This window comes from Nocardia altamirensis NBRC 108246 (assembly GCF_001612685.1).
In the GTDB taxonomy this organism is placed as follows: Bacteria; Actinomycetota; Actinomycetes; order Mycobacteriales; family Mycobacteriaceae; genus Nocardia; species Nocardia altamirensis.
Genome location: NZ_BDAY01000047.1, coordinates 56,675 through 100,886, shown reverse-complemented (window position 1 = coordinate 100,886; position 44,212 = coordinate 56,675). Strand labels below are relative to the sequence as shown.

General features: G+C 67.1%; 45 protein-coding genes (1 of these 45 only partly in view). 27 read left to right on the top strand and 18 right to left on the bottom strand.

Annotation, left to right across the window (positions count from 1 at the left end; all coding sequences use genetic code 11):
• The 5 genes from NA11_RS24275 to NA11_RS24255 form a co-directional block, all read left to right on the top strand.
• A partial coding sequence (locus NA11_RS24275) for a multifunctional oxoglutarate decarboxylase/oxoglutarate dehydrogenase thiamine pyrophosphate-binding subunit/dihydrolipoyllysine-residue succinyltransferase subunit (protein WP_069164272.1) occupies positions 1-3,466 on the top strand: 3,466 nt, incomplete at its 5' end.
• Between the two features lie 104 nt (positions 3,467-3,570).
• Complete coding sequence (locus NA11_RS24270) at positions 3,571-3,888, top strand: WXG100 family type VII secretion target (RefSeq protein WP_069164271.1); 318 nt, start codon at positions 3,571-3,573, stop codon at positions 3,886-3,888.
• Positions 3,885-4,184, top strand: coding sequence for a WXG100 family type VII secretion target (locus NA11_RS24265; RefSeq protein WP_069164270.1), 300 nt, complete (start codon positions 3,885-3,887; stop codon positions 4,182-4,184). The genes NA11_RS24270 and NA11_RS24265 overlap by 4 nt, the downstream gene beginning before the upstream one ends.
• Positions 4,185-4,186: 2 nt before the next feature.
• Complete coding sequence (locus tag NA11_RS24260; RefSeq protein ID WP_174567720.1) at positions 4,187-5,680, top strand: hypothetical protein; 1,494 nt, start codon at positions 4,187-4,189, stop codon at positions 5,678-5,680.
• Complete coding sequence (locus tag NA11_RS24255) at positions 5,677-6,342, top strand: pentapeptide repeat-containing protein (RefSeq protein ID WP_084655016.1); 666 nt, start codon at positions 5,677-5,679, stop codon at positions 6,340-6,342. The genes NA11_RS24260 and NA11_RS24255 overlap by 4 nt, the downstream gene beginning before the upstream one ends.
• A gap of 90 nt (positions 6,343-6,432) precedes the next feature.
• Here NA11_RS24255 and NA11_RS24250 read toward each other — a convergent pair whose 3' ends face one another.
• On the bottom strand, positions 6,433-7,077 hold the full coding sequence (locus tag NA11_RS24250; protein ID WP_069164291.1) for a TetR/AcrR family transcriptional regulator: 645 nt from the start codon (positions 7,075-7,077) through the stop codon (positions 6,433-6,435).
• Between the two features lie 74 nt (positions 7,078-7,151).
• On the opposite strand from NA11_RS24250, the gene NA11_RS24245 reads away from it, so the two are divergent.
• The 6 genes from NA11_RS24245 (at position 7,152) to NA11_RS24220 (ending at position 14,943) form a co-directional block, all read left to right on the top strand.
• Complete coding sequence (locus tag NA11_RS24245) at positions 7,152-8,696, top strand: flavin-containing monooxygenase (RefSeq protein ID WP_069164268.1); 1,545 nt, start codon at positions 7,152-7,154, stop codon at positions 8,694-8,696.
• The gene (locus NA11_RS24240) at positions 8,693-9,523 is read left to right on the top strand and encodes an SDR family NAD(P)-dependent oxidoreductase (protein ID WP_069164267.1); all 831 of its coding nucleotides are present in this window, start codon (positions 8,693-8,695) and stop codon (positions 9,521-9,523) included. The genes NA11_RS24245 and NA11_RS24240 overlap by 4 nt, the downstream gene beginning before the upstream one ends.
• A gap of 14 nt (positions 9,524-9,537) precedes the next feature.
• The gene (locus NA11_RS24235; protein WP_069164266.1) at positions 9,538-10,452 is read left to right on the top strand and encodes an alpha/beta hydrolase; all 915 of its coding nucleotides are present in this window, start codon (positions 9,538-9,540) and stop codon (positions 10,450-10,452) included.
• Positions 10,453-10,569: 117 nt separating this feature from the next.
• Complete coding sequence (locus NA11_RS24230; protein WP_069164265.1) at positions 10,570-12,363, top strand: AMP-dependent synthetase/ligase; 1,794 nt, start codon at positions 10,570-10,572, stop codon at positions 12,361-12,363.
• Positions 12,364-12,485: 122 nt separating this feature from the next.
• Positions 12,486-13,136, top strand: coding sequence for a transcriptional regulator (locus tag NA11_RS24225; RefSeq protein ID WP_069164264.1), 651 nt, complete (start codon positions 12,486-12,488; stop codon positions 13,134-13,136).
• Between the two features lie 64 nt (positions 13,137-13,200).
• Positions 13,201-14,943 (top strand): molybdopterin-dependent oxidoreductase, encoded by a 1,743-nt coding sequence (locus NA11_RS24220; protein WP_069164263.1) that lies wholly within the window; start codon positions 13,201-13,203, stop codon positions 14,941-14,943.
• A 69-nt stretch (positions 14,944-15,012) separates the two neighbouring features.
• On the opposite strand, the gene NA11_RS24215 is transcribed toward NA11_RS24220, so the two are convergent.
• The 6 genes from NA11_RS24215 to NA11_RS24190 all read right to left on the bottom strand — a co-directional run bounded on the left by NA11_RS24215 (position 15,013) and on the right by NA11_RS24190 (position 20,931).
• Positions 15,013-16,494, bottom strand: a complete 1,482-nt coding sequence (locus tag NA11_RS24215) for a DHA2 family efflux MFS transporter permease subunit (protein ID WP_069164262.1) — start codon at positions 16,492-16,494, stop codon at positions 15,013-15,015.
• Positions 16,495-16,560: 66 nt separating this feature from the next.
• Positions 16,561-17,235 (bottom strand): PadR family transcriptional regulator, encoded by a 675-nt coding sequence (locus NA11_RS24210; RefSeq protein ID WP_069164261.1) that lies wholly within the window; start codon positions 17,233-17,235, stop codon positions 16,561-16,563.
• A 225-nt stretch (positions 17,236-17,460) separates the two neighbouring features.
• Complete coding sequence (locus tag NA11_RS24205; RefSeq protein ID WP_069164260.1) at positions 17,461-18,171, bottom strand: ABC transporter permease; 711 nt, start codon at positions 18,169-18,171, stop codon at positions 17,461-17,463.
• Positions 18,168-18,836: an ABC transporter permease gene (locus tag NA11_RS24200; RefSeq protein ID WP_069164290.1), complete on the bottom strand. Its 669-nt coding sequence runs from the start codon at positions 18,834-18,836 to the stop codon at positions 18,168-18,170. Before NA11_RS24200 ends, NA11_RS24205 begins: the two co-directional genes overlap by 4 nt.
• Positions 18,837-18,885: 49 nt before the next feature.
• Entirely contained in the window at positions 18,886-20,037 is a 1,152-nt protein-coding gene (locus tag NA11_RS24195) for an ABC transporter ATP-binding protein (protein WP_069164259.1), read from the bottom strand.
• Between the two features lie 9 nt (positions 20,038-20,046).
• A complete protein-coding gene (locus NA11_RS24190) occupies positions 20,047-20,931 on the bottom strand; it encodes an ABC transporter substrate-binding protein (RefSeq protein WP_174567722.1) in 885 nt (294 codons plus the stop codon).
• Positions 20,932-21,175: 244 nt separating this feature from the next.
• Between NA11_RS24190 and NA11_RS24185 the strand changes: the two genes are divergently transcribed.
• Positions 21,176-22,069: a glycine betaine ABC transporter substrate-binding protein gene (locus NA11_RS24185; protein WP_069164258.1), complete on the top strand. Its 894-nt coding sequence runs from the start codon at positions 21,176-21,178 to the stop codon at positions 22,067-22,069.
• A 40-nt stretch (positions 22,070-22,109) separates the two neighbouring features.
• Positions 22,110-22,331, top strand: a complete 222-nt coding sequence (locus NA11_RS24180) for a hypothetical protein (protein WP_069164257.1) — start codon at positions 22,110-22,112, stop codon at positions 22,329-22,331.
• A gap of 3 nt (positions 22,332-22,334) precedes the next feature.
• Here NA11_RS24180 and NA11_RS24175 read toward each other — a convergent pair whose 3' ends face one another.
• From NA11_RS24175 to NA11_RS24160, 4 genes are all read right to left on the bottom strand, one after another.
• A complete protein-coding gene (locus tag NA11_RS24175) occupies positions 22,335-23,546 on the bottom strand; it encodes an NAD(P)-dependent malic enzyme (protein WP_174567721.1) in 1,212 nt (403 codons plus the stop codon).
• A 481-nt stretch (positions 23,547-24,027) separates the two neighbouring features.
• Positions 24,028-25,830, bottom strand: a complete 1,803-nt coding sequence (locus NA11_RS24170) for an FAD-dependent oxidoreductase (protein ID WP_069164256.1) — start codon at positions 25,828-25,830, stop codon at positions 24,028-24,030.
• 118 nt (positions 25,831-25,948) lie between these two features.
• Entirely contained in the window at positions 25,949-26,161 is a 213-nt protein-coding gene (locus tag NA11_RS24165; RefSeq protein ID WP_245746128.1) for a hypothetical protein, read from the bottom strand.
• A 50-nt stretch (positions 26,162-26,211) separates the two neighbouring features.
• A complete protein-coding gene (locus NA11_RS24160) occupies positions 26,212-27,066 on the bottom strand; it encodes a PHP domain-containing protein (RefSeq protein ID WP_084655015.1) in 855 nt (284 codons plus the stop codon).
• A gap of 63 nt (positions 27,067-27,129) precedes the next feature.
• Here NA11_RS24160 and NA11_RS24155 point away from each other — a divergent pair, with 63 nt between their 5' ends.
• A complete protein-coding gene (locus NA11_RS24155) occupies positions 27,130-28,206 on the top strand; it encodes a magnesium and cobalt transport protein CorA (RefSeq protein ID WP_084655014.1) in 1,077 nt (358 codons plus the stop codon).
• 7 nt (positions 28,207-28,213) lie between these two features.
• Here NA11_RS24155 and NA11_RS24150 read toward each other — a convergent pair whose 3' ends face one another.
• The 3 genes from NA11_RS24150 to NA11_RS24140 are packed head-to-tail and all read right to left on the bottom strand — an operon-like array spanning position 28,214 to position 30,265.
• Complete coding sequence (locus tag NA11_RS24150) at positions 28,214-28,795, bottom strand: suppressor of fused domain protein (RefSeq protein ID WP_069164252.1); 582 nt, start codon at positions 28,793-28,795, stop codon at positions 28,214-28,216.
• A gap of 3 nt (positions 28,796-28,798) precedes the next feature.
• Positions 28,799-29,290, bottom strand: coding sequence for a YflT domain-containing protein (locus NA11_RS24145; RefSeq protein WP_069164251.1), 492 nt, complete (start codon positions 29,288-29,290; stop codon positions 28,799-28,801).
• A gap of 12 nt (positions 29,291-29,302) precedes the next feature.
• On the bottom strand, positions 29,303-30,265 hold the full coding sequence (locus tag NA11_RS24140; RefSeq protein ID WP_281197069.1) for an HpcH/HpaI aldolase/citrate lyase family protein: 963 nt from the start codon (positions 30,263-30,265) through the stop codon (positions 29,303-29,305).
• A 55-nt stretch (positions 30,266-30,320) separates the two neighbouring features.
• Here NA11_RS24140 and NA11_RS24135 point away from each other — a divergent pair, with 55 nt between their 5' ends.
• From NA11_RS24135 to NA11_RS24095, 9 genes are all read left to right on the top strand, one after another.
• The gene (locus NA11_RS24135) at positions 30,321-31,607 is read left to right on the top strand and encodes a magnesium transporter MgtE N-terminal domain-containing protein (RefSeq protein WP_069164250.1); all 1,287 of its coding nucleotides are present in this window, start codon (positions 30,321-30,323) and stop codon (positions 31,605-31,607) included.
• Positions 31,608-31,726: 119 nt separating this feature from the next.
• Positions 31,727-32,287 carry a DUF1003 domain-containing protein gene (locus tag NA11_RS24130; RefSeq protein WP_069164249.1) on the top strand — a complete coding sequence of 187 codons (561 nt, stop codon included), beginning with the start codon at positions 31,727-31,729 and terminating at the stop codon, positions 32,285-32,287.
• A 120-nt stretch (positions 32,288-32,407) separates the two neighbouring features.
• Entirely contained in the window at positions 32,408-33,865 is a 1,458-nt protein-coding gene (locus tag NA11_RS24125) for a lytic transglycosylase domain-containing protein (protein ID WP_069164248.1), read from the top strand.
• A gap of 114 nt (positions 33,866-33,979) precedes the next feature.
• A complete protein-coding gene (locus NA11_RS24120; protein WP_069164247.1) occupies positions 33,980-34,849 on the top strand; it encodes a lytic transglycosylase domain-containing protein in 870 nt (289 codons plus the stop codon).
• Between the two features lie 19 nt (positions 34,850-34,868).
• Entirely contained in the window at positions 34,869-36,005 is a 1,137-nt protein-coding gene (locus NA11_RS24115) for an Mrp/NBP35 family ATP-binding protein (RefSeq protein ID WP_069164246.1), read from the top strand.
• A 62-nt stretch (positions 36,006-36,067) separates the two neighbouring features.
• Positions 36,068-36,421 (top strand): DivIVA domain-containing protein, encoded by a 354-nt coding sequence (locus NA11_RS24110; RefSeq protein WP_069164245.1) that lies wholly within the window; start codon positions 36,068-36,070, stop codon positions 36,419-36,421.
• Positions 36,422-36,578: 157 nt separating this feature from the next.
• Positions 36,579-37,169, top strand: a complete 591-nt coding sequence (locus tag NA11_RS24105) for a DNA-3-methyladenine glycosylase I (protein WP_069164244.1) — start codon at positions 36,579-36,581, stop codon at positions 37,167-37,169.
• 141 nt (positions 37,170-37,310) lie between these two features.
• On the top strand, positions 37,311-37,478 hold the full coding sequence (locus tag NA11_RS24100) for a DUF3117 domain-containing protein (RefSeq protein WP_011211259.1): 168 nt from the start codon (positions 37,311-37,313) through the stop codon (positions 37,476-37,478).
• A complete protein-coding gene (locus NA11_RS24095; RefSeq protein ID WP_245746127.1) occupies positions 37,465-38,334 on the top strand; it encodes a putative RNA methyltransferase in 870 nt (289 codons plus the stop codon). The genes NA11_RS24100 and NA11_RS24095 overlap by 14 nt, the downstream gene beginning before the upstream one ends.
• A gap of 5 nt (positions 38,335-38,339) precedes the next feature.
• Here the strand turns inward: NA11_RS24095 and glgA are convergent, their stop codons facing one another.
• Positions 38,340-39,497: a glycogen synthase gene (gene glgA, locus NA11_RS24090; RefSeq protein WP_069164286.1), complete on the bottom strand. Its 1,158-nt coding sequence runs from the start codon at positions 39,495-39,497 to the stop codon at positions 38,340-38,342.
• 138 nt (positions 39,498-39,635) lie between these two features.
• Here glgA and glgC point away from each other — a divergent pair, with 138 nt between their 5' ends.
• Positions 39,636-40,850 carry a glucose-1-phosphate adenylyltransferase gene (gene glgC / locus NA11_RS24085; protein ID WP_069164242.1) on the top strand — a complete coding sequence of 405 codons (1,215 nt, stop codon included), beginning with the start codon at positions 39,636-39,638 and terminating at the stop codon, positions 40,848-40,850.
• Between the two features lie 9 nt (positions 40,851-40,859).
• Here glgC and NA11_RS24080 read toward each other — a convergent pair whose 3' ends face one another.
• The 3 genes from NA11_RS24080 to NA11_RS24070 form a co-directional block, all read right to left on the bottom strand.
• A complete protein-coding gene (locus NA11_RS24080; RefSeq protein ID WP_069164241.1) occupies positions 40,860-41,075 on the bottom strand; it encodes a hypothetical protein in 216 nt (71 codons plus the stop codon).
• A gap of 407 nt (positions 41,076-41,482) precedes the next feature.
• Complete coding sequence (locus NA11_RS24075) at positions 41,483-41,722, bottom strand: hypothetical protein (protein ID WP_069164240.1); 240 nt, start codon at positions 41,720-41,722, stop codon at positions 41,483-41,485.
• Between the two features lie 158 nt (positions 41,723-41,880).
• Positions 41,881-42,513, bottom strand: a complete 633-nt coding sequence (locus NA11_RS24070) for an O-methyltransferase (RefSeq protein ID WP_393445147.1) — start codon at positions 42,511-42,513, stop codon at positions 41,881-41,883.
• A gap of 298 nt (positions 42,514-42,811) precedes the next feature.
• Between NA11_RS24070 and sigE the strand changes: the two genes are divergently transcribed.
• From sigE to NA11_RS24055, 3 genes are all read left to right on the top strand, one after another.
• Positions 42,812-43,459, top strand: a complete 648-nt coding sequence (gene sigE / locus NA11_RS24065; protein ID WP_069164239.1) for an RNA polymerase sigma factor SigE — start codon at positions 42,812-42,814, stop codon at positions 43,457-43,459.
• A gap of 62 nt (positions 43,460-43,521) precedes the next feature.
• Positions 43,522-43,911, top strand: a complete 390-nt coding sequence (locus NA11_RS24060; RefSeq protein WP_069164238.1) for a hypothetical protein — start codon at positions 43,522-43,524, stop codon at positions 43,909-43,911.
• A gap of 10 nt (positions 43,912-43,921) precedes the next feature.
• Positions 43,922-44,212 carry the 5' portion of a trypsin-like peptidase domain-containing protein gene (locus NA11_RS24055; RefSeq protein ID WP_069164237.1) on the top strand. Its footprint extends 1,266 nt past the window's final position, so only the first 291 of its 1,557 coding nucleotides appear in the window; its start codon is at positions 43,922-43,924; its stop codon lies off the right edge, out of view.

The window sequence follows — 44,212 nt, the reverse complement described above, 5'->3', positions numbered from 1 at the left end:
GAAGGTCACCGCGCGGGCACCGCAGACCACCCCGGCGCCGACCTCCAACGCGGCCCCGACCTCCGGCGCCCCGAAGACCGACACCGCGACCGACGAGGCCAAGGTGCTGCGTGGCGCCGCCGCCGCCGTCGCCAAGAACATGGCCGCGTCGCTGACCATCCCGACCGCGACCAGCGTGCGCGCCATCCCGGCGAAGCTGATGATCGACAACCGGCTGGTCATCAACAACCACCTGGCCCGCACCCGCGGTGGCAAGATCTCGTTCACCCACCTGCTGGGTTACGCGATCGTGCAGGGCGTCAAGGCCTTCCCGAACATGAACCGGCACTTCGCCGAGATCGACGGGAAGCCGAACTCGATCACCCCCGCGCACACCAACCTCGGCCTCGCCATCGACCTGCCAGGCAAGGACGGCAGCCGCTCGCTGGTCGTCGCGGCCATCAAGGGCTGCGAGGCGATGACCTTCGGCCAGTTCCACACCGCCTACGAAGACATCGTTCGTCGTGCCCGCGACGCCAAGCTCACCGCTGACGACTTCAGCGGTGTCACCATCTCGCTCACCAACCCCGGCACCATCGGCACCGTGCACTCGGTGCCCCGCCTCATGCCGGGACAGGGCGCCATCATCGGCGCAGGCGCGATGGAGTACCCGGCCGAGTTCCAGGGCATGAGCGACGAGCGCATCGCCGATATCGGCGTCGGCAAGCTGATGACGCTGACCTCCACCTACGACCACCGCATCATCCAGGGTGCGGAGTCCGGTGACTTCCTGCGCACCATCCACCAGCTGCTGATCTCCGACGAGTTCTACGACGAGATCTTCCACGGCCTCGGCGTGCCGTACGAGCCGGTGCGCTGGCGCAAGGACATTCGCGAACGCGGCGTCGACAAGAGCACCCGCGTGCTCGAGATGATCGCGGCCTACCGCAACCGCGGCCACCTGATGGCGGACACCGATCCGCTGCGCCTGGTGAAGGACAAGTTCCGCAGCCACCCCGACCTCGACGTCACCCAGCACGGGCTGACGCTGTGGGACCTGGACCGCACGTTCAACGTCGGCGGCTTCCACGGCCAAGAGCAGATGAAGCTGCGCGAGGTCCTCTCGGTCCTGCGTGACGCCTACTGTCGGCACGTCGGTGTGGAGTACACCCACATCCTGGAAACCGAACAGCTGCAGTGGATTCAGGAGCGGGTCGAGCAGAAGCACGTCAAGCCGACCGTCGCCCAGCAGAAGTACATCCTGAACCGGCTGAACGCGGCGGAGGCCTTCGAGACCTTCCTGCAGACCAAATACGTCGGGCAGAAGCGCTTCTCGCTCGAGGGCGCCGAGGCCGTCATCCCGATGATGGACGCGACCATCGACCAGTGCGCCGAGCACTCGCTCGACGAGGTCATCATCGGCATGCCGCACCGCGGCCGCTTGAACGTGCTCGCCAACATCGTCGGCAAGCCGTACTCGAAGATCTTCACCGAGTTCGAAGGCAACATGAACCCGGCGGGGGCGCACGGCTCCGGCGACGTCAAGTACCACCTCGGCGCGCACGGCACCTACCTGCAGATGTTCGGCGACAACGAGATCGAGGTCTCGCTCACCGCCAACCCCTCGCACCTCGAAGCGGTCGACCCGGTGCTCGAAGGTCTGGTCCGCGCCAAGCAGGACCTGCTGGACAAGGGCGACGGCCCGGAGGGCTACTCCGTGATGCCGCTGATGCTGCACGGTGATGCGGCGTTCGCGGGTCAGGGTGTGGTCGCCGAGACGCTGAACCTGTCGGGTCTGCGCGGCTACCGCGTCGGCGGCACCATCCACATCGTGGTGAACAACCAGATCGGCTTCACCACCGCGCCGGAGAACAGCCGCTCCACCGAATACTCCACGGACATCGCGAAGTTCATCGGTGCGCCGATCTTCCACGTGAACGGCGACGACCCGGAAGCCTGCGACTGGGTGGCTCGCCTCGCGGTCGACTTCCGGCAGAAGTTCCGCAAGGACGTCGTCATCGACATGGTCTGCTACCGGCGTCGCGGCCACAACGAGGGCGACGACCCTTCGATGACCCAGCCGGCCATGTACGACGTGATCGACACCAAGCGCTCGGTGCGTAAGGCGTACACCGAGAGCCTGATCGGTCGTGGCGACATCTCGCTGAAAGAGGCCGAGGACGCGCTGCGCGACTACCAGGGTCAGCTGGAGCGGGTCTTCAACGAGGTCCGTGAGCTGGAGAAGTACACCCCGGAGCCGAGCGAGTCGGTCGAGGACGACCAGCGGGTGCCGACCACCGTGCAGACCGCGGTGGACAAGGCTGTGCTGCAACGCATCGGCGACGCGTTCCTCAACGTGCCCGAGGGCTTCAATGTGCACCCGCGCGTCAAGCCGGTGCTGGAGAAGCGCCGCGAAATGGCGTACGAGGGCAAGGTCGACTGGGCGTTCGCCGAATTGATGGCCTTCGGCACGTTGATCGACGAAGGCCGCGCGGTGCGCCTGACCGGTCAGGACTCCCGGCGCGGCACCTTCACCCAGCGGCACGCGGTGATCATCGACCGCAAGTCGGGCGAGGAGTACACCCCGCTGCACAACATCGGCAGCACCGACCCCGGTTGGTTCGCGGTGCACGACTCGGCGCTGAGTGAGTACGCCGCCGTCGGCTTCGAATACGGCTACTCCCTCGGCAACGAGAACGCACTCGTGTTGTGGGAGGCGCAGTTCGGCGACTTCGTCAACGGCGCGCAGTCCATCATCGACGAGTTCATCTCCTCGGGTGAGGCCAAGTGGGGCCAGCTCTCCGACGTCGTGCTGCTGCTGCCGCACGGTCACGAGGGTCAAGGTCCGGACCACACCTCCGGTCGGATCGAGCGGTTCCTGCAGCTGTGCGCCGAGGGCTCGATGACGGTCGCCGTGCCGTCCACCCCGGCGAACTACTTCCACCTGCTGCGCCGCCACGCGCTGGACGGCATCCGCCGCCCGATGATCGTCTTCACCCCGAAGTCGATGCTGCGCAACAAGGCTGTGGTGTCGGATCTGAAGGACTTCACCGAGAGCAAGTTCCGCTCGGTGTTCGACGAGCCCGGCTACGAGACAGGCACCGGCGACCGCAGCAAGGTCAAGCGAGTCCTGATGACCAGCGGCAAGCTTTACTACGAGCTGGCCGCCGAGAAGGCGAAGCAGAAGCGCGAGGACGTCGCGATCGTGCGGATCGAGCAGCTCTACCCGCTGCCCACCTACCGCCTGAACGAGTCGCTCGACCGCTACCCCAACGCGACCGACATCGCGTGGGTCCAGGAGGAACCGGCCAACCAGGGCGCATGGCCCTTCTTCGGCCTCAACCTCCCCGAGCTGCTGCCCGAGCGCCTCGGCAAGCTCCGCCGCATCTCCCGCCGCGCCATGTCGGCCCCGTCCTCGGGATCGAGCAAGGTGCACGCGGTGGAACAGGCGGAAATCGTCGCCGAAGCCTTCGAACCGACCAGCTAGTTCCGTGACCCGAACGCCGGGTCGATTCCGCTCCTCACAGCGGATTCGACCCGGCGTTCGGCGTTCATCGACAGCGTTGAAGACGGTCCGTAAGATCCATCAGCATGACTGACGGGGGCCAGCACATCGTGGTTGTTCCCGAGCAGGTGCGCGAGGTCGGCAAGTACGTCTACGAGTTGGCGGACGCCTTGCGAGCCGCGCTCGATGCCGCAGCCAAGGACGTCGGCGCACTCACCGGTGGCGGTTGGACCGGCGACTCGGCCACCGAGTTCGCCAACGGCTGGACCGACGTGCGCGACGGTGGTGCTCGGATCATGAGCGCGTTGACCGGCATGGCGGAGAAACTCGGGGTCACCGCCGCGACCTACGAGACGCGCGATGCGACCAACGCCATCGACACCTCCAGCCTGGATCTGCCATGAGCTCCCAGTTCTCCGTCGACCTCGAGCACCTCGACCAGATCGTGTCCCGGTTGTCCGCGCTCGCCGGCTTCGTCGGCGAACATCTCGACGAGATCGACAACAGGGTCGCGACGCTGCACGGCAGTGGATGGGAAAGTGTTGCCGCCCAGGCGTATGCGGGTGCACATAGTCAATGGGCTACCGGGGCAAGGGAATTCGTCGAGGGGGTACGCGAGATGAGCGACGCCGCAAAGCAGGCCCACGGCCGGTATACCCGCGCGATCGAGCTCAACAACCGAATGATGAACGGCGAGTAGCCATGTTGGTCATCGACTGGGAGGTCTATTACGACGCCGCCAGGAGATGCCATGACCTCGCGGCCGACCTGCGCCGCGCCGACAAGCCCGTGCACGACGCGGTCAAAGGTGAATGCGCTGGCATGGCGGGAGACGCGCCGGGCTGCAAGGAATGGGGTCTGAAATACGACACCACCGCCAGGGACACGATGCAGGCCTGCACGAATCTGGCCGACGCACTCACCAACTTCGGTTACATCCTGTACGCGGCCGGTTACAACTGGGCCGTCAGCAACCAGAGCAATCCGATGCCGCAGCGCCCCGACGTTCGCGAGATGTCCCAGTACCAGGTCTCGATCCCGACCTCGGTGCGCGACAACGGAATCGGGATCGACCGCAACGGCGGCGTTCAGGAACTCTTCGATCTGCTGATCGCACAGATCCTCGAGCAGTTCGGCAAACTCTCCAACGGTGACGTCAAGAAGCTCGCCGTAGCGTCCTCGACCTGGTCCACCTTCGCCAAACACGACACCATCGCCGGTGCCCCCGCTCGCATCAACACCATCATCGGTCTGTTCGACACCATCCAGGACAAGAACGGCCTCCCCGCACTCATCGGCCGCCTGGAAACCCTCCGCGGCGGAGCCGACCAGGTGCTGGCCGCGTCGCAAAACCTCGCAGGTCCGGTCGCCGAATACCACACCAACACCGTCTCGGTCCGCGACAACATCCAATCCTCAATCACCCAGGCGGAGTGGGCAATCGGCATCACCGTCGCCGTCGCCGTAGTCGGCGCCCTCTTCACCTTCGGCAGCAGCGCAGCGGCAGGAGCAGGCGGCGTCGGCGTAATCGTCACCAACACGATCAACACCATCCGCACCGTCTACCAAGGAAGCAACCTACTCAAGGCCGTCGGCCTCACCGCCGCAGTCGCAGGCGCAGTAGGAGTCGTCACTTCCTTCGACAAAGTCCCCGACCTCGGCAGCACCCTCGCCTCCCTCGCGGGAATTATCGCGATGAAGGTGCTCATAGATGATGACAACGAGTCATCGAGTCCGCGCAATGCGTCCAATACGCCTGGCACAGCTGACTACCAACGACGACTCGACGAGCTGGCAAAGGATCCGGCCAAGAACGGGGCATCGAGCCCGCAGTCACGGCGTGAGGCAGAGGTCGGCCTACAGGCGGAAAACGACGGTTCGATCCCAGGACCGATCACCAGAGCACAACCTGGTCCGAACGGCGAGGACCAAGGCGAATTCATCGACTCGAACAATCAACGATGGGACGTGAAGAGCTCGCCCGACGCGCAGCCGGGGTATCGCCCTGGCGCGGGACAACCCATTTCGAATCCGCAGACGGATGAGCAGTTCACTAGGATGATCGACAAGGACATCGCGACTGGCGAGCGAGTTCTGCTCGACCCCGACGGCATGTCACCTGCCCGCCGAATCCACCTCGAAGAGGTGGTGGCTAACAATCCCGATTGGCAAGGAAAGGTGGTTTGGGGCCGATGACCGAGGTAGGCGGACGGTCGCGTGACAGTGTGATTCGCTGGCCCAGCGACGCGAAAGCACGCCGAACGCTGGAACAGTATCTGGACAATCTATCGACAGCGCCGACTTCGTCCCTTTCGGTGGACTCGTTGCTTGCCGCCGATGGGCTGACGTTCACTGGCGCAGACCTTTCCGGCCTGCAGCTGCAAGAAGCTGCGCTCAACGAAGCCGACTTGAGCGGCATCCGATTGGTCGGTGCCGATCTGTATCAAGCCTGGATTCTTTCCGCCGATCTCCGCCGCACCGACCTGACGGGAGCGGACCTGCGGAAGGTACAGGGCCGTGGCTGCAAGGCGAATGATGCGGTCATTCGTGAATCGCAGTTGCAGGGTGCGGTTTTCGAGGACGCCGACTTTCGCGGAGTGGATCTCAGCGACTCGAACCTGATCGATGCAACCTTTACCGGAACTGATCTGCGCGGCGCGAACATCAGCCGATGCCGCTTGGGCTGGACCGATTTCTCGAACTGCCGGATGAGCGAGACCGAGGTAACCGGTGCCGTCGGCACAATTCTCGGCCCGATCGACGTCGGCACGACCGAGCCACGTCTCCTCGGCGGCACCGAACTCGCAGAATGGTTCGCCGTACGCGGCGCACCTGATGTCGACGTGCACGCAAACTGACAACGGCGGGGGCAGCGGCCCGCATGAACTAGCCGGATCGCTCGAAGAACTTGCCGCGTACATGCAGGCGCGGCTTTCATCGAGTCCGAACTAACCCGGCAACGTCTCTGGAGTTGCGGCTCGCAGGGCGGCTGACAGTACGGGGCTGAGGGTTAGTGAGGGTAGGGATTCGACTAGTAGATCGATGAGTTCTGTACGGGTGATGGGCTTTTCGCTCATCCAGGTGAGGATGGTTTCCTCGACGAACGCCATCCAGCCGCGGAGGGCGAGGGTGAGGCGTGGGCGATCGGGGTCGTCGGCGGCGATCGGCGCCTCGGCGAGGACGAGTTCGGCGATGGCGCTGCGGGATTCGTTGACGTAGGTGAGCATGCCCGGGTAGACGCTGGATGGACCGCGCAGGATCGCGCGGTAGGCGGCGCCGTTCTCTTCGACGTAGTCGACGTATCGCTCGACGGAGTCCCGCAACATGTCGAACAGACCGAGACTGTGGTTCGGCGCGATCGCGGCCAGGAACTCGACGCTGACGTGCCGCGCGATGGCCTCGTGGAAGTCGTGCTTGGAATCGAAGTAGTGGAACAGCAGCCCACGCGAGATGCCTGCCTGCTTGGCGATCTCTTCGACGGAGATGTCCTCCAACGCGCGTTCGGCCAGCAGTTCGGCACCGAGGGTGATCAGTTGTAAGCGGCGCTCGTCCGGGCTGAGCCGGACACGCTTGGTTTCTCCCGATCGACTCATGGTCACACCGACATCCTACTGAACGTGATTCAATACTGTTGACTGCTGCTCAATAAGGATCTACGCTCGGGTATATGAGTCGCAAGGTTACAGACAAAGCTGTCGACAGCCGACCCACCCGCCACCACAAGACGATCATCATCGGCAGTGGGTTCGCCGGCCTGGGCCTGGCCATCCGACTGAGTCAGCAGGGTCGTGACGACTACCTCGTGCTGGAGCGCGGCAGCGATGTCGGCGGCACCTGGCGGGACAACACCTACCCGGGCGCGGCCTGCGATGTCCCGTCGCACCTGTACTCGTACTCCTTCGCGCTCAACCCGAACTGGTCGCGCTCGTTCTCCCGCCAGGGCGAGATCCAGCAGTACATCCAGGCCGTCGCGGACAAGTACCAGGTGCGCGACAAGCACCTCTTCGACTGCGACGTGACCAGCGCCCGCTGGAACGACACCGCCGCCCACTGGGAAATCGAGTCGAGCAAGGGCAGCTTCACCGCCGACACCGTGGTCTCCGCGATCGGCGCGTTGTGCGAGCCCGCTCTGCCGGACATCAAGGGCATCAACGACTTCCAGGGCGAGATCTTCCATTCGGCCCGCTGGAACCACGACGCGGATCTAGCCGGAAAGCGCGTCGCGATCATCGGCACCGGCGCCTCCGCCATCCAGATCGTCCCCGCGATCGCGGACAAGGTCGCGAGCCTCGACGTCTACCAGCGCACCGCGCCGTGGCTGCTCCCCCGCCTCGACCGGCCGTACACCACACCGGAAAAACTGGCCTTCAAATACCTGCCCGGCGTCCAACGCCTTTCCCGCGCGGCCATCTACGCGGCCCGGGAAACCCAGGTCGTCGGCCTGGCCAAGTTCCCGGCGCTGATGCAGGCCTTCGAGCTCATCGCCAGGGCCAAGCTGCGCTACGAGGTGCCCGATCCCGAGCTCCGCGCGAAGGTCACCCCGGACTTCCGGATCGGCTGCAAGCGAATGCTGATCTCGAACAACTACTACCCCGCGCTCGGCCGCGACCACGTCGACGTGATCACCGACGGCATCGCCGAGGTGCGCGCGAACTCGATCGTCGCCAAGGACGGCACCGAACGCGAGATCGACGCCCTGGTGGTGGCGACCGGCTTCCATGTCACCGACTCGCCGACCTACGACACCATCGCAGGCCGCGACGGCCGCACCCTCAGCGAGGTGTTCGACGAGATCGGCCAGCAGGGCTACAAGGGGTCGGCGGTCGCCAACTTCCCCAACATGTTCTTCCTGCTCGGCCCGAACGTCGGCCTCGGCCACACCTCGATGGTCTTCATGATCGAATCGCAGATCAATTACATCGCGGACGCGCTGGCCACCATCGACAAGCAGAACCTGCGCACCGTCGAGGTGCGCCGCGACGTGCAGGACGACTTCAACAAGGACCTGCAGCAGAAGCTGAGCAAGAGCGTCTGGATCAACGGCGGCTGCGCCAGCTGGTATCTGGACAAGCACGGCAACAACACGACACTGTGGCCCGACTTCACCTTCGAGTTCCGTAGGCTGACCAAAACATTCGACGTGGCAGCCTATGCGACGACTCCCGTGTCCGACACGTCCCGAACCGAAACGAAAGTGGGGGCTTCCCAGTGAGCAATGACGCTTACTTCAAAGACAAGGTCTGTGTGATCACCGGGGCTGGCTCCGGTATCGGTCGCGCACTCGCCGAAAACCTGGCCAAGCGTGGCGCGAAGCTGGCACTGTCCGACATCGACACCGACGGCCTCGCCGAAACGGTGCGGATCGTCGAAAAGCTCGGCGCCGAAGTGAAATCCGACCGCATCAACGTCGCCGAACGCGAAGCCGTCCTGCTCTACGCGGACGCGGTGAAGGCGCACTTCGGCAAGGTGCACCAGATCTACAACAACGCGGGCATCGCCTACCACGGCGACGTGATCAAGTCCGAGTTCAAGGACATCGAACGCATCATGGACGTCGACTTCTGGGGCGTCGTCAACGGCACCAAGGCGTTCCTGCCGCACCTGATGGAGTCGGGTGCAGGCCACGTCGTCAACGTCTCCAGTCTGTTCGGCCTGATCGCGGTGCCCGGCCAAAGCGCCTACAACTCGGCCAAATTCGCGGTTCGCGGGTTCACCGAGGCGCTGCGCCAGGAAATGCTCGTCGGCAAGCACCCGGTCAAGGTCACCTGTGTGCACCCTGGCGGCATCAAGACCGCCGTCGCGCGCAACTCGACCTACGCCGAGGGCATCGACGGCAAGAAGGCGGCCGCGCTGTTCGACTCGAAGCTGGCCATGCACTCCCCGGAGATGGCCGCGCAAACCATCACCGAAGGCGTACGCAAGGGACACGGACGGGTGCTGATCGGCTGGGAAGCCAAGCTGCTCGACGTGTTCGTCCGCGTCACCGCCTCCGGCTACCAGCGCATCGCTGCCGTCGTGAACCGCCCGTTCCTTCCCTGATTCGAGCAAAACCCATGCGGGACATCACTCTTCCGCTGCCGGTCGCGCGGACGGTACTGCGTCCGATCTTCCGGGGCATCCTGAATTCCCGGCTGCCGTGGCAGTGGCAGCGGCGCCTGATGGAGATCGGCTCGGTGGCACAGTTGGTGCCGTCGGGCACCACCATCGACCGAATCCGCCTCGGCGGCAGGCCGGCGGAGCGGATCACCGCGACCGCGAAGCCGGTCGGCGCGGTGCTGTATCTGCACGGCGGCGGCTATGCGGTCGGCTCTGCGGCCACCCACCGCTCGCTGACGGCCCGGCTCGCGCACGAAACCGGTTCGGCCGTTTACGTTCTCGACTACCGATTGGCGCCGGAGCACCCGTTCCCGGCCGCACTCGATGACGCCGAGGCGGCGTTCCTCGAGCTGGTCGACACCAAGGGCTACCGTCCCGACCAGATCGCGTTGTCCGGCGATTCCGCGGGCGGCGGCCTGTCGATGGCCACGGCGCAGCGACTGATCGCCGGGCACGGGCACACGCCGGCCGCGCTCGGCCTGATCGCGCCGTGGACCGACCCGAACCGGATCCCCGAACGCGCCGCCGACCTGGTGATCAACCGGATGTGGTCGCGGGCCTGCGCCGCCGCGTATCTCGGCGGCGGGGATTCGAGTGATCCTGGTTACGCTCCGCTCACCGGAGTATTGGTCGGCCTGCCGCCGACCTATGTGCAGGTCGACGTCGATGAACTGCTGCACGGGCAATGCGGGGACTTGGTCGCCGCGCTCCGCGCGGCAGGCGTGCACGTCCGGTTCACCGAAAGCGTAGGCCTGTGGCATGTCTCGCAACTGCAAGCGTCGCTGGTCGCCCCGGCCGCGGCGGCGCTCAGCGAACTGGCCGCGTTCCTGCGGGAGGCGCTTCAGCCGGTCGATATCCGAGATTTAGGATGAGCACGGAACTGATCTGTACTCGGCGTCACGCACAGATCCGTATCCGGTGGTCGACCTCACGGCCCTGACACAGGTGTCGTAGATTACTGACGAGTAAACCCACGTGGAAGGGCAGTGATGCGCGAGTTCGAAGTCCCGGCTTCCTACACCATCCCGGAAGACGCGAACAATTCCGACAATGTCTTCCGGCATGCCGAAGAGTCGCCCGACGTGGTGCTGTTCAACGTGCCGAACGGCAACGGCGGTTTGCGGGACGTCACCGCCGCGGAGTTCGCGAAGACCGTGACCGGCGTCGCCAAGGGATTGATCGCCTCGGGCATCGAACTCGGCGACCGCGTCGCCATCATGGCCCCCACCCGTTACGAGTGGGCCGTGCTCGACTTCGCCATCTGGGCGGCTGGCGGCTGCACCGTCGCCATCTACGACAGCTCCGCCGCCGAGCAGGCCAAGTGGATCCTGCAGGACTCCGCCACCAAGCTGCTGATCGTCGACGCCGACAAGCACCGCACGGTCATCAACGAGATCGCGGCGGGCGAACTGCCTGATCTGAAGGAAACCCTGCAGATCGACAAGGGTGCGGTCGACGAACTGACCACCCGCGGCGCCGACCTGGACGACCAGGCCGTGCACGACCGCCGCAAGCAGGTCAACGCGAACTCGCCGGCCACCCTGATCTACACCTCGGGCACCACCGGGCGCCCCAAGGGCGTGATGCTCTCGCACGCCAACCTCTACGCCGAGTCCCGATCGGACCGGATCGCGTTCAGCGAGTTCCTCAAGCCGGGCAAGAAGACGCTGATGTTCCTGCCGCTGGCGCACATTCTCGCCCGCGCTGTCGCGCTGGCCGTGTTCGACGCCAAAGCGATCATCTTGCACACCTCCGACTGGTCCACCCTCGTCGACCAATTCGGCAGCTACAAGCCGCATTTCATTCTCTCGGTGCCGCGGGTGTTCGAGAAGGTGTTCAACGGCGCGAAGCAAAAGGCGCACGACGGCGGCAAGGGCAAGATCTTCGACGCGGCCGCCGACACCGCGATCGCGTGGAGCGAATCGCTCGACAACGGTGGACCCGGCCTGGTGCTCAAGCTCAAGCACGCGCTGTTCGACAAGCTCGTCTACAGCAAGCTGCGGGTCGCACTCGGCGGCCGGTGCGAGGCCTCGATCTCCGGCGGCGGCCCGCTCGGCGCCCGCCTCGGCCACTTCTTCCGTGGCGTCGGCGTCACGATCTATGAGGGCTACGGCCTCACCGAAACCACCGCCGCCATCACGGTGAACACCCCGAACAACATCCGGGTCGGCTCGGTCGGCCAGCCGATCGAAGGCCACAGCGTCAAGATCGCCGAGGACGGCGAGCTGCTGCTGCGCGGGTTGGTTGTCTTCGACGGCTACTGGGGCAACGCCGAAGCCACCGAGGACGCCTTCGTCGACGGCTGGTTCAAGACCGGCGACCTCGGCGCCGTCGACGCGGACGGGTTCGTCACGATCACCGGCCGCAAGAAGGAAATCATCGTCACTGCGGGCGGCAAGAACGTCTCCCCGGGAGTACTCGAGGATTCGCTGCGGGCACACCCGCTGATCAGCCAGGTGATGGTGGTCGGCGACGGCCAGCCGTTCATCGGTGCGCTGATCACCCTCGATCAGGAAGCGCTGCCCGGCTGGCAGAAGAACCACAACGTGCCCGCCGACACCCCGATCGAGAAGCTGATCGAGAACCCGGAACTGACCGCCGAGATCGACGCCGCCGTCGCCGAGACCAACAAGAAGGTCTCGCACGCCGAGGCGATCAAGAAGTACCGCATCCTGCCGGTCGATTGGACCGAGGAGACCGGGGAGCTCACCCCGAAGCAGTCGCTCAAGCGCGCTGTCGCGATGAAGCAGCACGCCGACGACGTAGCCAAGATCTACTCCTGAGTTCACGCACCGGCGCTGTTCGCGAGTTTCGCTCGCGGGCAGCGCCTTTCGCGTGTTCGGGGACATGAATGGCCGGTGGGCGTTCAATGGAGCTCAGGTCTTCGAGGACAGGGAGGGTTCTCATGAACGCGGCTGAGTTGCTCGACGAAATTCAGGCGGAGCTCGCGCCACACGACGGCGACAACCGGCTCGTGCCGCTCATCGCGGCAGGTAAGGCGCCGCGGGCGGTGTTCGCCGCGCTCGCCGCGGAGGAACGGTGGATCACCCGCAGCGACTGGCGCAGTTTCCACGAAATGGCCGCGCGCGCAGACGATCCCGACGCACGGACCTTCTTCGGCACGCTCGCGCCCGGTGAGCAGCAGGCCTACGCGATGCTGGACGCATTGATCGCGGCCGCCGGGCCGGACCCGGGCGCTGAGCTGCCGAGGGCGGGCTGCCAGGCGTATCCGGCGTTCGTCGCATGGCTGGCGTTGCACGGCGAATCCGCCGCGACCGCCGCCGGGATCTACGCCAATTTCGCGGCGTTCGGCACGTACTGCGGGATCGTCGCGGCCGCGATGCGCGAACACTACGGTTTCGACGACGCCGCGTGCGCCTTCTTCGACTTCTTCGCCGCGGACGTGCCCGTGATCGGACAGCAGGCGCTGGTCGCCATTCAGGCCGGGCTCGACGCCGAGCGCTTGGATCTCGAAGCGGCCCACCGGTACGCGCGGCTCTTCCAGCATTACGAGTTGCTGTTCTGGAACACCCTCGCCGACGAATTCACCGAATAGGCGGAGGAGCGCACGTCACCAAATGGTCATATTGTCGGGCTGAACAGGCAGTACGCTCGAATTCATGGCCGACCTGCGACTGCGTTCGCCCGCACTGCGGGTGGTGGCTGGGATCGTCTCGGCAGGGGTGACGCTCGGCGTCGCGGAACTGCTCGCGGCGTTCTTCGGCGCCGACAGCGCGCCCCTCAATGCCCTCGGCGCGACCGTCGTCGATCACACGCCCGATGGTCTCCGGGAATGGGCCATCAGCACGTTCGGCACCAGCGACAAGACGGTGCTGTATATCTGCATGGCGGTAGTTGCGCTGGTGGTCGCGGGGCTGGCGGGAGCGGTCGAAAGGACCACGCGCGCTGCGGGTTCGGTGCTGCTCGGAGTTTTCGGTGCGGTAGCGACCCTGGTCGCGGTGGGGCGCACCGGTGTAGCGGGGGCGCTGCCGACGATCGTCGGGGTTGTCGCGGGGATCTATGCGCTGCGGGCGTTGACGCGACGGATCGAGGATGCGCAACAGGCGGATGCCGAAAGCGTAGGGTTCGCGGACAGTCCGGCGACGCAGTCGTCGACCGGTCTCGGCGGTAGCACCGCCGACCAGTCCGCCGGTGAAATAGACAGCGCTGGAACGGAATCCGCCGACGGAGTGGGTGCGTCGACCGAGGGGACGGCCGCGACTACCAGACCGGCACCGCAGCAGCCAGTGACGACATCCGGCGTCACCGCAGACCCCGCCGGGATCGCGGCAACACCAGAGCGGCGACGGGTCTTGCAGGGGTTGGTGATTGCGGGCGGCCTAGCCATCGTCACCGGGACGGCGGGGCGACTGCTCGGCGTATCGCGGCGGGATGTGTCCGGCGAGCGGGCCGCGGTGGAATTGCCGCAACCGGTCGCGCCCGAGACGCCGATTGCGCCGGGAGCCGATCTGCAGGTGCCGGGACTGACGCCGTACCTGACGCCGAGTTCGGACTTCTATCGCATCGACACCGCGCTGATCGTGCCGCAGGTGTCCAAGGACAGCTGGTCGCTGCGCATCCACGGCATGGTTGATCGGGAAATCCGGCTCACCTGGGCGGATTTGGAGCATCGTGCGGTCGAAGAGCACCTGGTGACGTTGGCGTGCGTGTCCAACCCGGTCGGCGGCGACCTGATCGGCAACGCCCGCTGGCTCGGCTATCGGCTCGATGCGCTGCTCGCCGAGGCAGGCCCGCATCCCGACGCCGACATGGTGCTGTCGCACAGCACCGACGGCTGGACCGCGGGCACCCCGCTGGCCGCGCTCACCGACGGCAGGGACGCGCTGCTCGCGGTCGGCATGAACGGCGAGCCGCTGCCCGTCACGCACGGCTATCCGGCCAGGCTGGTGGTGCCCGGCCTCTACGGTTATGTCTCCGCAACCAAGTGGGTCACCGAATTGGAGGTCACCCGCTTCGATCGGGCTACCGCCTACTGGACACGCCGAGGCTGGTCCGCGCTCGGCCCGATCAAGACCGGCACCCGCATCGACACTCCGCGCCCGCGCGGCCGAATCAAACAGGGCCGCACCACCATCGCAGGCGTCGCCTGGGCCCAGCACCGCGGCATCCGCGCCGTCGAAGTCCAAATCGACAACGGCAACTGGCAACCCGCCCGCCTAGCCGACGAACTCTCCATCGACACCTGGCGCCAATGGGTCTTCGACTGGGACGCCACCCCCGGCCCGCACACCATCCGCGCCCGCAGCACCGACGCCACCGGCGAAGTCCAAACCGCCGAACGCCGCGACGTCGTCCCCGACGGCGCCACCGGCCACCCCACCGTCACCTTCCAGGTCGCCTGAGCGGACTCGCTCGGTGACAACCGGTGCCCCGCAAGCTGGTTCGCCTGCAGGGCACCGTGGTGTCCGGGGTCAGGCGGCTATTGCGTCGGCCTTGGCGGGTTCGTCTTTAGGGCCGGGCTTGGGGGCTTGGCCGTGGCGGATGAAGAGGGCCGAGGCTACGAGACCGATGAGGAGGACGCCTGCGGGGAGGAGGGTGGATTGGCTGAGGGCGGTACTGAAGGCGTCTTTGACGAATTCGGGGATGGCGCCTTGGCCCGCACCACCTTCGGACACCTTGCCGCCGCCGAGGCCGTTGGCGCTCATGCGGGCGGCGACGAGGGCGCTGATCGCGGCGCTGCCGAGCACCGAACCGACCTGGCGGGTGGTGTTGTAGACGCCTGCGCCCGCGCCCGCCTGCTGGACCGGCAGGTTGTGGGTGGCGGTGGAAGCCAACGGAGCCCAGATGCAGGCGTTGGCGAAACCGGCCAGCCCGGCCGAGACCAGGAACCACACGATCGAGGAGCCCGGAGTCATCAGCACCGAGAACCAGAAGATGGAGACGGCGAACAGGGCGAAGCCGATGGTCGGGGCGATCCTCGGGTGCCAGCGGTCCGCGAACTTTCCGATGAACGGCGCGAAGACGCCGGTCACGATGGCCATCGGCGCGAAGACCAGCGCCGACTTGGTCGGCGAAAGATCGCGCACGGCTTGCAGATAGAAGTACGTCGGCACCATCAGTGAGGCCACGGTCGCGCCCATCGCGGCGATGGCGACCGACGAGAGGGCGAAGTTGCGATCCTTGAACAGGCTCAGCGGCACCAGCGGCTCACCGGTGTTGCGGGCCTGGTTGACCACGAACGCGACCAACACCGCCAGTCCGGCCGCGATGAGTGCCCAGATCACCCAGTCCCAATCGCGGGTGTTGCCCTCTTGCAGGCCGAACACCAGCAGGAACATGCCTGCACCGCTGAGCACGACGCCGGGGATGTCGAACTTGTGCTCGTTGGTCGGCAGCGCGGGCACCAACCAGACCGCGAGCGCGAAGGCGACGATGCCGATCGGCACGTTGACGTAGAAGATCCATTCCCAGCTGAGCCCGTCGACCAGCACACCGCCGAGGATCGGGCCGACCAGCGTGGCCAGGCCTGCGACGCCACCCCACAGACCCATCGCCGCGCCGCGCTTGTCCGGCGGGAAGGTCCTGGTGATGACGGCCATGGTCTGCGGCGTCATCAACGCAGCGCCGATGCCTTGCACCGCGCGGGCGGCGATCAGCATGCCGATGGTGCCGGACAGGCCGCACCACAGTGAGGCTGCGGTGAAAATGAACAGGCCGATCAGGTAGATGTTCTTGGGCCCGAACCGATCACCGAGCCTGCCGGTGACCAACAGCGGCACCGCGTAGGCGAGCAGGTAGGCGCTGGTCACCCAGATCACGCTGTTGATGTCGGTGCGCAGGTCCTGCATGATCGCCGGGTTCGCGACCGCGACGATCGTCATATCCAACAGGATCATGAAGAAGCCGACAACTAGCGCGACCAGCGCCAGCCACGGATTGCGTTGTGTGGTCATGGGTTCGGATTTCCTATCTCGGAGATGCTCGGTAGCGAGCAAAGAAGTAGTGGGGCGACATCGCCGTCAGGGCGGTGGCGCGGTTCCTGAGCGCGGGACGGGCGGGGACTGCTCGGCAGGCGACGGGTGCTGCCCCTTGCCTGCTCGGACACCGGTGGTCGCGTCGAAGTCCTCCCATTCCAGTGCGCCGCTGTCCAATTCGGCCATGAAGCTGTGCACCCACGCGATCTCCGCACTGAGCGTGGCGCGCAGGTACGGCAGGCTGACGTAGTAGCGGCGCGGCACGTGCTGCTCGGCCGCCCAGCCGAGCATTGTCTCGACGTCGGCGAGTTCGGCTTCGAGGTGCCCGGCCCGCTCTCTGAGCAGTCCGAGCACGTCGTCCTTGGGCAGGTTGTGCGCCTCGGCCAGTGCGATCGGGAACATCGGGTACTCCGGCGTCGGGTACCGCATGATCTCGGCGATCCTGGTGCGCAAGGCCGCTCGGCCTACCGTCGTGATCCGATAGGTGGTGCGTTCTGGCCGATTGCCTTCGCGGTCGACCCCTTCGGACCGCACCAGTTCCTGTTCGGCCAGGCGTGCCACCGTGTGGTACAGCGACCCGGGCCGCACTTTGACCAGGAGGTCTTCGCGCCGCGCGATCAGCAGCTGATACATCTCGTACGGATGCATCGGCCGCTCTTCGAGCAGCGCGAGCACGGCGATGCCCAGTGGCGTCACCGCCGGGCGAGCCTGCTGCCCCATTGCTTCGTCACCTCCCGCCGATCGCTCGCGCCCGGTGCGCGAACCGGAGCGTTGGTTGCGAGGCGAACGCTAGCCCCGCCCACCGACATGCTCCACGCCAAATACTCCACGTGGAATATACGGCGAGGAATAGATGGCCCGCAAGACGGTTCTTCCGATAAGAAACGTGATCGGCGACATAAAAATGCCCGCCCACCGGAAGGTGGGCGGGCAGCGGAACGCAGGTCAGCCTGCGGACTGCACGGTGAGGTCAGCAGTGGGCACATCGGCGCGGCGCAGCCTGCCGGTGCCCGGCGCACTCGCCCACACGGTGAAGGCGAGCAGACCGTCGAGAACCATCGCAAGCACCGCGACCAACACGGCGCCGACGAGCACCCGGTCGTAGCGATAGAGGCTGATGCCGTCGAAGATGTAGCGGCCGAGGCCGCCGAGGTTGACGTACGCCGCGATGGTCGCGGTGGCGACGACCTGCAGGGTGGCCCCGCGCAGTCCGGTCAGCAGGATCGGCATCGCGTTGGGCACCTCGACCCGGAACAGGATCTGCCGTTCGGTCATCCCCATCGCCCGCGACGCATCGACGACATCCGCAGGCACATTGGCGATTCCGGCGTACGCACCGGCCAGCAGCGGCGGAATACCGACCGTGATGAGCGCGAGCAGCGGCGGGATCAACCCGAGACCGAGCAGCAGCACCAGGAAGGTGAGCAAACCCAAGGTGGGCAGCGCCCGCATGGCATTGGCGAACCCGACCAGCACCGCGGCACCGCGCCGGGTGTGCCCGATCACCAGGCCGAGCGGCACGGCGATCACCGCGGAGCTGAGGATGGTGAGGAAGCTGTACCAAAGATGTTCCAGCAGACGGTGTTCGATGCCCGCGGGCCCGGTCCAGTTCGCACCGTCGGTGAAGTAGTGCCAGGCGTCGAGGAAAAGGTTCATGCGCCTGCGCCTTTCGCCCGCCCGGCCCCTGCGTCGGCGCGCACCCACGGTGTTGCCCAGCGGCCGAGACCGTAGACCAGGCGGTCGAAGATCAAGGCCAGCGCCAGGATCACGATGATGCCAGCGACGATCTCGTCCGGATAGTCACGCTGGTAGCCCTGGGTGAACAGCTTGCCGACCCCGCCGACACCGATCAACGCGCCGACCGAGACCATGGCGATATTGGTGACAACCACCACCCGCAGACTGGACACGAAAACCGGGATGGCCAAGGGCATGTCGACGGTGAGCGTGCGCCGCAACGAACTGAACCCGACCGCGTCGGCGGCATCGACCACCTGGGCAGGCACCGAATCCAGCGCGGTGGGCACCGCGATCACCAGCAGCGCCGTCGAATACATGGTCAGCGCGATGATGACGTTCAGCGGGTCGATGGTGGAAATCCCGACTATCGGCGGGATGATCACGAAGAGCGCCAGCGACGGGATCGTATAGGCCAGGCTCGCCACAATGACGGTGATCCGGCGCAACCAGGACACCCGACGGATCAACGCGCCAACGGGTATCGCGATCACCAACCCGAGTGCCAACGGCACAAGCGCAAGGTACAGATGGGTTTTGGTGAACCCCATGATCTCGGCGAAGTTGTCGATCAGGTAGCTCACGTCGCCCGACCCTTTGCTCCCCGCCGCGCAGGCAGCCATCCCCCGGTGCTCATTGCGCTTGTTCCTGCTCGAAGAAGTGCCGATTGCGTTCGGCGTCCTCGGTCGCCCGCTGCCCCGCCAACTGCTGCAGCACTTCGGTGGCAAGCACCCCGCCCCGGACCGCACCCGAATCATCGACGGCGACACCGACTCCGGCGGGCGAGGAGATCGCCGCGTCCAGCGCCTGGCGCAGATCGCCGGTCGGCGTGAACAGCGAACCGCCCGCGGAGGTGCTCTCCGCCAGCGAACGCCCGGCGCGCACCGCCTCGACGCCGGTCACATCCACCCACCCGGACGGTTTGCCTTCGGCGTCGACGATCAGCACCCAGTCACCGCGATCCAACCGGAGCGCCGCGACCTCGGCCGCGGTGACGGTCCGGATGTCGTGCAGCGGAACCGCTTTCGCCGTCCGGAAGGACAGGCCGCGGTAGCCGCGGTCGCGGCCGACGAAATCGGCGACGAAATCGGTGGCGGGCTGGGCGAGCACCCGTTCCGGTTCGTCGTACTGCTGCAGCACGCCACCCCGCCCGAACACCGCGAGCCGGTCGCCGAGGGTGATCGCCTCGTCGATGTCGTGCGTCACGAACACGATCGTCTTGCGCAATTCGGCTTGTAGCCTTTGCATTTCGACCTGCAACTCGGCCCGAACCACCGGGTCGACGGCGCTGAACGGCTCGTCCATCAGCAACACAGGCGGGTCGGCGGCCAGCGCCCGCGCCACGCCGACCCGCTGCTGCTGGCCGCCGGACAGCTGCGCGGGATAGCGCCCGGCCAGCGACCGATCCAGGCCGACCCGGTCGAGCACCTCGAGCGCCGCCGCCCTGGCCGCCTTGCGCGAATCACCGCGCAGCACCGGCACGGTCGCGACATTGTCGACGACCGTGCGGTGCGGCAGCAGCCCGCCGCTCTGGATCACGTAGCCGATGCCGAGGCGCAGCTTGACCGGATCGACGGCTGAGATGTCCTGCCCGGCAATGGTGATCGTGCCCGCACTGGGGGTGATCATCCGGTTGATCATGCGCATCGAGGTGGTCTTCCCGCAGCCGGACGGGCCGACGAACACGGTGAACGACCCCGATTCGATGCGCAGATCGAGCTCGGTGACGGCGTGCGTGCCGTCCGGATAGATCTTGCTGATACCGCGGAACTCGATATCGGACAACGCTTTCCCCTACCCGATCGGCGTATTCAGCCCTTGTGCGTTCACCCACGCCACGGCAGCGGCCTTGGGTTCGGTCTTGCTGGCCCCCGAGACGGCCTCGTTCAGCTTGATCAGCTCGGCGGTGGTCAGCTTCGCCGAGGCGACGTTGAGGGCGGCAAGCACCTTGTCCGACTTCTTGGCCGCGTTGAGCAGCGGCACCACGTTCTGCGCGGGGAAGTTGTGCTTCGGATCCTCGAGCACCACCAGGTTGTTCTGGGTGATGGCAGGCGAGGTGGTGAAGATGTCGGCCGCGGTCACCTGGCCGTCGACCAGCGCACGCACCGTCGCCGGTCCGCCGCCGTCGGCGATCGGCACGAAGTTGTTCGCGGCGATGTCGAGGTTGTAGTTCTTCTTCAGCCCTGGCAGGCCGCCCGCGCGTTCCTGAAACTCCGCAGGCGCACCGAATTTCACCTCGGCGGCGTGCGCGGCCAGGTCGGCGATGCTCTTCAGGTTCCAGCGGTCGGCGGTGGCGCGGGTGACCACGACCGCGTCGGAGTCTTCGCCGGGTGCAGGGGTGCCGATGGCGAGATCGGCGCCGAGCGCCGTGGCGAGCGCGCTGTCCACCTCGGCGGCGCTGGTCGCGGTGGCGTTCTTGTCCAGGTATTGCAGCAGGTTGCCGGTGTACTCCGGGATCACCGAGATCGCGCACTCACGCACGGCGGGGACATAGGCCTCACGGCTGCCGATGTTCAGCTTGGTGTCGACCTTGAAACCGTTGACGCGCAAGACCTCCGCGTAGATGTTCGCGACGGTCTCGGACTCGGGGAAGTTCGCCGAGCCGACGATGAGCCCCTCCCCCGCGCAGTCGCCCTTGCTGGCTAGCGGGTCGGAATTGCCACACGCGGACAGGATCATGGCGACGGCCAACGCGGCGGCGGCAACGAGGAATCGCGTGGCGCGCAGCGCCAGCCGCAGCGCCGACCGACCGTGCCGCGCGGCATCGGGGGTGATCGAGGTTTTCACTGGAGTCCTTCCGGCATGACGGGCAGTGCGAAGGTCCGGGGCGCGACAGCCACCGGTACATTCTGGGAGTCCATACTGCCCGCTTCAGGGTGTTCCTGTTAGCTCTGTCGATCTCTCGGAGAGTTGGTGTCGCCGGATGGTGTTGGCCGCGTCGCTGCGCAGGCTCGCGCGAATTCTGGTCGTTGCGACCGCCGCAACGGCCGTAGCCTGCGGAAACGGTGAGCACGGCACACCGATCACGGTCGGTGCCGGTGATTCGATCGAGTCGACCCTGCTCGCCGAAATTTATGCAGGCGCATTGGCTCGGACCGGCGCGCGCACCTCGGTGGCTACCGGTCTCGGCGGTCGCGCGGACTATCTGGCCGCCCTCGACGCCGGTCGAGCAACGGTGGTCGGCGAGCACACCGGTGCGCTGCTCGCCTTCCTCGACGCGAAGGCGACCGACCGGCTGCCCGACAAGGTCGCTCTCGCACTGAGCAAGTCGCTGCCGGAGGGACTGGTGGTTTCCGATCCCGCCGATGGCACCGACCTGCGGGCACGGGTGCTGCTCACCGCGGCGGCCGCCGCACAGGACAGCGTGAAGTCCGTCGCCGATCTCGCGCCGAAATGCGGCGGGCTCGTCGCCGGCGTTGCCTCGGCGCCGGGGCTGCTGCCCGCGCCGCCGAGCATCGTGCAGCCTGCGGACTGCGTGTTCGCCGACGTGGTGCCGTTCGCCGACCCCGCCGCGCTCCGAAAGGCATTGCTGGACGGGCAGGTTCAAGCCGGGTTGCTGACCGGCCCGCCGACCGCGGCGCCGGGCGCGACAGACGGGCTGACCGTCCTGTCGGACACCACCTACGCGGTACGCGCCGAGAACGTGCTGTCGCTGTTCCGCAAGGGCGCGCTCGACGATCGGCAGATCAAGAAGCTCAATTACGTTGCGGGCGAACTCACCACCGACGATCTCGGCACCATGCTCCGCCGCATCCGGGACGAGCAGGCCAAGCCTGCCGAGGTGGCGCGCGCCTGGCTCGACGACCACATGCTGTAAACCGCACGCGCGGCACGGCGAACCCGCTAACGTCTGGCCGATGAGTATCAGGTTCATCGGCGGCTATGTGGCGCTCGTGGCGATCCTGCTGTTCGTCTGGGCGTCGTCCTCGGACCGGAGTCCGGTGGTCGCCGTCTCGCTGCTCGCCGCGCTCGGCGCGATGATCGCCCTGAATCTGTGGGTCAGGATGTCGGCCCGTGCCGCCAAACAGAAAGCGCCCCGCCCGAATCGGGGCGAGTCGCCTTCCGGCCGGCGAAGGTAACTGCTAGGCAACGCCTTCGGCACGCGCAGCGGCCGCGACGGCCTCAGCGACGGCGGGGGCGACCCGCGGGTCGAGCGGGCTCGGCACGATCTTGTCCGGGCCGAGCTCGTCGGCGACGACGCTGAGAATGGCATCGGCGGCGGCGATCTTCATGCCCTCGGTGATCCGGCGCGCACCCGCGTCCAGCGCACCCTTGAACACACCGGGGAACGCGAGCACGTTGTTGATCTGGTTCGGGAAATCACTGCGACCGGTCGCGACGATCGACGCGTACTTGCGGGCGACCTCGGGGTGAATCTCCGGATCCGGGTTGGACATCGCGAACACGATCGACTCCGGCGCCATCGAGGCGATGAGCTCCTCGGCGATCAGGCCGGCAGACAGACCGAGGAACACGTCCGCGCCCTGCAATGCCTCGGCCGCACCACCATTGAGCCCGCGCGGGTTGGTCCGGGTGGCCAGCTCGGCCTTCACCTCGTTGAGGTCGGTGCGCTCGCGGCTGACGATGCCCTTCGAGTCGAGCACGGTGACGTCCCGAACACCCGCCGCCAGCAGGATATTCGTGCACGCGACGCCTGCCGCGCCCGCGCCGGACACCACGACCTTCAGGTCCGCGATGCCGCGACCCTGCACCCTGGCCGCGCCGTTGAGCGCGGCGAGCACCACGATGGCGGTGCCGTGCTGGTCGTCGTGCATGACCGGGCAGTCGAGCGCCTCGATGACCCGCCGCTCGATCTCGAAGCAACGCGGCGCCGAGATGTCCTCCAGGTTCACCGCGCCGAAGCTGGGGCGCAGCCGGATCAGGGTCTCGACGATTTCGTCGACGTCCTTGGTGTCCAACACGATCGGGATCGAGTTGAGGCCTGCGAACTTCTTGAACAGCGCCGCCTTGCCCTCCATCACCGGCAGCGAGGCGCGCGGGCCGATGTCACCGAGGCCGAGCACCGCGGTGCCATCGCTGACCACGACGACGAGGCGGTCGGTCCAGGTGTAGCGCTTGCACAGTTCCGCGTCCTGCGCGATGGCCCGGCTGACCTGAGCGACACCGGGGGTGTACGCGATCGACAAGTCGCGTTGAGTTTCCAACGGCGAGCTGAGTTCGACCGAGAGTTTGCCGCCAAGATGCCCCGCGAAAATCTCGTCGTGCGTAATTGCGGAAAGGCTTGCTGCGGTGTCGGCGTGCGGGGCCGTGGTGGCATTCGGTGCGTCAGTCACAGGTGACACGATTTCACTCCTGCTCGGGTCGGACAAACCGGGGGACGGTTACCGCCGGGTATTTGGGTATTAAGGTCTTTTGATCGCTCCGCAGGCTGCTCGCCTGTGGATTCATAACGCTCATCGAGTGCGCTGACCGGTACGTTTCGAATCGGACGGCGGGTCGCGAAAACCCCGTTGCCGATGTCGGTGACGTGGCGCGGCACTGATCCGCGGAGCGAGAGCCGGACGGGTGGGTCCAGACAGAACATGCGGCGTGATCCTCGGGTCACGACGGTGCGTCGCGAGGCGGAGATCTCCGTAACTCCAGTACCCGGCGGTGGCTTGGGTACGGAATCCGACACATTCTGCCAGCACGGTCTGCGACTTGCCAAACCGGTCGGGTTTACGCCGTGTCGCACGCACGTACCAAGGTTAAGGCGCGGGAATTACCCGGCGGTAAGCGAAAACTCGCAGGCAGTCGTGCTCGCGCGGTGAGTTGTCACATCGCGATCGGGTCGGCCGGTGTGAGATGTGCGGTGCCCTCGTCGTCTTCGGGCAGGATCTCCGGCGCGTCCGGCACCGCGGCCGAGCGCGCAGCCAACCGGATGGGCTCGCGCAGGTGCGCCGCCCCTTTCCCGAACGTCTCGATCGTTGCCACGTCTCGCCTCGACACGATGCCGCGCTCCCGGGCGGACACCACCGCGATCGGCCTGGCCGTCACGGTCGTGGTGTCGCCGTCGAGTGCGCCGATCTCGCCGGCGTCGAGTGCCGCTTTCTCGCGGGCGTCCGGGCGCACCCACACGGTGTCGAGCCCGCCCGACATCAGCCGCACCTGCCAATCGTCTTCGGCCCCAGGATGATCCGTGCGCCGGTGCATGCCACGGGTCTCGGTGCGCGCCAACGCGCTGTACTTGGTCCACCGCGCCACCGCGAGCAATGCCGCCGCCTGCCTGGCCCGCAGCCGGTCCAGACCGCTACCGCCGAGGTCGAATTCGGCGCCTGGCCACATCGTGTCGAGTTCGCCGATGCTGTCGTGCAGGCTGCCTGCGCTGCGCCAGTAGCTGCGGCGCAACGGCAGCGTGTGCTCCTGCACGAGCCCGACCACCGCGCGCGGGTCGATCCGTGACACGGGATTGAGCCCGGCGCCAGGCACTTCGCGGACCGGAGCGCGTCGGTCGGCCGTGCGCGCATACCTGGCCGCGCCCGCGCCCGCCCACACGCCGGAGGCGATCGCCCATGCGCCGCCCTGTCCGCCGAACCCGCTCACCGCGCCGGTGATCGGTTCCCTGGTGGTCACGTCGCCCGCGCCGAACAGGCCGCCGACCGTGGTGGCACAGTCGCGGCCCGCGATCCGCAGGCCGCCGGTGCCGCGCACCGTGCCCTCGAGGACGGCGCGCAGCGGCACCCTCCTGGTGTGGTCGACCAGGCCGTGCCTGGCCAGCCAGCCGCGCACCGTCTCTGGCACGTCGTCGAGTGCCGCGAATACCCGGCGGCCGTCCGCGATCTCGGCGAAGGCAGCGGCGCGATGGCCGTCCAAAGCCTGGCCCGACTCGTCGTAGAGCGTCGCGAAGTGCAGGGCGAGGCCGGGTGCCGAGTTCGCATGGTTCACCGGGTTCGCCACATTCAGCATCGGCGTCAGGCCGTATGCGCTGGAGAATTCCATGCCGGACAGCTGGGCGCCCGCCTCCGCGGCGAACAGCAGGCCGTCACCGGTGTCCACGTCGGTGCCTGCGCCGCCGGAGAGGAACGCGCACCCGCCGGTCGCCACCACGACGGCGCCGGCCCGGATGGTCCACTGCCTGCATTGGTTGTGCTGTTGCACGCCGGTCGCGCCCGCGACCATGCCGTCGCGATCGACGAGCAATTGCAGCGCAGGGTGATGGTCGAGGATACGCACTCCCGCGTCGATCGCGCTGCGGCGCATGCGGCGCAGATAACTCGCGCCGTCGAGATATACCCGCAGCGACGCCCCGCGCCCACCGGGGCCAGCGCCGGGAAACCGGTAGCCCCAGCGGGCCAGCTGCTCCACGCGCTGATGTGTTTCCTCGAGGACCCGATGCATCCAGTCCTGGTCGCCCAGTCCACCACCGTGCGCGTAACCCCGGTGTACGGCCTCGTCCCTGGCAGGTCCCGGAGGGATGTTCCAGAGTGAGGTGGTGCCGTATGCCGTCGGACCGCTGGTGCCGCAACGGGCCTTGTCGGCGAGCACGACGCGGGCGCCCGCGGCGGCGGCGGAGACGGCGGCCCAGGTTCCGGCGGGGCCTCCACCCAGAACCAGTACGTCCGTCTCGAGTTCCGTCACAAAGAGAAATATTCGGCCACAATTCACGTAGCCGCAACCATTACCGCGAATATCGGCGTTGTCGGTCTGAAACGTGATCAGTCCGTGGCCGAGACGGCAAAGTCTCAGCAGCCGGATATCAACTCCACCACTGCGTCCACAGCAATAGTCCAGCGACGATAAAAACAACCGCAGATCCAGAAAAAGCCGCCAAACCCCGATGCCTGTCCGAATAAATCTGTGCCGCAACCGTTATCACCGCCGACACGATGTGCCACGTCACCGATTCGACACCGGGACCCGGAAAATCCCGGCGCGCCGCAATCACCGCCGCGCCGATGATGACCAGCATGAGGGCGAAGGTTCCCGCGGCAACGACGCCACTGAGACCGCGCAGCACTCTCACGAGACGACCACCGGCACCCCGGTCGCCTTACCGACGAGCACCTCGAATTGCGCAGGATCGGTGATGCAGTCGCCGAGCCGAATCGTCTTGTTGGCGCCGTGGTAGTCCGACGAGCCGGTGGTGAGCAGGCCGAGCTCGGCGGCGAGCTCGGCCAGCACCTGGCGATCGGGCGCCGAATGATCCGGGTGATCGACCTCCAGCCCGCCCAGACCGAAGGTGGCGAGCTCGCGGATGTCGTCGATGGCGAGCAGCCTGCCCCGCTTGCGAGCCCTGGTGTGGGCGAGCACGCTGACCCCGCCCGCGGTCGCGATCATTTCGACCGCGCGGCGCAACGGCGTATCGGCCTTCTCGGCGTAGTACGGGCCGTGCGGCGCGAGCAGCTCCTCGAACGCGGCATCCACGTTCGGCACCACGCCCGCCGCCACCAGCGCCCTGGCCAGGTGCGGGCGCCCCGCGGACGGGCCTGCCGACGCGAGCACTTCATCCGGATCGATCGGTAACCCGTCGGCGACCATCCGCTCGGCCATCGCACGCACCCGCTCGACCCGCTCGCCGCGCAGCCGTTCCCGCTCCTCGGCGAAACACCGATCGGTCGGATCGAACAGGTAGGCAAGCAGATGGACGGGGACCGGCCAGCCGTCCTCGCCGAGGCCGATGCACGACATCTCCATCCCGCGGACCAGGGTGAGCCCCTTCGGTAACGCCTCGACCGCCTCGGTCCAGCCCGACGTCGTGTCGTGGTCGGTGATCGCGATGACGTCCAAGCCGGCGTCCGCGGCGTTCCGTACCAGCTCGGCCGGAGTATCGGTGCCGTCGGACGCGGTCGAATGGGTATGCAGGTCGATGCGCACGCCCTCCAGTCTTACAGTGTTCTACCGGCGACCCGTACACCCAGGCGACGTAGCATCACGGACGTGCCATCGATTCCGCCGCTCCCGTCGTTTCGCGGTTCCGGCCGCGCGGCGCGGCCGCTGCCGCGCATCCCGGTGCCGACCGCACGGGCCATCGTCGACTGCGGCGTGTACGTCGAAGGGCGCCGACTACCCGGCAGATTCACGCATCGGGACGCGATGGCCGAGGTGCGCAACCGCGGCACCGGCTTCGTCTGGGTCGGCCTGCACGATCCGGACGAGACCCAGATGGCCGATATCGCAGAGACATTCGGCCTGCACGCGCTCGCCGCCGAGGACGCGGTCAAGGCGCATCAGCGCCCGAAGCTGGAACGCTACGACGACACGCTGATCCTGGTGATGCGGACGGTCGCCTACGTCGAACACGAATTGCACACCGTCAGTGAGATCGTGGAGACCGGCGAGATCATGGTCTTCGCCGCGCCGGACTTCGTGGTCGCGGTCCGGCACGGCGAGCACTCCGAATTGGCTACGCTGCGTAAGGAACTGGAGTCCGATCCGGCCAGGCTGATGCTCGGCACCGGTGCGGTGCTGCACGGGATCGCCGATCACGTGGTCGACTCGTATATCGAAGTGGCGCAGTCGGTCGAGCTCGACATCGACGCGATGGAGGAAGAGGTCTTCACCCCGCGCAGCCGGGTCACCATCGAGTCGATCTACCAGCTCAAGCGCGAGGTGGTGGAGCTGCGCCGTGCGGTGACCCCGCTCTCGGTGCCGCTACAGATCCTCGGGCACAAGCCGGATGTGCCGCTGCCCAAGGAGATTCGCCGCTATATGCGCGATGTGGCCGACCATCACGCCGGTGTCTCCGAGCGGATCACCGACTTCGACGAGGCATTGAGCGCGTTGATCAGCGCGGCGCTCGCCAAGGTCGGCGTGCAGCAGAACACCGACATGCGCAAGATCTCGGCGTGGGTCGCGATCGCCGCGGTGCCGACGATGATCGCTGGCGTCTACGGGATGAACTTCACCCACATGCCGGGGCTGGAGGCGACGTGGGGGTTCTGGATCATCATCACGTTCACCCTTGCCATCTGCGTGGCGTTGTACGTCAACTTCCACCGCAACAACTGGCTGTAGCGGCGAATCACATTCTGGCCGCACCACGTTCGGGGTCACGCACGTCGATGCCTGCCTCGGCCCACGCCTCGCGCAGTGCCTGCGCCCCGCGCACCCGGACCCACGCCGCCTCGGTGGCGGTCAACGGGGTCACCGCCAAATAGCGCACCGGCTCGGCGGGTTCGGGCAGCACCACCTCGGGAATGCCGCTGTCCCCCAACAACACCGCGGTGAACGGTGCGTTGTGCCACATCGGCTCGCCCAGATCCATCAGCGCATCGGCTTGCAGCACAACACCTTCCACCGCGGGCGCGGCGGCGAGCACGCCGAGCGTCTTGGCCAGACCCGAACTCGCCCCCGCCGAGCCGCGCAGCGTCAGCACCAGCTCGGCCCTCGGGCCGCGCAGCGGATCGGCAAGCAGCGCAGTGGGATCGCCCATCGGATGACGGGAACCACCCACCGTCGCGTAATGCACCAGATCGCCGTCGACGATCCGCAGGATCTCGATCGGCTCCAACCCGAGAAACGTCACCGACGCCGAATCGACGCCGGTCGCCAGCACACCGAAATGGTCGAGCACACCGGTGCGGACCGTCGACACCACCTCCATGCGTCAGATGGCCAGCCGCGCAAGCATGTCCCGCGCCTGCTCCGCCGACTTCGGGTCGCACAGCACGTCGTAGCGTCCGGCCACCAACTGCATGGTCGAGGCGAAGTCGCGCTGGCCCTTGGTCGCCGCGTACGGGATCGAGGTCGAGATGACGCCGAAGATGATGCCGCCGACCAAGCCGACCGCAAGCGGTCCCCAGGTGCCGCTCGTGGTGAACAGGCTCAGCAACAGGCCGAGGAACAGACCGAGCCACGCTCCGCTCACCACGCCGCCGCCGATGACCTTGCCCCAGGTCAGCCGGTACAGGACCCGCTCGACCTGCATGAGATCGACGCCGACGATGGTCACGTCCTGCACCGGGAACTGCCCGTCGGCGAGGTAGTCAACGGCCTTCTGCGCCTCGGCGTAGGTGGGATAGGAGCCGACGGGCCAGCCGGACGGCGGCGTCGGCAGGCCCTGCCGTGCGCGATTCGAGTTCCCCAAGGGATTCGTCATGTCTCTATTCTGCTATTCCGACCGGTTTCCTGGGGGCGTGAAACGCGTGGTGCGCGTCATTGCCGCGGCCCGGCCCTTTTCCGCGATCACCTGAGCCATTTTCGCGCTGGCCTCGTCGATCATTTCGTCGCCGAGCATGACCGCCCCGCGGGCACCGCCTTCGACCGAGGTGTGGAAGGCGTACGCGTCCAGAATCAGTTCGGCCCGATCGTAATCCGATTGGCGCGGGCTGAAGATCTCGTTCGCCGCGTCGATCTGGCCGGGATGCAGCACCCATTTGCCGTCGAAGCCGAGCGCCGCGGTGCGGGCTGCGGCCCGCCGGAAACCGTCGACGTCCCGAATCTGCAGGTAGGGACCGTCGATCGCCTGCAGGCCGTGCGCGCGGGCGGTGAGCAGGATGGTCATCAGGATGTGGTGGTAGGCGTCGCCGGTGTCGTAGCCCTCCGGCTGTTCGCCGACCACCAGGGTGCGCATGTTGATGCTCGCCATGAAATCGGCCGGACCGAAGACGAGCGCTTCCACCCGTGGGCTCGCGGTGGCGATGGCGTCGATATTGCGTAAGCCGATGGCGTTTTCGAGCTGCGGCTCGATGCCGATCCTGCCGACCTCGAGTCCGCTGGCCTTCTCCAGCTGGGTGAGCAGCAGATCCAGCGCCCGCACCTGACCGGCGTCGGTCACCTTCGGCAGCAGGATCGCGTCCAGCGCCGCCCCAGCGCCTTCGACGACGGTGATCACGTCCGCGTAGGTCCATTCGGTGGTCCAGTCGTTCACCCGGACCACCCGCAGTGGCGCTGCCCACGCCGAGTCGTTGAGCGCCGCCACGATATTCGCCCGCGCCTCGGCCTTCGCGGCGGGCGCTACCGCGTCCTCCAGATCGAGAAACACCTCGTCGACGGGCAGCCCCTTGGCCTTTTCGATCATCTTGGTGTTGCTGCCTGGACAGGCAAGCACCGAGCGGCGCGGCTTCAAGATCACTCCCGTCGATCGTGGCGTGGTACGTCACCGCCCCCGAACCTCTAGCCTGGCAAGCATGGCAGCTACCAGGGTGTACGTCGCCAGGCTGGCCGGCCTGGTGGTGTTGGGGCCGGACGGCGAGTCTATCGGCCGGGTCAGGGACGTGGTCGTGGCCATCCGGTACGACCGCCAGCAGCCGAGGGTGCACGGCCTCGTCGTCGAATTGCCAACCAGGCGGCGCATTTTCGTGCCGATCCTGCGGGTGACCGCGATCGAACCCGGCGTGGTGACGCTGAACACCGGGACGGTGAGCCTGCGCCGATTCACCCAGCGCCCCGGCGAAATGCTCGCGCTCGCGCAGATCGTGGACTCCTCGGTCCGGGTGGAAGATCCGGACCTGCCCGATCTCGCCGACGTCGATGTCCTTGTCGTCGATCTCGGCATCGAACAGACCCGCACCAGGGACTACCGGGTGACCAGGGTCGCCGTGCGCGGACACCGCAGGCTCGGGCGGCGGCGCACCGTGCACGTGGTGGATTGGATCCATGTCTCCGGGCTGACCCCGCACGAGATCGACAGACCCGGCCAGGACGTCACCCAGCTGCTGGAACAGTTCGAGGACATGCGGCCCGCCGACGTCGCGCACCTGCTGCGCGAGCTGCCGGAGAAGCGGCGGCTCGAGGTGGCTGTCGCGCTCGACGACGAACGGCTCGCCGATGTGGTGCAGGAGCTGCCCGACGACGAGCAGGTCGAACTCCTCGGCCACCTCGAGCGGCGCCGCGCCGCCGACGTGCTGGAGGCGATGGATCCCGACGACGCCGCCGACCTGCTCGGCGAACTTCCGGTCGGCGAGGCCGAATCGCTGCTCGCGCTGATGGATCCGGAGGAATCCGAACCGGTCCGCAGGCTGCTCGAGCATTCGCCGTACAGCGCGGGCGGCCTGATGACGCCGAAGCCGGTCATCCTGACGCCGTCGACCACGGTCGCGGAGGCGCTGGCCAGGGTGCGCAATCCGGACCTGACGCCCGCGCTCGCCTCGATGGTGTTCGTGGTCAGGCCGCCGACCGCGACGCCGACCGGTCGCTATCTGGGCTCGGTGCACATCCAGCAGCTGCTGCGGGAACCACCGGCACATATGGTCGGCGGAATTCTCGACGCCGATCTGGCCCCGCTGCGTCCCGATGTGCCGCTCGCCGCGGTGACGCGCTACTTCGCCACCTACAACCTGGTCTGCGGGCCGGTGGTGGACGAGGAGAACCATCTACTCGGCGCGGTCAGCGTCGACGACGTGCTCGATCATCTGCTGCCCGACGACTGGCGTGATCAGGAAGAGCTGCACGAAGGGATTCACGGGCATGAGTGAGCGAACCGAGTGGCGGCGGGTGTTGCCGAGCGCCGGCGAGACGCCGTCATGAGCGAGCGAACAATCAACACAGCCGACATGTCGGTCATGACGGAGCCGAGCGTCAGCGAGGCGCAGTCATGAGCGAGAAGGTCGGCATGCGCGGCAGGCTGGAGACACCGGTCGAATCACGGTTCCGCATCGATTGGGATGCCGAGGCGCTCGCGCGGAGCAGCGAACGGGTCGCACGGTTCCTCGGAACCGGCCGCTACCTGGCCATTCAGACCATCATCGTGATCGTTTGGATTGCGTTAAATATCTTCGTCGTGGCGTTGCGCTGGGATCCGTACCCCTTCATTCTGTTGAATCTGGCGTTCTCCACCCAGGCCGCCTATGCCGCGCCGCTGATCCTGCTCGCGCAGAACCGGCAGGACAATCGCGACCGGGTTGCGCTGGAGGAGGATCGGATGCGGGCCGCCCAGACAAAGGCGGACACCGAGTTCCTCGCCCGCGAACTCGCAGCATTGCGGATCGCGGTAGGCGAAGTCGCGACGCGCGACTATTTGCGCAGGGAATTGGAAGAGATGAAGGAGATACTGGATCGGATCGAGGGGGCGGGCAATCTCAAACCGCGGCGCAAGAAAAGCTCCGGCCGAAAGCAGGGACCGGCCCCGGTTTCGCCGCCTGTAGCTGACGATTGACCGGAAATGCCAAACAACTACCTGACTGGTGGGTAACCTGGACTGCGTTGTCCCGAGCGGCGCCGGACAGGGGATGGTCCAGACAGCCGCTCTCACGACGTAGAGGATTGGTGTGGCCGAATGCGTATATCTGCTCCGATAACCGTCTCGGCCCTGGTCGTTGCTGGTCTTGTCGCCTCTGGTTCCGCCGCTGACCCTGCTACCTCGCCCGGCGCGCCCACCGCGCCCGAGGCCCTGCTAGCCGCGTCGACCAGTGCGACGGGCGGCAAAGACGGCACGGGAACGGGCAGCGAGACCGGACTGTCCCGGACAGTCGGACTCCTTCCGGTGACCCAGGAGGCTCCCCGCAAACTGCGGGCAATGACCCCGTCGGATGGTTCCGCGCCGTTTGCTGGGCGAGTGCCGCTGCAGGAAATCTCCCTGCCCATGGTCGGTGGCGCACTCGGTATCCCGGAAGTCGTGCTCGCCGCGTATCGCAACGCCGAACTCGCGATGGAATCCTCCGCGCCAGGCTGCGGGCTGTCCTGGAGTCTGCTCGCCGGCATCGGCCGCATCGAGTCGGGCCACGCGGGCGGCGGGCGCACCGACGCCGCGGGCACCACGGTCACCCCTATCTACGGCCCCGCGCTGGACGGCACGCTGCCCGGCAACGAGATCATCAAGGCGGCCAGCGGCGGCTACGTCCGCGCGATCGGTCCGATGCAGTTCCTGCCCGGCACCTGGAGCCTGTACGCCGCGGACGGCAACGGCGACGGGGTCGCCGACCCGAACAACGTCTTCGACGCCGCGCTCGGCGCGGGCAAGTACCTGTGTTCGGGCGGGCTCGACCTGCGCGATCCGGCACAGGAACTGCGCTCGGTGCTGCGCTACAACAACTCGACGGCCTACGCGGCCAATGTGCTCAGCTGGGCGGCGGCCTACCGCACCGGCGGCGCGCCGACGCAGGTGACCATCTCGCCCGATCTGATCCCGCCGGGCAGCACGCCGGTGCAGGTGTCGGATATGACGGCGGTCAACACCTCGACGCCGTCGACAACGGCCGCTCCGCCGCCGCCTGCCAGCGCGACGACACCAACGCCGACTGAGGTGTTCATCACAATCCCCGGTCTGCCGCCGATCCCGTGTGGCGTGCTCTGCCCGGTGCTGCCGAAGCCGCTGAATCCCTGTGACCCCGTCACGGTTCCGGCCCCGATGCCGCGGCCCGGCGATCAGGCGCCGGAGGCGATCAGGCCCGCGGCGCCCGCGCAGGCGTTCGGCATCGGACCGGCCGCGCCGCCCAATCCCGCGGGTCCGGCGGGACAGGCCGCACCCGCCGCCGATCCCGCGCACCCGGAACAGCCCATAGCGCCGGTGTGCACGCCGCCAGCACCTGCTCCCGACGCCGCCCAGCAGGCCCAGGCGCCGACGCCGGAGGCGCCGCCTACCGTGGTGGTCGAAGCGCCGCCGACCGTGTCGGTCGAGACAGGTCCGACGGTCTCGACCGAACCGACGCCGAGCGCGGCGCCGGTGCCGACGCAGCCGCCGGGTATCACGCTGCCGTTCGGTGTGGTGATCCCGTTGCCTGCCCCGCCCGCCTGATCCGAAACTTCGGACCACATCACAAAGAGATAACAAAAACATCTCGAATGCGGTAGCCTTCTCTTCGTCCATCACGAAGGGCTCACACCGAGCCAGTTGGAGGGTCACCGCACAGTGGGGCGTCATCGAAAACAGCCGGCCATCACTATCCGGCGCAGCTCCGTCCTCGCCCTGACCGGGTTGGTTCCCGCCGGACTCGCGGCCGTCACCGCCGCGTCCGACGTGGGCAGCCAGGCCGCCGCGGCAGTCGAACAGCACCTTCCCGGGGATGATCGGGACGAACAAGTAGGGGCAAGGCCGCAGGCCATCTCCGAAACCGTCGCCAAGACCGAATACGTCGAGCACGCGATGGCGAAGCAACAGGTCAGGCCTAAGCCACAGGTGAAATCCGTTGCGCTGATGGACGGTCGGCAGCGCGCAGACCTGCCCGTCGGCCCTGGCGGCGTACCCGGAATCGCGGTCTCGGCGTACCAGAACGCCGAACGCATTCTCTCGGAAGAGAATCCGACCTGCAATATGCCGTGGACCCTGCTGGCAGGCATCGGTCGCGTCGAATCCACGCACGACTACGGCGGCAAGGCCGACAACGACGGCAACCCGCTGTCGCCGGTCTACGGCCCGGTGCTCGACGGATCCCTCTACGGCAACAACGTGATTCGCGATACCGACGGCGGTGCGCTGGACGGCCTGGCCGGTTACGACCGCGCGATCGGCCCGATGCAGTTCCTGCCGCAGACCTGGACGCACTACGCGGCCGACGGCAACGGTGACGGCATCGCCGACCCGCAGAACCTTTTCGACGCGGCGCTGACCGCCGGAAAGTACCTGTGCGACGGCGGCCTGAACATGCGCGACCTCGCCCAGCAGTCCCGGGCGATCCTGCGCTACAACAACTCGATGGCCTACGTTGCCAACGTCATGGCCTACGAAACCTCCTACGCCACCGGCACCACACCCCGGCCCGGAGACCTGCCCAAAATTTGACACGCCTAAAATTCCTGCCATGCCAGTAGTTACGGAATCGGATGTGCGGGGCGCCCTCGCAAAGGTCGACGATCCGGAGATCCGCAAGCCGATCACCGAACTGGGCATGGTGAAAAGCATCGCGATCGGTGCCGACAGCAATGTCCACATCGAGGTCTACCTGACGACGGCGGGTTGCCCGCTCCGCACCGAGATCACCCAGCGGGTCACCAAGGCCGTCGCCGACGTGGCAGGCGTCGGCGCGGTCACCGTCGAGCTCGACGTGATGAACGACGAGCAGCGCACCACCCTGCGCAAGCAGCTGCGCGGCGACTCGGCGGAACCGGTGATCCCCTTCGCCCAGCCCGGCTCGTTGACCAGGGTGTACGCCGTCGCCTCCGGCAAGGGTGGTGTCGGAAAGTCCAGCGTCACCGTCAATCTCGCCGCAGCCATGGCCGCGCGCGGGCTCTCCGTCGGTGTGCTCGACGCCGACATCTACGGTCACTCGGTGCCCCGCATGCTCGGCACCGACGCCCGCCCGACCCAGGTCGAGCGAATGATCATGCCGCCGCAGGCGCACGGCGTGAAGATGATCTCCATCGCGCAATTCACCAAGGGCAACACCCCGGTGGTGTGGCGCGGCCCGATGCTGCACCGCGCGCTGCAACAGTTCCTCGCCGACGTCTTCTGGGGCGATCTCGACGTGCTGCTGCTCGACCTGCCGCCCGGCACCGGCGACGTCGCCATCTCGATCGCCCAGCTGATCCCCGGCGCCGAGATCCTGGTCGTCACCACTCCGCAGCCCGCGGCCGCCGAGGTCGCCGAACGCGCGGGCGCCATCGCGCTGCAGACCAGGCAGCGGATCGCAGGCGTGGTGGAGAACATGTCCTGGCTCGACCTGCCCGACGGCACCAGGATGGACCTCTACGGTTCGGGCGGCGGACAAGCCGTCGCCGATCGCCTGACCCGTGCGGTCGGCGCGCCCGTGCCGCTGCTCGGCCAGATTCCGATCGAGCAGGCGGTGCGCGAAGCAGGCGACGAGGGGACGCCGATCGTGCTGCGCGATCCCGAGTCCCCCGCCGCGAAGGCACTGCTCGAGGTGGCCGACAAGCTCGCCGTCCGCAAGCGCGGATTGGCGGGGATGTCCTTGAGCATCGACACGACCCGGCATCTGTAGCTGGCCTACCGCCGCGCCAACCGGTGCTTCACGGCGGCGGACGAGCCAATAAGCTCGGGCTCATGCTCACGTTGTTGTTGTACGTGCTGATCGTCGGTCTGGTGGCCGCGGTGCTGTTCCTCCTCGCGAGCGCGGTGTTCGGGCGGTCGGAGGAGCTGGGGCCGCTGCCGGAGGGGACGACGGCGACCGTACTGCCCGCGGAGGGGATTTCCGGGGCCGATGTGCGGGCGCTGCGATTCCAGCAGGTGGTGCGGGGATACAAGGCAGGCGAGGTGGATTGGGCGCTGGCCAGGCTCGCCGCGCGCATCGACGAGTTGCAGCATCAGCTGGCCGAGGCGCGGGCCGTGCAGTGGCAGACGCCGGTCGCGCCGGAGCCGAAGCCGAGCACCGACCAGCACGACCCCACACCCAGCTAGCGGTCCGATTTCCGCGAGCGGCAGCCGGAAGAATGTCGGTGCCGCACCCTAAGCTCACGGGCATGCTCACGTTGTTGCTGTCTGCGCTGATCGTCGGCCCCGTCGCCGCGCTGCTGTGCACACGAGTGGTGCACCCCCACCGCATCGGCGCGATGGCATGACCGCGCCGGACGACGGCAAGATCCGCTGTCCGTGGCCGCTGGAAACCCAGCTCTATCGCGACTATCACGACTTCGAATGGGGCAAGGAGCTACACGGCGACGACGCGCTGTTCGAGCGAATGTGTCTCGAGGCCTTCCAGTCGGGTCTGGCCTGGATCACGATCCTGCGCAAACGGCCGACCTTCCGGACGGCGTTCGCCGGATTCTCGATCGAGAAGGTGGCCGAGTTCGGCGACGCCGATGTGGCGCGACTGCTCGCCGACCCCGGCATCGTCCGAAACAGGTTGAAGATCGAAGCCGCGATCAGCAACGCCCGGGTTGCTCGCGATCTCGATATCGGACTGGACACATTGCTCTGGTCGTTCGCTCCGCCGCCGCGGCCACGCCCGAAAACCGGCGCGGACGTGCCCGCCACCACACCCGAATCCGTAGCTCTGGCAAAAGAATTGAAGCGGCGCGGGTTCCGGTTCGTCGGGCCGACCACGGCCTACGCATTGATGCAGGCGACCGGGATGGTAGACGATCACCTGGCCGATTGCTGGGTCGGTAGTGAGCATGCCGACACAGGCCGACCGGTCACTTTTTGAACTCAGGTATCCGTCCACATCCGCGATAGGGAAGAATGGGACAGGTGTAGCTCGCCAAATGCCGGCGAGCTCGCTGGTTGGTGACAACTGGAGTTCCAAGAAAGTGCGCAGCTAACCGCGCAGATCTGGAGGGAGCAGAGGATGGCGGCCATGAAGCCCCGTACCGGGGACGGTCCCCTCGAGGCAACCAAGGAAGGGCGTGGAATCGTCATGCGGGTTCCACTCGAGGGTGGCGGGCGTCTGGTCGTCGAACTCACGCCGGACGAGGCCGCGGCACTCGGCGACGAACTGAAGAGTGTCACCAGCTAACCAGCAGGCACTCGATGCGGTGGCCGGACTGCTGGCCTGCCCGGAATGCGCGCTCGGACTAGAAGCGCACGACCGGGTATTGCGTTGTGGGCACGGGCACAGTTTCGACATCGCCAAGCAGGGCTATGTCAGCCTGCTTACCGGTGCGTCGACCAAAATGACCGGCGACACGGCGGCCATGTTGGACGCGCGTGCCGCCTTTCAAGGTGGGGGACATTTCGCGCCGATCGCTGCGGCGATCACCGACGCGATCGGGCCGGGCGGGCAATCGCCGGGCACCGACCGCGCCTCGGACACCGTGCTGGAGGTGGGCGCAGGCACCGGCTACTACCTGGCCGGTGCGCTCGATGCTGCCCCGGCAACCCGGGGCATCGCACTCGACGTCGCCAAGCCCGCCGCGCGGCGCTGCGCCCGCGCGCACGAACGGGCCGCCTCGGTCCTCGCGGACGCCTGGCGCGGGCTACCGCTGCGCGAACGCACCGTGCGTGCGGTGCTTTCGGTGTTCGCGCCGCGCAATCCGGCCGAGGTCGCTCGGGTGCTCACCGAGGACGGCCGATTCGTCGTCGCCACGCCGACCGAACGACACCTCGCCGAGCTGGTCGGCCCGCTCGGCATGGTGACCGTCGATCCGGACAAGGACCGGAGGCTCGACACCGCGATGTCGGGTCACTTCGGTGCCGTCGACCGGGTGCTCGTCGAGTATTCGATGAAGCTCGGCACGGTCGACGTGGCGAACGTCGTCGGCATGGGCCCGTCGGCGCATCACGCCGGGGCGGCGCATCCCGGCCTCGCCGCGCTCCCGGAAACCACCGAAGTCACCGCCTCGGTGCTGATCTCGACCTATCGGCCGAACTGAGACGGTCAGAATTTGCGGACCTGGTCGTAAACCCGCACGGTCTCGGCCGCGATCGTTGACCAATCGAAGTCGGCGATCGCGCGGGCGCGGCCCGCGGCGCCGTATGCGGCGGCCAGCGCCGGATCGCAGGCGACCTCGTTGACCGCCGCCGCGAGCGCCCGCTCGTACTCCTGGCCTTCGGCCGGGTCGTAGTGCACCAGGCGCCCGTTGCGACCGTCCTGAACCACCTCGGGGATGCCACCGACGTCGGAGGCGACCACCGCGGTCGCGCACGCCATCGCCTCCAGGTTCACGATGCCGAGCGGCTCGTACACCGACGGGCACACGAAAACCGTGGCGGCGGCCAGAATCTGGCGGATCTGCTCGGTGGGCAGCATCTCGCGCACCCAGAACACGTTGCCCCTGGTGCGCTGGAGCTCTTCGACCGCGGCGGCGGTCTCCGCGGCCAGTTCCTTGGTGTCCGGCGCACCCGCGCACAGCACCAGCTGGATGTCGGGATCGAAGTCGCGAGCCGCCGCGAGCAGATGGCCGACGCCCTTCTGCCTGGTGATCCGGCCGACGAACGCGACGATCGGCTGGTCGGTGCGCACGCCGAGCACGGCAAGCACCGGCCGCGCGCCTGCGCCGACCGGGCCGGGATGCCACATGCCTGCGTCGATTCCGTTGTGCACGACGTGCACCCGGTCCGGGTCCACCGCGGGGTAGGCGTCGAGGACGTCGTGGCGCATGCCCTCGCTGACCGCGATGATCGCGTCGGCGTGCTCGACAGCGTTGCGTTCCGACCAGGAGGACAGCCGATAGCCACCACCGAGCTGTTCGGCCTTCCACGGCCGTCGTGGCTCCAGGGAATGCGCGGTCAGCACGTGCGGGATGCCGTAGAGCGTGGCCGCGAGGTGCCCGGCCAGGCCGGTGTACCAGGTGTGCGAGTGCACGACGTCGACCTGTCCTGCGGCGTCGGCCATGCGCAACTGTGCCGACATCATCTGCAGCGCCGCGTTGGCGGCGTAGAGCTGCGGATCGGGCTGGTGTACGACGGCGTCGGTGCGCGCGACACCCATGCAGTGCACGGTGACCTCGCACAGCTGCCGCAACTGCGCGGTCAACTGCGTCACATGTACCCCGGCCCCGCCGTAGACCTCGGGTGGGTACTCGCGGGTCAGCATGGCGACCCGAAGCCGGTCGTGCGCGCCGGATTCCGCGGTCGAGCGCCCGGTGTCCGTGCCGAAACTCACCCGGTTCAAAGTAGACGTTCACCTCCACTGGGGCCACTCGCCCGCCCGTTACCCGGTAGTTTGGCAAGGGTGAGGAGCCAGCCGCACGTACTCGGGATCGTGCTCGCCGGTGGCGAGGGCAAGCGACTCTTTCCACTCACCGCGGACCGTGCCAAACCGGCGGTGCCTTTCGGCGGTGCGTATCGGCTCATCGATTTCGTGCTGAGCAACCTGGTCAACGCCGGTTTCCTGCGGCTGTGCGTGCTCACCCAGTACAAGTCGCATTCGCTCGACCGGCATATTTCACAGACCTGGCGGTTGTCCGGCTTCGCCGGTGAATACATCACCCCGGTGCCCGCGCAGCAGCGGTTGGGTCCGCGCTGGTACACCGGCAGCGCCGACGCGATCATGCAGTCGCTCAACCTCATCTTCGACGAAGATCCCGACTACATAGTGGTATTCGGCGCCGACCACGTGTACCGGATGGATCCGGAGCAGATGGTTGCCCACCACATCGACTCCGGCGCCGGTGTCACGGTGGCGGGCATCCGGGTGCCGCGCAGCGAGGCAAGTGCGTTCGGCTGCATCGACTCCGACGAGTCCGGCCGGATCACCCAGTTCCTGGAGAAGCCCGCGCATCCGCCTGGTACGCCCGACGATCCCAATGTCACTTTTGCGTCAATGGGCAACTATGTCTTCACCACCAAGGTGCTGGTGGACTCGATCAAGGCCGACGCGGACAACTCCGACTCCGACCACGACATGGGCGGCGACATCATTCCGTCGCTGGTCGCCTCCGGGCAGGCCGGGGTCTACGACTTCGCCGACAACGACGTGCCGGGCGCGACCGTACGTGACCGCGGCTATTGGCGCGATGTCGGGACCATTGATGCGTTCTACGACGCGCACATGGATCTGGTGTCGGTGCATCCGGTCTTCAATCTCTACAACAGGCATTGGCCGATCCGCGGCGCCGCGGAGAATTTGCCGCCCGCCAAATTCGCCCAGGGCGGTTTGGCACAGGAATGCATCGTCGGCGCGGGCAGCATCCTGTCCGCGGCCACCGTGCGCAATTCGGTGCTCAGCTCCAATGTCGTCGTCGACGACGGCGCGACCGTCGAGGGCAGTGTGCTCATGCCCGGCGTCCGGATCGGTCGCGGTGCGGTGGTCCGCCGCGCCATTCTCGACAAGAACGTCGTCGTGGCCGAGGGCGAGATCATCGGCGTCGATCTGGACCGCGACCGCGAACGCTTCGCGGTCAGCAACGGCGGCGTTGTCACCGTCGGCAAGGGTGTCTGGGTCTGAGCACGGTGGTCACGGCGTAGTCGGGCAGAAGGGCGCGCAGGGGCCCGGTGTGCGCGGCACCGAGGTCGTCGGGGCTTGACCGAAGTCGGCGGTGCTGACCAGGTACACCATGAGGATCCCGAAGAGCAGGACGAGGCCGAACGCGATCATCGTCCCACCCCAGTGGATCGGGCGACGCCCGTTGTTGTCGTCGTTGTTGTTGTTGTTCAGCAAGAACATGATCACTCGGTTGCACCTCTTCCGCGCGCCCCTGCCGGAGGGCGCTCCGCTCTGGTACCGGTTCGGATGTGCTCTCAGCAGCATGCGCCTCCCCGCGCCGCGATGGTGCGATATTCGGCGACGAACCCGCAACAGCAATCCCTCGGCAGCAAGACGGCGCTGGGACCGGCCCACCCCTCCGGGGTCGGTCGCCAGCGGTCCGGTCCGACCCCTGCGCGCGGTCTCTGTCGACCGCGACTCGAACCAACCGCTGGAGGCGAACTGAACAGCGTACATCCCTTGGGGGCGTTAGCATTCCGTGATTCATCCCACACCGGACGCCGCAAGACGCGGTGCGCCAACCGAATTCGGAAACGGTGCGACAGCACGAATTCACGCACACCAGCAGGTGTGCGTGAATCAGCGGTGTTGGACTACCGGCCCTGCGCAGGCGGCGCGGCGGGCACCGTGCAGAACGGTTCGCAAGACCCTTGTGTCGGTGTGACTTTCGCGGGACCGGTATCGAAATCGGCGTTGCTCACGACCACCATCACAAGCACCGCCCCGGCAATGACGAGGCCGAAAAAGAACAGCGCGGGCCGCAGCCAACTCGATCGATGCTCTACGACGATGTGGCCGATGTGGCCGATTTCGAACAATTCGTACCCGCGCATTACCTCGTACCTCCTGGCTGCGGATTGGGTACCCGGCGCAGGACGAAGGAATCACGGAGTCAGCCCTGGAAGTCCGCAACGATGGGCACCTCTCCACCGTACGGCGAAATACCGCACCGGCTAAGCCCGTTCACGGCTGCTAACAACCGTGCCGGCGCTCAGCCGCGTGACGCGCAGAGCAAGCCGTCGCCGACCGGAATCAGCACGCTGGTGAGCTCGGGGTCCTCGGCGATCGCCCTGGTCGCGGCGCGCACCGCCTGGGTCGCCGGATCACGTTGTGCCGCATCGGGTACCCGACCGCCGAGCAACGCGTTGTGCAGCAGAATGGCACCGCCCTCGCGTAACAGCCGCACCGCCTGGGTGACGTACTGCGGATGTTCCAGCGGCGCCGCATCGACGAACACCAGGTCGTAGGCACCGTCCGCGAGCCGGGGCAGCACGTCGAGCGCCCTGCCGTTGATCAGCCTGGTGCGGGCAGGCGGAATCTCGGCCGCCCGGAAAGCCTCCTTGGCGGCGCGCTGATGCTCTGGCTCGGAATCGATGGTGGTCAGCGTGCCGTCCTCGCGCATGCCGTCGAGCAGCCACAGGCCGCTGATGCCTGCTCCCGTGCCGACCTCGACGACCGCCTTGGCGCCCAAGAGCTGCGCGTACATGCTCAACAACGCACCGACCGACGGTGGAACGGGCACCGCACCGAGTTCGGTGGCCCGTTCGCGCGCACTGACGAGGATCTCGTCTTCCACGACGGATTCCTCCACGTAGGCGAGATTTCGCTCCAAATTCGATGCCACGCCTATGAGGTTAGTGCTGGGCACGTTGTATCGGCGTTCCGAACAACACGCGCCGCCCCGCAATCTGCGGGCCAGTTTTCTCAGGCATCCCTCAGCATCTCCATATCCAGGCCATATCAGGACAGGAAAGAGTAGGGGCAACGCAAGACCAGCCGACCGGATTGACGAGGGACGCGGGAACAACGACATACAGGTTGTCTGTTGTATCCGAACGTAACGGTTCCAGGTCCGAATGAGATTTCGGATCAGAAGCCGAGTTCCGAGTTTGCGGTCCCTAGTAGGAGGTAGCCCCATCCACATGGTCGATGCGGCGCGTGAGCACGCAACCTTGCCAGAGCAGCTGCCGAACGAAGCCGACGAGGCCGTCGAGCTTTCCGGTACCGCTGCCTTCGATGCCACCGGCGACCGGGCGGCGATGCCGTCCTGGGACGACCTGGTCCGTGAACACGCCGACCGCGTCTACCGGCTGGCCTACCGTCTTTCCGGCGATGCGCAGGACGCCGAGGATCTCACTCAGGAAACCTTCATCCGGGTGTTCCGTTCGCTGTCCAACTACCAGCCAGGCACCTTCGAGGGCTGGCTGCACCGCATCACCACGAACCTGTTCCTCGACATGGTCCGCAGGCGCAATCGCATCCGCATGGAGGCGTTGCCCGAGGACTACGACCGCGTCCCGTCCGAGGGGCCGGACCCGGAGCAGGCCTATCACGACGCCCGCCTCGACCCCGATCTGCAATCCGCGCTGGATTCGCTGGCCCCGGAATTCCGTGCCGCGGTCGTCCTGTGTGACATCGAAGGTCTCTCCTACGAGGAGATCGGCGCTACGCTCGGCGTGAAACTGGGTACGGTGCGCAGCCGAATTCATCGTGGGCGGCAGGCACTGCGCGACTACCTTGCGCATAATGGAAGTGAGCAGCGGTTAGCCGCTGATGCGAACATCGGGTGAGCCGGACAACGCCGGCATCGCCCTACGGATCGGATGATGTCGGTTGGAAGGGTGAGCACCGAATGAGTGGCGACTCCAGCACGTCCGGTCGTCGTCCGCCTCGATTCCGTCCCACCGAGCATCTGGCGAGCGAGGCGATCGCGGCCTATGTGGACGGCGAGCTGCGGATGAACGCCTATCTGCGTGCCGCCCAACATCTTTCTCTGTGCCCGGAATGCGCGGCCGAGGTCGACGCGCAGCAGCAGGCGCGTATCGCGCTGCGCCAGTCGGGCCCGATCTCGATTCCCACCGGGCTGCACGACAGCCTGACCCGAATTCCGCTCGCCGATCTTCCCGGCGGCGCGTCGAGCCAAACTCCGAACACCTCGGGGACTCCGCGCAACGAGGCGGTTTTCGGCTTTCTGACCGATTCCTTCGCCGCGACCCGGTGGACTACGTGGTGGCGCAAGTAGAGTTCCTCGAGTGACTTCGGAATCGACGAATACCGGATCGGCCGACGCCCCGGATCGAGTCCAGGGCAGCCTCTCGGATTCGGCGACCGCCAGGGGAAACCTGCGGCCGTCGGACGCGCCCGTTTTGGGTCCGCGCCCGGTATTTCGACCGCACGTCGACACGCATACCGCCCGCGCCTTCCGCAGGCCGTCCGGACAGTCGGGTTCGTTCGCCGAACCGCTGCCCCGCGGCGCCGCCCCGGTGGCAGGCCAGGATGTGCAGAACCGCCCGCCGGACGCGGTGCTCGCCGAGGCGTTCGGC

What these genes read in the sequence shown, in the direction of transcription:
- NA11_RS24105 (WP_069164244.1), top strand. Translation starts at nt 36,579, where the DNA reads ATGACCGCGCCGGACGACGGCAAGATCCGCTGTCCGTGGCCGCTGGAA.
- NA11_RS24060 (WP_069164238.1), top strand. Translation starts at nt 43,522, where the DNA reads ATGAGTGGCGACTCCAGCACGTCCGGTCGTCGTCCGCCTCGATTCCGT.
- NA11_RS24215 (WP_069164262.1), bottom strand. Translation starts at nt 16,494, where the DNA reads ATGACCACACAACGCAATCCGTGGCTGGCGCTGGTCGCGCTAGTTGTC.
- NA11_RS24220 (WP_069164263.1), top strand. Translation starts at nt 13,201, where the DNA reads ATGGCCGACCTGCGACTGCGTTCGCCCGCACTGCGGGTGGTGGCTGGG.
- NA11_RS24250 (WP_069164291.1), bottom strand. Translation starts at nt 7,077, where the DNA reads ATGAGTCGATCGGGAGAAACCAAGCGTGTCCGGCTCAGCCCGGACGAG.
- NA11_RS24205 (WP_069164260.1), bottom strand. Translation starts at nt 18,171, where the DNA reads ATGAACCTTTTCCTCGACGCCTGGCACTACTTCACCGACGGTGCGAAC.
- NA11_RS24135 (WP_069164250.1), top strand. Translation starts at nt 30,321, where the DNA reads ATGGCAGCTACCAGGGTGTACGTCGCCAGGCTGGCCGGCCTGGTGGTG.
- NA11_RS24100 (WP_011211259.1), top strand. Translation starts at nt 37,311, where the DNA reads ATGGCGGCCATGAAGCCCCGTACCGGGGACGGTCCCCTCGAGGCAACC.
- NA11_RS24115 (WP_069164246.1), top strand. Translation starts at nt 34,869, where the DNA reads ATGCCAGTAGTTACGGAATCGGATGTGCGGGGCGCCCTCGCAAAGGTC.
- NA11_RS24230 (WP_069164265.1), top strand. Translation starts at nt 10,570, where the DNA reads ATGCGCGAGTTCGAAGTCCCGGCTTCCTACACCATCCCGGAAGACGCG.
- NA11_RS24245 (WP_069164268.1), top strand. Translation starts at nt 7,152, where the DNA reads ATGAGTCGCAAGGTTACAGACAAAGCTGTCGACAGCCGACCCACCCGC.
- NA11_RS24210 (WP_069164261.1), bottom strand. Translation starts at nt 17,235, where the DNA reads ATGGGGCAGCAGGCTCGCCCGGCGGTGACGCCACTGGGCATCGCCGTG.
- NA11_RS24260 (WP_174567720.1), top strand. Translation starts at nt 4,187, where the DNA reads ATGTTGGTCATCGACTGGGAGGTCTATTACGACGCCGCCAGGAGATGC.
- NA11_RS24075 (WP_069164240.1), bottom strand. Translation starts at nt 41,722, where the DNA reads ATGCGCGGGTACGAATTGTTCGAAATCGGCCACATCGGCCACATCGTC.
- NA11_RS24110 (WP_069164245.1), top strand. Translation starts at nt 36,068, where the DNA reads ATGCTCACGTTGTTGTTGTACGTGCTGATCGTCGGTCTGGTGGCCGCG.
- NA11_RS24180 (WP_069164257.1), top strand. Translation starts at nt 22,110, where the DNA reads ATGAGTATCAGGTTCATCGGCGGCTATGTGGCGCTCGTGGCGATCCTG.
- NA11_RS24235 (WP_069164266.1), top strand. Translation starts at nt 9,538, where the DNA reads ATGCGGGACATCACTCTTCCGCTGCCGGTCGCGCGGACGGTACTGCGT.
- glgA (WP_069164286.1), bottom strand. Translation starts at nt 39,497, where the DNA reads ATGCTGACCCGCGAGTACCCACCCGAGGTCTACGGCGGGGCCGGGGTA.
- NA11_RS24150 (WP_069164252.1), bottom strand. Translation starts at nt 28,795, where the DNA reads ATGGAGGTGGTGTCGACGGTCCGCACCGGTGTGCTCGACCATTTCGGT.
- NA11_RS24125 (WP_069164248.1), top strand. Translation starts at nt 32,408, where the DNA reads ATGCGTATATCTGCTCCGATAACCGTCTCGGCCCTGGTCGTTGCTGGT.
- NA11_RS24130 (WP_069164249.1), top strand. Translation starts at nt 31,727, where the DNA reads ATGAGCGAGAAGGTCGGCATGCGCGGCAGGCTGGAGACACCGGTCGAA.
- NA11_RS24265 (WP_069164270.1), top strand. Translation starts at nt 3,885, where the DNA reads ATGAGCTCCCAGTTCTCCGTCGACCTCGAGCACCTCGACCAGATCGTG.
- NA11_RS24270 (WP_069164271.1), top strand. Translation starts at nt 3,571, where the DNA reads ATGACTGACGGGGGCCAGCACATCGTGGTTGTTCCCGAGCAGGTGCGC.
- NA11_RS24255 (WP_084655016.1), top strand. Translation starts at nt 5,677, where the DNA reads ATGACCGAGGTAGGCGGACGGTCGCGTGACAGTGTGATTCGCTGGCCC.
- NA11_RS24225 (WP_069164264.1), top strand. Translation starts at nt 12,486, where the DNA reads ATGAACGCGGCTGAGTTGCTCGACGAAATTCAGGCGGAGCTCGCGCCA.
- NA11_RS24165 (WP_245746128.1), bottom strand. Translation starts at nt 26,161, where the DNA reads ATGCTGGTCATCATCGGCGCGGCGGTGATTGCGGCGCGCCGGGATTTT.
- NA11_RS24185 (WP_069164258.1), top strand. Translation starts at nt 21,176, where the DNA reads ATGGTGTTGGCCGCGTCGCTGCGCAGGCTCGCGCGAATTCTGGTCGTT.
- sigE (WP_069164239.1), top strand. Translation starts at nt 42,812, where the DNA reads ATGGTCGATGCGGCGCGTGAGCACGCAACCTTGCCAGAGCAGCTGCCG.
- NA11_RS24145 (WP_069164251.1), bottom strand. Translation starts at nt 29,290, where the DNA reads ATGACGAATCCCTTGGGGAACTCGAATCGCGCACGGCAGGGCCTGCCG.
- NA11_RS24190 (WP_174567722.1), bottom strand. Translation starts at nt 20,931, where the DNA reads ATGATCCTGTCCGCGTGTGGCAATTCCGACCCGCTAGCCAGCAAGGGC.